Source organism: Kitasatospora sp. NPDC059327, from assembly GCF_042752535.1.
Lineage (GTDB): Bacteria > Actinomycetota > Actinomycetes > Streptomycetales > Streptomycetaceae > Kitasatospora.
This window is the reverse complement of record NZ_JBHYYB010000029.1, coordinates 56,804-106,195: the sequence shown is the minus strand read 5'-3', so window position 1 is coordinate 106,195 and position 49,392 is coordinate 56,804. Positions and strand designations below refer to the sequence as shown.

The window sequence follows — 49,392 nt, the reverse complement described above, 5'->3', positions numbered from 1 at the left end:
CGCCCCCCCCTCCCCGCCCCCCCCATGGGGTTTTTCCACTTCTCCCCCGGCCCCCGGCCCGCGGGGGGGGGGGGGGGGGCCGGGCCCGTGCATCTGGCGCCTACCGCCGCGCCGTCCGGTAGAACGTGCGTCGTGCCCACAGGTACCCGACGCCCGTCAGGGCCACGCACCAACCCAGCGCCGCCACCGCGCTCCCGCCGATCTCCGTCCCCATCAGCAGCCCCCTCAGCGTCTCGATGATCGGGGTGAACGGCTGGTACTCGGCGAACCACCGCAGTGCCGTCGGCATCGAATCCGGCGGGACGATGGCGCTGCCGATGAACGGCATGAACTGGAGCGGCATCGGGATGTTGCTCGCACTCTCCGGCGTCTTCGCCACCAGCCCGATGCCGGCCGACAGCCAGGTCAGCGCCAGCGTCACGAAGGCGAGCAGCCCCGCGGCGGCGAGCCACTCCACCGGGGTGGCGTTCGGCCGGAACCCCATCGCGAAGGCCGCCCCGACGACCAGCACCAGGCCGATCACCGTCTGGAGCACGCTGCCGACCACGTGCCCGGTCAGAAACGCCGAGCGCGATATCGCCATCGTCCGGAAGCGGTTGACGATGCCTTCGGTCATGTCGACGCAGACGCCGATCGCCGTCACCAGCGCCCCGGACGTCGCCGCCATCAGCACGATGCCGGGCGTCACGTAGTCGATGTACTCGCCGCCCCCGATTCCCACCCCGAGCGCGTCGCCGTACGCGTAGTTGAACAGCAGCAGCATCATCACGGGCATCATCACGACCGCGAAGGTCAGCGACGGGTACCGCTGCGCGTGCTTGAGATTGCGCCGCAGCATCGTCAGCGAGTCGGCGACCGCGTACGTCCCGCTCATCGGGCCCCCTCCCCGGTCAGGGTGAGGAACACGTCGTCCAGGTCGGCCGTCTCCACGACCAGCCGTTCCGCCCGCACCGAGGCGTTGTCGAGCACGTCGAGCACCGTCTTCACCGTGACCACCGAGTTGTCCCCGGGGATGTCCAGCCGCAGGGCCTCGACATCCACCGCCGCGTAGTCGAACAACGCGGCCGCCGCACCCAACTGGGCGCCGTCCGCGAAGTGCAGCCGGATCCACCCTCCGGGGACGATCCGCTTCAGCTCCTCGGCCGTACCCTCGGCGACGATCCGGCCGCCGTCCAGGACGGCTATCCGGTCCGCGAGTTGGTCGGCCTCCTCCAGGTACTGGGTGGTCAGGAAGACCGTCACCCCGTGGTCGCCGACCAGCCCCCGGATGATCTCCCACATCGTCCGCCGACTGCGCGGGTCCAGCCCGGTGGTCGGCTCGTCCAGGAAGATCACCTTCGGGTCGCCGACCAGGGTCATCGCCAGGTCGAGCTTGCGCCGCATGCCTCCGGAGAGGGTCGCGGCGGGCTTGCGCGCCACCTCGGTGAGATCGAACCGCGCCAGCAAGTCCTCCGCCCGCCTCCGCCCCTCCCGACGGCGGAGGTGGTGGAGGTCGGCCATCAGCATGATGTTCTCCTCGGCGGTGAGCAGGTTGTCCACCGCCGAGAACTGCCCGGTCACCCCGATCGCCGCCCGCACCCCGTCGGCCTCGCGCACCAGGTCGCACCCGGCCACCCGGGCCACCCCGCCGTCGGACGGGACCAGCGTGGAGAGGATCTCCACGGTGGTGGTCTTTCCGGCCCCGTTCGGCCCGAGCAGAGCGAACACCGTGCCGGCCGGGATCTCCAGATCGACGCCCTTCAGCACCTGCTTGTCCCCGTAGGACTTGGTGAGTCCGATCGCCGAGATCGCGGCCATCAGGCCCTCCGGACGATCACGTTGCCCACCTGGGTGCGGCCGAGGAGCTCGACGGTGTCCCGGGCGTCGCCCGGGCCCTGCGCCTCGCCGAGGGTGTTGCGGACACCGCCGAACTTGCTGTGCACGTCGAGCCAGGCGGCCGTGCCCTCCGCGATGCCGACCTCCACGTCCCCGACGCCGGTCTGCAGGCTGATCCTGCCGCGCACCACCCGGCCCACCCGGAGGTGGCCGTTCGCCGTCTTGGCGTCCACGCCCGCCCCGGCGCGGCCGACGTGGATCCGGCCGTTGGAGGCGTTGGCGGTCAGCTCGCCGGTCACCTCGTCGATCTCGGTGTCGCCGTTGCTGTTCTTGACCGTCAGCGCTCCGCCGACGGTACCGATCTCGATCCGGCCGGAGCCGGACACCTCGGCGTCCCCGGCGACCTGGCCCACCCGGATGTCCCCGTGGTCGGTCTTGAGCCGGACGCTCTCGGCCCGGTCCACCTGGACCCGGCCCATGGACGTCTTCAGCCGGCAGTCGCCGAGCGGGCCCTCGGCCACGAAGTCCGCCATCGGGGAGTCGGCGTGCACCTGCGAACCGGCCGGCAGCTCGACCTGGACCTCGATCGCGCCCTTCTTGTTGGTGAACACGGTGCGCTGCTTGGGGCCCTTGAGGGTGAGCCGACCGCCGGTGAAGTCGACCTGGGTCAGTTCGGCGGCCTTGACGTCCGCCTCCCTGGCCGCGTTGGCGGGCCGGACCTCGACCACGGCGTCGGTGCGCTTCCCGGCGGTGATCCACACCGCGCCGATCTCGAACTCGAAGGAGGCGGAGATCGGTCCGTCGGTCTCGAACGTAGGCATGGCTGTCCCGTCCTCTTGGCTCGTGTGGGTGTTCCCGCTGGTCGAGCGGGGGTGACGTGGAAGGTGCGAGGGGGTCTGGAAGGTGTGAACGTGCGAACGGCGCGAGAGCCGCGGAGGCGTCAGTGAACCCAGCCGGTGAAGCTCTGGCCGCCGCTGCCGCGCGGGGCGCGCGTCCCGGAGTCGACCGCCGGGCGGACGCCCGGATGACCGCCCTCCAGTGCGCCGGCGACCGCACGGGCCAGCCAGGCGTTGAGGGACAGGCCCTCCTGCCCGGCGGCCTCCTCCGCCCGGGCCTTGAGGTGCGCGGGCAGCCGGAGGTTGACCCGGGCGGTGCCCGTCTCGTCCGACTCCGACACCCCGGGTGCCGCGGTCGGCGCCAGGGGTGGCACCACCGATGACGCCATGGATGACGCCACCGACGGCGCCGCACTGTGGAAACCACCGGAACCGGGCGGCGCGGTCACCACGAACTCCGGATCGAGCCCGCGCAGCCGCACGTCCACCGAGCCCGGGGCGAGGTCGCGGGTGACCTCGCCCATGGCGGCCGAGAGCGCGTTGAGCAGGGTGAGCCGCACGGCCGAGTCCAACGGGAGCGCCAGCCGCTCGGCCAGCGCGCGGGCTTCGTCCCCGCCGGCGGCGGCCGCCACCGCGAGTTCGTTCCGGAGGTTTTCCACGTACGGCGTGAGGTCCATGGCCCCAGCATGGCACGGCGATGGCGCCACGTCGAGGCATTTATGGCACCACTTTGGCACCACTCCTGATCGCGGCCGGCGCTCCCGACGCCGGCCGTGGCACCACCCCGGGGAGGGACCCCCGCCCCGAAACGGCACCGCCCCGCCGGCCGAGGCCGACGGGGCGGTGCGATGCGGTGCGGTGCGAGGCAGCGCGGCGCGGCGCGGGGCGCTGCGGCGCGGTGCCCGCGGACGGGGCTCAGCCCTTGTCCCACCCGGCCAGGTAGGAGTCGATCTCGCCGACGATCCGGGCCTTGCCGGCCGCGTCCAGGAAGGACGCCTCCACGGCGTTGCGCGCCAGCCCGGCGACGCCCGCCTCGTCCAGGTCCAGCAGCCGGGCCGCCACCGCGTACTCGGTGTTGAGGTCGGTGCCGAACATCGGCGGGTCGTCGCTGTTGACGGTGACCAGCAGGCCCGCGTCGACCATCCGCCGGATCGGGTGCTCCTCGATCCGCTCGACCGCGCGGGTCGCGATGTTCGAGGTCGGGCAGACCTCCAGGGCGATCCGGTGCTCGCCGAGGAAGTCCAGCAGGGCCGGGTCCTTCACGGCCTGGGTGCCGTGGCCGATGCGCTCGGCGCCGAGCACCCGCAGGGCGTCCCAGACCGTCTCTGGGCCGGTGGTCTCGCCGGCGTGCGGGACGCTGCGCAGACCGGCCGCCCGGGCCCGGTCGAAGTACGGCTTGAACTGCGGGCGCGGCACGCCGATCTCCGGGCCGCCGAGGCCGAAGCTGACCAGGCCCTCGGGCGCGAGGTCGACGGCGAGCCGGGCGGTCTCCTCGGCGGCGGCCAGACCGGCCTCACCGGGGATGTCGAAGCACCAGCGGAGCACGACGCCGAGGTCCTTCTCGGCCCGCACCCGGGCGTCCTCGATGGCCTCCATGAAGGCGACGTCGGGGATGCCCCGGCTGACCGAGGAGTACGGCGTGACGGTCAGTTCCGCGTACCGGATGTTCTGCCGGGCCATGTCCTCGGCGACGCCGTAGGTCAGCGCGCGGACGTCCTCGGCGTCCCGGATCAGGTCGACGACGCTGAGGTAGACCTCGATGAAGTGGGCGAAGTCGGTGAAGGTGAAGTACTCGGCGAGGGCGGCCGGGTCGACCGGTACCTTGGACTGGCCGCGGTGGCGGGCCGCCAGCTCGGCGACCACCCGGGGCGAGGCCGAGCCGACGTGGTGGACGTGCAGCTCTGCTTTGGGCATGCCGGCGATGAACGCCTCGATGCCCCGGTTCTGAACGGGGTTTCCGATCCGACTTCCGTCCGGCTGGACCACGGTGGTGCCCTACTTCCTCTACGCGCGTATCGGTGGTGTCCGCAAGAATAGGCACACCCGGGGGCTCACCCTCCGAGGGCGACCGCCACGGTGTGGATCAGCAGCCCCGCCAGGGCGCCGACCACGGTGCCGTTGATCCGGATGAACTGCAGGTCGCGGCCGACGTTCGCCTCGATCTTGCGGGAGGCGTCGTCCGCGTCCCAGCCTGCCACGGTCTCGGAGATCAGCGAGGTGATCTCGGTCCGGTAGGTGTCGACCAGGTACTGGGCGGCGTCCTGGAGCCAGCCGTCCACCTTGGCCTGGAGCTTGGGGTCGGTCGCCAGGCGCGCACCGAAATCACGCACGCCGTCGCGGATGCGCCGGCGCAGCTCGCTGTCCTCGTCCTCGGCCGCGTTCAGCACCAGGGCGCGGACGGCGGCCCAGGTGGAGGCGATCAGGTCCTGCACCTCGGGCCGGACCAGCAGGTCGGCCTTGGCCCGCTCGACCCGGGCGATGGTCGCCGGATCGGTCTGCAACTCGGTGGCGAAGTCGGCCAGGAAGTTGTCGATGGCACCGCGCGCCGCGTGGTCCGGGTCGTCCCGTATGTCGGTGACGAACCGCATCAGCTCCTTGTAGACCCGCTCGCCGACCTGGTGGTCGAGGAACTTCGGCGTCCAGCCCGGGGTCTTCTGGGTGACCCGCTGGACGACCTCCTCGTGGTTCTCCGTCAGCCAGTCGTGCACCCGGACGGCGACCAGGTCGACCACGCCGTGGTGACCGCCGTCGGAGACCACCTTGCCGAGCATCCGGCCCATCGGCTCGGCGACCGAGGTGGCGGCGGCCCGCCTGGTCACCGCCTCGCCGACGACCGCCTGCACGTCGTCGTCGCGCAGCACCGCGAGGACGCCGCGCAGTGCCGCCGACGCCTCCTTGGTGACCCGCTCGGCGCTGCCGGGAGCGGCCAGCCACTCCCCCAGCCGCCGGGCGATGCCGAGCGCGGCGAGCCGGCCGCGCACCACCCGGCCGGAGAGGAAGTTGTCGCCGACGAAGTCGCCGAGCGACTTGCCGAAGGCGTCCTTCTTGGTCGGGATGATCGCGGTGTGCGGGATCGGCAGGCCGAACGGGCGGCGGAAGAGCGCGGTCACGGCGAACCAGTCGGCGAGCGCGCCGACCATGCCGGCCTCGGCGGCGGCGGCCAGATAGCCCGCCCAGGCGCCGGCGCCGGCCGCCTTCGCCCAGGTGGCCAGGGCGAAGACCAGGCTCGCGAAGGCCAGCAGGCCGGTCGCGATGGTCTTCATCCGGCGGACGCCGCGTCTCTTCTCCTCGTCGGCCGCGGTGAACCGGACTCCGGGCCCGGTCCCGCTGAAGGCATCGTCACTCACCCCGCCAGTCTGCCCGTTGCCCGGCGCGAGCGGAGGGCGCGGCCCATCTGTACGCGCCGGGCACGTGCGACCGCGCGCGGCGCGAAGCCCACCCGCGGCAGCACCCAGCACGCACCCCAACCCCGCACACACCCAAGCGAGCGCCCACCCACCACCGCGCCCACCTGCCGCTACGCGCCCCCCAGGACGATCCGCCGCACCCCCGCGCCCTCCCAGCGCCCCGGGTCCGTGCAGCGGCGGCCGTCCAGCAGGACCCGGACGCCCGGCAGGTCGGCCGGTGCCAGCTCGCGGTACTCGGGGTGGTCCGCCTGCAGCACCGCGGCCGCCAACGGCTCGCCCCCGTACGGCGGCAGACCGAGCGCCACCAGCTCCTCGGAGCGGTACAGCGGGTCGGCGACATAGGGGCGCGCACCGGCCGCGCGCAGCGCCTCCACCAGGGGGAAGACGCCGGAGTACGCCGTCTCCTTCACCCCGCCCCGGTAGGAGGCGCCCAGCACCAGCACGCCCTGCCCGTCGACGCCGCCCTCCAGCGCGCCGTCCAGCACCCCGACCGCGTAGCCGGGCATCGCCAGATTGGCCTCGCGGGCGGCCCGGACCACCGTGGCCGAGGGGTCGTTCCACAGGTAGAGCCGCGGATAGACCGGGATGCAGTGGCCGCCGACCGCGACGCCCGGCCGGTGCAGATGGCTGAACGGCTGGGAGTTGCAGGCGTCCGCGACGGCCGCGAAATCCACCCCGACCCGGTCGGCGTAGCGGGCGAACTGGTTGGCGAGCGCGATGTTGACGTCCCGGTAGGTGGTCTCGGCGAGCTTGGCGAACTCGGCGGCCTCCGCCGACTCCAACTCCCAGACCCCGTTGGGCCGGGGCAGGTCGGGTCGCGGGTCGAAGTCGAGCACCTCGCGGTAGAACTCGACGCCACGCCGCCCGGCCGCCCGGTCGATGCCGCCGACCAGCTTGGGGTAGCGGCGCAGGTCGGCGAAGACCCGGCCGGTCCGGACCCGCTCCGGGCTGAAGACCAGCGCGAAGTCCCGCCCGGGGGTCAGCCCCGAGCCGGCCGCCAGGCGCGGCGCCCAGCGGCCGCGGGTGACACCGACCGGCAGGGTGGTCTCGTAGCTGACCAGAGTGCCGCGGCGCAGCCCGGCGGCGACGGCGTCGGTGGCGGCGTCGAGCAGGGTGAAGTCCGGGGTGCCCTCGGCGGTCGTGACCAGCGGGACCACCAGCACGACGGCCTGCGCCCCGGCGACCGCCGCCGAGGTGTCGGTGGTGGCACGCAGCCTGCCCTCGGCCACCACCCGCTTGAGCGCCTCGTCCAGGCCGGCCTCCCGGGGGAACGGCGGCCGGCCCCGGTTCACCGAGCGGACGACCTCGGGCGAGACGTCGGCGCCGGCCACCCGGTGCCCCTTGGCGGCGAACTGCACGGCGAGCGGCAGGCCGAGCTTCCCGAGGCCGACCACGCAGATGTCGAGCCCGGTCACCGTCGGCCCCCGTTCGCGCCGCCGGCGAGGACGGCTTCGGTCAGCCGCCGCCAGGCCGGGTAACGGCGCAGTCGGCGACGCACCTGGACGGGCACGGCACCGCGCCAGACCTGCTGCACCAGCGTGATCGGCGGCGAGCCCGGCGGCGACCCTTCGCCCTCCCGCGCGAGCGCGTCACCGGCCCCCGGCGCCTCGTCCGGCGCGGGCGCCTCGGCGAGCAGGAACAGCTCGTCCGGCAGGCCGAGCCCGGCCGCCCGGAACGCCGGGTAGCCGGCGTAGTGCCGGCGCCCGTCGACGACCACCGGCGGGTCCCCGTGCGCCGCCTCGTACCGGATCAGGTCGCGCAGCGCGTCCGGCCGCCCGGCGGCGGCGAGTTCGAGCCGCACCCGGTCGGCCACCGCCAGCCGGTCGTACACCTCGCGGGCGCCGAACCGCTCCACCAGGGCCGCCACCCCGGCGCAGATCTCGTCCTGCAGCTCCTCGGGGTGAAGCAGGAAGTCGGCCTGGAGCAGTTGCGGCACCTCCCAGCCGAAGTGCCGGGCCCGGATGGCGTCCAGCTGCGCACCCTCGGCGGCCAGCTCGGCGGCGACCCACTGCACGGCGGCGACCCCGCGCAGCCGGTCCGGCGCACCGGCCCGCTGGGTGACGTTGCCCCGGTCCTCGCGCAGCACCAGGTGGTAGTAGTCGTAGTCGGCGAGCACGGAGATCCGGCGGGCCCGCAGACAGGCCGCCAGCGTGAAGGGCTGGTCCGAGTAGACCTTCAGGTCCTCGTTCCGGGACAGGTTGTGGCGTCTGATCAGCTCCAGCCGGAAGAGCTTGGTGTCGGCGAGCGCCCAGGCCAGCGCGGAGTCCTCGAAACCGACCGAAGCGGCGCTGGCACCGAAGATGCCCTGCGGCACCAGCCGCCCGTTCACCCCGATCTGCCGGGGGATCAGGACGTCGGACTCCCAGGCGTCGGCCGCCGCCACCATGCGGTCCAGGGCCTCGGTGCCGAGCCAGTCGTCGGCGCCGAGGAAGAGCACGTACCGGCCGCGGGCCAGCGCCAGCCCCCGGTTGGTCGGCGCGGCCGGGCCGCCGGAGTTGGCCTGGTGCAGCACGGTGAAGAGGCCCGGATGCCGAGCGGCGTACTCGTCCAGGAGCGCGCCGCCGCCGTCCGTCGAACCGTCGTCGACCGCGACCACCTCCATGCGCGCCGGCCCGATGGTCTGCGCGACGAGCGACTCCAGGCAGGCCGTCAGGTACGGCATGGTGTTGTAGACCGCGATCACCACGGTCACGTCGGGTACGGTCATCGGTCGCTGCCCCTCCGGTGCACAGGTCGCCAGGCGTTCGCCGGGCGGTACGAGCTCGCCGGGCGTTCGCCGGGCGCTTCGAGCTCGCCGGGCGGTTCGCGGGTCGCCGAGCGCTGCGCGGGTCGCCGAGCGATGACAAGGTCAACTCGATGACACGCCATGGAGTCACGTCCGCCACCCGCACAGGTGACGCCGGGGGAACACACGGACGACCTCCCGCCCGTACGCCGTACGCACGGACGTCGCCGCCGAGCCCCCGGGGGTGGGGAGCCGACCCGGTGCCGGGTCGGCCCCCCACCCCCGGCCGTCAGCCGATCGCGACCTCCGCGTACATCCGGGCGATCACGTCCTCGATGGCCGGCTCGCGCACCGACAGGTCGACCATCGGGTACCGGTCGGCGACGGCGGCGACGATCGGGGCGGCGCTCTGCTGGGCGGGGAAGGCCAGCCACTGGCGCGGCCCCTCGACCTTCACCACCCGGGCGCCGGGCACCTCGATCGGCGGCCGCGCCTCGGCGAGGTCGACGACCAGGGTCCGCTCGCTCTCGCCCGCCGCGTGCAGGCCCTCCAGGCCGCCGTCGTAGACGACCCGGCCGTGGTCGATCACCATGACCCGGCCGCAGAGCTGTTCGATGTCGGTGAGGTCGTGGGTGGTCAGCAGCACGGTGGTGCCCTGCTCCCGGTTGACCTCGCGCAGGAAGTCGCGCACCCGGCCCTTGCTCACCACGTCGAGCCCGATGGTGGGCTCGTCCAGGTAGAGCACCTGCGGGTCGTGCAGCAGGGCCGCCGCCAAGTCCCCGCGCATCCGCTGGCCGAGCGAGAGCTGGCGCACCGGCGTGTCCAACAGGCCTCCCAGGTCGAGCAGTTCGACACAGCGTTCGAGATTGACGCGATATCGGTGCTCGGGGATGCGGTAGATCCGGCGGGCCAGTTCGTAGGAGTCCCGGAGCGGGAGGTCCCACCAGAGCGTGGTGCGCTGCCCGAAGACGACGCCGATCCGGCGGGCCAGCGCGACGCGTTCGCGGGCCGGGTCGACACCGGCGACGCGCAGCCGGCCGCCGGAGGGCACCAGGATGCCGGTGAGCATCTTGATGGTGGTGGACTTGCCCGCGCCGTTCGGGCCGATGTAGCCGACGCATTCGCCGGCCTCCACGGTGAAGCTCAGCCCGTCCACCGCGCGGACCTCACGCTTCTCGCGCTTCAGCCGGCCGACCTTGGCGCGCACGGTGAAGGTACGGCGGACGTCGTCGAGTTCGATCAGTGCCATGGGAGTTCTGCTTTCAGGAGGGAGCGGGGGACCGGGCCGGGGCCCGGGATCAGCTGCCGGTGCCGCGGTAGGCCCGCAGCCCGGCGCGCCAGGCCAGCCCGGCGGCCACCAGCGCGAGCACGGCGGCGAGCGGCGAGGCGTACTGGAAGGCGGTGGGCAGGCCGAGCGGGTCGGGCCGGTCGAGGATGCGCAGCGCCGGCAGCCAGTTGACGAAGGCCAGCGGGATGCCGAACACGGTGCCCGCCACCAGTTCCTTGGCGAAGACGGTCGGCGGGTAGTGCAGCACGGTGGCGCCGCCGTAGGTGAAGGCGTTCTGGATCTCCTTGGCCTCGCCCCACCAGAACTGGAGGGCGGCGAAGCCCACGAAGATCGCCGCGAAGATCGCCGTGCCGCAGACCAGCAGGACCGGCACCAGCAGCACCCGGTCCCAGGTCCAGGCCACGTCCAGGGCGGGCAGCGACCAGAGGAGCACGGCGACCGCCTGCGCCGGCCGTCCGAGCCGGCGCAGCGAGAAGCGCTCCGCGCAGACCTGGGCGAGCGCCGGGGCGGGCCGGATCAGCATGGTGTCCAGCGTGCCCGCCCGGATCCGCTCGCCGAGACCGTCGACGCTGCCGACCAGGAGGTTGGCCATGCCGAGCGCGAAGCCCGAGGTGCCGTAGAGGAAGCCGAGTTCGGGCAAGGTCCAGCCGCCGAGCCGGTCGGTGTGCCGGAACATCAGGATCACCACGACGAAGTCGAGGAAGGTGACCACCAGGTTGGCGACGAGCATCAGCACGAAGGACGCCCGGTAGGACATGATCGCCCGCGTCCACATCGCGGCGGTGAGCCCCCAGGCCCGCAGGGCCCAGCGGGTCCGGGCGAGCAGGCCCCGGTCGGTCAGGAGCAGATCGGTCAGGAGCAGACCGGCCGGGTCGGTGCGCGGGTCCGCCGCACCGGCGGCGGGGGTCGGGTCAGCCACCCTGGACCACCACCTTGCGGGTCGCGAGCAGCTGGACGCCCCGGCCCGCGGCGACCAGCCCCGCGCCCCAGGCGAGTTGGAAGCCGAGCTCGCCGAGCAGCGCCGTCCCGGTCGCCCGCTCCAGGAAGACGTCGGTCGGCACCTGGACCAGCGCGGCCCAGGGCAGGACCGGCGCGATCTCGCCGAGCAGGCCGGGGAAGAGCGCCAGCGGCAGCAGCATCCCGGAGAAGAACATCGCCACCACCAGCATCACCGAGCGCACGCCCTCCGAGTCGTGCAGCCAGAAGCCGGTGAGCGAGACGAGGAAGCGCAGCCCGAAGCTGACCACCACCGCGAGCAGGACCGAGAGGAGGAAGAACAGCCAGGTGAGCGGCTGCTCGGGCACCCGGATCCGGAAGATCAGCCCGCCGACCAGCATCGGCGGGGCGCCGCGGGCGAGCAGGTGGAAGCCGGCCCGGCCGAGGTCGGTGGCCAGCCACCAGCCCTGGAAGTCCACCGGGCGGTAGAGGTCGACGGCGATGTCGCCGCTGCGGAACCGGTCCTGGACGTCGTCCTGGAAGCCGCCGCCCCAGACCGCGACGGTGACCAGCAGCGCCTGGCTGACCCAGATGTAGGTGACGGCGGCGGTCTGGTCGTAGCCGCCGAGGCCGGGCCGGGCCTGCCAGAGGGCGACGAAGGTGTAGGCGAGGATGAGGCCGAAGACGGTGTTGGTGAAGGCCCCGGCCAGCGTGGCGGCCCGGTAGGTGGCGTAGCGGCGGAAGGCTCCCCGGGCGATGGCGAGGTGGAGCGCCACCGCGCCGCGGCCGGCGGACAGGGCGCCGGCGCCCGGAACCGCGCCCGGAGCGCCGCCGGGATCGGCGCCGGGATCGGGAGGGTGCCGGAACTGCGGCTCGACGGGCAGAGCTTTCGACATATTGTCTCCTTGTCGACAAATAGGAGCGGGCGGGTGTCCCCGGGGACACCGGCGCACGCGGACCGGCTCCGGCCGGCCGCACCCGGGGGGACCGGGTCAGACGGGCGGAGCTGTCCGAACGTGGTGCGCTATGTGGTTCGCACCTTTCACCGTACCGCCGACGATCTTCTCGCGCACCCGGTTAATGCAGCGCCTGATCCGGGGTCAAATAGCACATAATCGCGGCATGACCTTGAGGGCAGACCACCGCACCCGGCGTCAGGCCAGACGGGCCGCCCGCCGCGAAGCCCGCCGCGCCAGGCCGCTGTGGCGCCGGCTCCTGCCCACCTGGCGGGTCACCCTCGGCGCGCTCACCGCCGTCCTGCTCCTCGCCGTCGGCTCCTTCGCCGTGCTCTACCTCATCGTCCCCGTCCCCGACGCCAACGCCCACGCCGTGGCGCAGAACAACATCTACCTGTACTCCGACGGCAGCACCGAGATCGCCCGCACCGGCGCCGTGAACCGCACCGACGTGACGATCGCCCAGATCCCGCTCGACACCCAGCACGCCGTCGTCTCCGCCGAGGACCGCACCTTCTACCAGAACGGCGGCATCGACCTGAAGGGCATGCTCCGGGCCGGCTGGAACACCCTCACCGGACGCGGCACGCAGGGCGGCTCCACCATCACCCAGCAGTACGTCAAGAACTACTACCTGACCCAGGACCAGACCATCGAGCGCAAGGGCCGCGAACTCTTCATCGCGCTCAAGGTCGACCAGCAGCGCAGCAAGAACCAGATCCTCGACGGCTACCTCAACAGCAGCTACTTCGGCCGCGGCGCCTACGGCATCCAGAGCGCCGCCCACGCCTACTACGGCGTCGACGTCTCCGACCTCACCCTCCCCCAGGGCGCCTACCTCGCCGCCCTGCTGCAGGCCCCCAGCGTCTACGACGTCAGGACCGCCACCCCCGCCAACCGCGACAAGGCCGTCGCCCGCTGGAACTACACCCTCGACGGCATGGTCCAGCTCGGCTTCCTCACCCCGGCCGACCGCGCCGCCGTCACCTTTCCCGAACCGATCGACCCCCAGCCCGCCACCGGCCTCAGCGGCCAGTCCGGCTACCTGGTCGGCGTCGCCGACGACTACCTCGTCTCGGCCGGCATCATCGACGCCGCCACCCTCAAGGCCGGCGGCTGGCGCATCACCACCACCTTCGACAAACCCCGCCAGGACGCCTTCGTCCGCGCCGTCCAGCAGGAACTCACCGACGAGCTCGACCCCAAGGCCCGGCCCACCACCGACACCGACGTCCGGGTCGCCGGCGCCTCCGTCGAACCCGCCACCGGCCGCGTCGTCGCCGTCTACGGCGGCCCCGACTACGCCAAACAGCCCTACAACGACGTCCTGCGCCAGGACAACCAGATCGGCTCCACCTTCAAGGCCTTCGACCTGGCCGCCGGCCTCACCTCCGGGCGCAGCAGCGGCGACGGCCGCCCGATCACCACCGAGACCCGCTACGACGGCACCAGCGAACGCCCCGTCCTCGGTGGCCCCACCCCGTACGCGCCGCCCAACGAGGACGACATCGACTACGGCACCATCACCCTGCGCTACGCCATGGTGAAGTCCGTCAACTCGGTGTACGCGCAGGAGGGCGTCGACGCCGGACTCGCCCACGTCCGGGAGACCGCCGTCCGGCTCGGCATCCCCGACAACGTCCCCGGCATGGACCCGGCCAACACCTCGATGACGCTCGGCACCGCCACCCCCAGCGCCCTCAACCTGGCCGGCGCCTACGCCGGCTTCGCCAACCACGGCCAGGCGTACACCCCCTGGTCGGTCACCAAGCTCGAACGCGTCACCACCGGCGGCTCCGTCGACGTCCCCAAGATGCCCGACCACGTCCCCACCACCGCGCTCGACCGGGGCACCGCCGACGCCGTCACCGACGTCCTGCGCGATGTCGTCAGCCCGCGCGGCACCGGCGCCGCCGCCCTCGACCTCGGACGCCCCGCCGCCGGGAAGACCGGCACCACCGACGCCAACCTCTCCGCCTGGTTCGCCGGCTTCACCCCCGAACTCGCCACCACCGTAGGCCTGTTCCGGGAGAACCCGAAGACCCACGCCAAGGAGCCGCTGTCCGGCACCGCCGGCTACGAACGGATCAACGGCGGCGCCTTCCCCACCCGGATCTGGACCGCCTACATGGCCGACGCGCTCGACGGCCGCGACATCCAGCGCTTCGACCTCCAGCCCGGCCGCGGCAGCGCCCAGTCCGGCGAGCCGAGCACCGGCCCCTCGCCCTCCCCGTCGGCGTCGCCCAGCACCACGGCGAGCGCCACCGCCTCCGCCACCGCCGCACCGCCGAGCACCCCGGCGCCCTCCGCCCCCGCACCGACCGGCCCGAGCAACCGGCCCACCGAGACGGTACCCGCCCCCACGCCCGAGGCCCCCGCCCCGACGCCCACCCCGGAACAGCCGCCCACCCCCACCAACCGCCCCACCCCGCCCCCGCGACCGACCACCACCCCGACCCCGGCCCAGCCCCCGAGCACCCCGCCCCCGGCCGCCGACGCCACCGCGCCACCGACCCGCCAGCCGACCGGAGGACCCGCCGGGCAGGCCGGACAGCGCACCGCGCAGCTGGCCGGACAACCCGCCGGACAGGCCCCCCGAGGCGGGCGCTAGGCGCCCAGCTCCCGCTCCAGCGGGGTCCGGAACCGCGGCGTCACCCGCACCTCCCCCAGCCAGCCCGACAACCGCGCCGCCTCCGCCTCGATCGCCGCCCGCGCCTCGGCCCCGACATCGGCGAACAGCCGCCACACCGGCTCGCCGTCGGGTCGCTGCGCCCAGCCACCGACCACCCGGCCGCCCCACCAGAGCGTCGGCCCGGCGTTGCCCGCCCGGTCGAACAGCGCCGGCACGTCCTCCGGCCGCAGGTACCAGTCACGGCCCCGCCAGCCCATCACCGTCGGATCGAGCGCCGGCAGCAGCGCCGCCCACGGCTCGGGCTCCTCCACCGGCCCCTCGTCCCCCGGCAGCACCAGGCCCGCCACCCCGCCGGCCAGCGCCACGCCGACCGCGCCGAGGTCCGCGAGCGCCCGGCGGGTGTCCCCCAGCGTCCAGCCCGTCCACCACTTCACGTCCTCGACGGTGGCCGGGCCGTACGCCGCCAGCCACCGCCGGACCACCTCGGCCTTCGCCTCCCGCACCGGCACGTCCGGCCACTGCGGCACCGGCGCCCACGGGTAGCTGCTGCTCAGCCAGGAGCCGCGCGGCCGGCAGCGCCGCACATGCCCGTCCGAGGCCAGCAGCCGCAACAGCCGGCTGCCCACGCTCTGCCGGGCCTCGTACGGCTTGCCCTGCGCCATCAGCATCGTCTCGCGCAACGCCGGTACGTCCGCGCCGAGTTCGGCCGTCGTGGCCTCGCCCCGCGCGGCCAGCGCCGCGAGCACCGCCCGCTCCGTCTCGGCGAGCCTCGGCTCGTCCCACCCCTCGGCGAACTCCCGCAGGTGCTTGAGCAGCGTCGCCCGCTCCTTGACGGCGATCGCCCGCGCCGCCGCGGAACTGACGTACGGGGCGAACCCCTCCGTCACCGCGAAGAGCGTGCGCCGCATCGACAGCAGCTTGACCAGCGAGACGTCCTCGTACAGCGCGCGCTCCACCTCCGCCGCCGACGGCTCGGTCAGCCGCGCGCAGGCCGAGAGGTAGACCGTCGCGGCGTCCGAGGCGTGCAGCCCGACGACCGCGTCCGCCACCTGCTCCACCCGCGCCGCCCGCCCGGCCGACGCCAGCAGGTGCCGCAGCCCGAGCCGGGCCCGACGCTGGTCGTCACCGATCGAGGGCGCTCCGCCCGAAGACCCACCAGTACTCATGGCCGGACCCTACTGCCGCCCACCGACAACGGCCCGGGGAACGCCACGGGGGCGACACCGGGGCGACACCGGGAACGGCCCGGGGAACGGCCCGGGGAACGACACGGCGGGCCGCCACGCGCACCGCGCGACGGCCCGCCCCGGGAACAGCGGGTCGGGCCCGGAGGGGGCCCGGCACGAAGAAGGGCCCCGGCGGGCCCTCAGAGGTACAGTCCGGTCGAACCCTCCGTGTCGCCGAAGCGCATCGCGGCCACCGCGTGCAGGTCCCGCTCGCGCAGCAGCACGTAGGTGGCGCCGCGGACCTCGACCTCCAGCTTGTCCTCCGGGTCGTACAGGACGCGGTCGCCGGGCTCGACCGAGCGGACGCTCTGGCCCACCGCAACGGCCTCGGCCCAGGTGCAGCGCTTGGACAGCTCCGCGGTGGCCGGGATGAGGATGCCGCCGGTCGAGCGGCGCTCGCCCTCGCTGCCCTCGGTCTTCACCAGCACGCGGTCGTGCAGCATCTTGATCGGCAGCTTCTCGCCGAGCCGGTCGTGGCGCGGCGGGTCCTGCTCGGGGGAGGTGGTGCGCAGGGTCGGTTCGTCGTTCGTACTCACGACCCCGAAGGTACCGCTCCCGGGCGCCCGGCGTGACGCCGGACCGGCATACGGAAGGCCGGGTGCGACGGCACCCGGCCCCGCGCGGTCGCGCCGCTCAGCCCTTGCGGCGCTTGCGGGCCGAAGCGACCAGCAGCACCAGACCGGCGCCGACCAGCGCGGCGGGAACGATCCGCTCCTTGCGCGGCCGGCCCTTCTCGTCCACGAACCGCGCCTTGGCCTGCTCGACCAGCCCGCTGGCGGCCACGTACGCCCGGCCGGCCTTCTCCTCCACGGTGGCCACGGCCTTCGCCTTGACCTGGGCCGTGATGGTGCTCGGGTGGACGCGCATGGCGAGCTCGTCCAGGGTCGCCGCCAGCTGGGTGCGGGTACGGGAGATGTCCGCCTCGATCTGGGCGGTCGTCCTCGCCGCGCTGTCCTTCGTGCTCGCCTCGCCCACGCGGGCCACCCCAATTCACTGATGTTGTCCTGTGCGACTGACCCAGTTTGTCAGTTGCCGCCCCGGCCCGCGCGGCCCCACCCACCATCGGAGGTAAGTTGGCCGTGGTACGACCACCCGTCCACGCACCAGGAGAGTCCCCCGTGAGTGAGCGTCTCCAGCCCGGCGACCCCGCGCCCGCCTTCAGCCTGTCCGACGCCGACGGCGGCCAGGTGTCCCTGGCCGACCACCTCGGCCGCAAGGTGATCGTGTACTTCTACCCCGCCGCGCTCACCCCCGGCTGCACCAAGCAGGCCTGCGACTTCACCGACAACCTGGAGGTCTTCGCCGGCGCCGGTTACGACGTCATCGGCATCTCGCCGGACAAGCCGGAGAAGCTCGGCAAGTTCCGCGAGGCGGAGGACCTCAAGGTCACCCTGCTCTCCGACCCGGAGAAGAAGGTGCTGGAGGCGTACGGCGCGTTCGGCGAGAAGAAGCTGTACGGCAAGACCGTCACCGGCGTGATCCGCTCCACGGTGATCGTGGACGAGCGGGGCAAGGTCGAGCACGCCCTGTACAACGTCAAGGCCACCGGCCACGTCGCCAAGCTGCTGCGCGACCTGAAGGTCGAGGCGGCCTGACCCCCCGGCGCCGGGCGGGCGGACCGCCGGGCGCCGGCAGGGCCCACGACGAAGCGGTGGCGGCGCACCCCCCGACCGGGTGCACCGCCACCGCGTCTCTCACCTCACTGAGCCGTGCTCATCGGTCGGTCCCGATCAGCAGGCCCCGAGGTCGCTCCAGACGCCCCACGAGCCACTGGCACTGGGGTCGTCGCCCTTGGTCCACCACTTGTTCTGGTAGTAGTGGCCCTTCCAGGACACCTTGGTGGTGGACGCGTAGGTGGTGCCCGCGTCCCAGCTCGGCGCGCCCGTGCAGGCACCCGAGGTCGGGGTCGCGGTCGGGGTCACCGTCGGCGTGACGGTGGGCGTCACCGTCGGCGTCACGGTCGGGGTGACCGTGGGCGTGACCGTCGGGGTCACGGTGGGCGTCACGGTCGGGGTGACGGTCGGCGTCGCGGTCGGCGTCGGGGTGCTGCCGCCGGTGCTGCCGCGGGTCAGGTCGCCCTTGAGGCCGTACAGCGTGCCGGCGACGTTGACCGTCCAGTTCGACGGCGTCGAGACCGGCAGGTAGTAGACGAAGTCCATGTCGATCGACGCACCCGGCGCCAGCGACTGCCAGCCCGGCAGCTTCACCGAGACGCGGTTGTAGGTGCCCTTGAGGCCGCCCACGTTGCCCGGACCGGGGTTGTCCTGCTTGATCACGGTCAGCCCGAAGCCGGACTGGTCCTTGGCGTTGCCCGGAGCCGAGTTGCTGTAGTCGAACTGGAACTCGGTGCCGCCCGGCAGGGTCAGCGTCGAGTTGTTGACGACGTGGATCTTCGGGTTGATCGGGTAGTTCGAGTCACCCAGCGCGAAGTTGGTGAACGACACGTCGATCGGCAGGGTCTGCTGCGGCAGCGCGATCGTCGAGCGGGTCGCGCCGTACGGCGAGGCCGCCTTGAACTTGTCGTACATCAGCGAGGTCAGCGTCGAGCCCGGCACGTACTGGCCCTTGCCGCCGTTGGCGGCCGCGTCCCACTTGTAGTCGCCCGCGAGCTCCCAGATCATCGCGCCGCCGGCGCCCTGGTTGACGATGTAGTCCGCCTTGGCGGCCACCGACTGCTCGTCCTCGGTGGAGAGGAACACCTTCTTGGTGTCGTTCCACAGCCACGGCGCCACCAGGGTGGAGCTGTAGTTGCGGGTGTAGGTGCCCTGCAGGGCGGTGTCGGTCACGCCGTACTTGGAGAGGTAGTCGGGCACGACGCCCTTCTCCAGGTTCTTCGCGTGCCACATCGGGTTCGAGCCCGCCGGGGACTCCTTGCCCGCGTCGTCCTTGTCGTTCCAGATGTTGTCGATGCCGACCGCGCCGTCACCGCACGCCGTCAGACCGGCGCCCACCGGGCAGGTGGTCGCGGACGCGGTGCCCCAGAGGCCGTTGGTGCCACCGGTGACGTTCTTGAAGCCGCGGGTGTAGTACGGCAGGCCGACGTTGATCCGGCCGCCCGGCATCGAGCCGCGGAAGTAGTGGTACGACCAGTCGGCGTTCAGGTACCCGATACCGCCGTACTGGCCGGTGCCGTACACGTTGGCCGCCGCCAGCTCGCCGTCCTTGCCGTCGTCGAACAGCGAGGCGTTCGGGCCGACGTACTTGTTCCAGGCGCCGTGCAGGTCGTACGACATGATGTTGACGTAGTCCAGGTACTGCGCGATCTGGAAGGTCTCCATGCCGCGCAGCAGGTAACCGGACGACGGGGCCGCGACCGAGAGCAGGTAGTGCTTGCCGTCGGCGGCACCGGCCCGGTCCAGCTTCTCGCGCAGCGTCTTCATCAGCGCGGCGTAGCCCTTGGCCAGCGAGGCGCGCTTGCCGTTGGCGAGCTGCCAGTCGAGCGGGTTGCCCGCGTCCTTCATCGAGGTCGGGTACTCGTAGTCGACGTCGACGCCGTTGAAGCCGTACTTCTTGATGAAGTCGACCGAGGAGTTGGCGAAGGTGTCGATGCCCGCCTGGTTGACGCTGCCGTCCGGGTTGACGGTCAACGAGTAGAAGCCGCCGGAGTTGACGCGCTTGCCGTCGTCGCCGAAGTACCCGCCGGTCTCGGTCCAACCGCCCACCGAGATCATGGTCTTGACGTTCGGGTACTGCTTCTTGAACTTCGTCAGCAGGTTGAAGTGGCCCTTGTAGGGCAGCGACGGGTCCAGCTCGGCCCCGGGGACGCCCGGGAAGGAGATCCCGGTGGCCTCGTTCTTGTCGTTGTCGGTGCCGACGGAGATCTTGTTGTCGCTGCCGACGTGCCCGAACGCGTAGTTCAGGTGGGTGACCTTGTCCCAGGGGACGTCGCTCACCAGGTAGGGCGGGGTCCCGTCCTTGCCGGTGCGCCAGCCGGTGAAGTAGCCGATGATGCGGCGCTGGTGATCGGCGCCCATCTTCTCGCGGCCCTCGGTGTCGTAGACGTTGCAGTACGGGACGTCCACCCCGGGAGTCTGGTACATGCCGTCGGGCCGACAGGCCGCGTTGTCGACGGCGGCGGACGCCTGTGAGGGCGCCGCGCCCAGCGTGGCCATCAGCAGGCCGGCCAGGCCGGCGACCGCCAGCGAGGCCGTGCCCGCCCGGGCGGCCGGGTTCTTGGAGCGGCGGGCAGCGGTGGGACGCTGCTCGGCCGTGCTTCGGATCAACACTCGGTCCTCCGGGAGAGAGTGTCGGCGCGTACCTGTGGGGGAGCACGCACGTGGGGGAATGCAGATTGGCGCTGAAGCTATGTGGTCTGAACCACATAGGTCAATAGGTCTGTACCAATTGGTAATCAAATCCCCAACAACACCGGTCGAACGGCTGATACCCGCCGGTCACCCGTCCGTATGCCGACGACTGTGCCGGGCCACCCGCACCCGCGTCCCGCAGGCGGTCGAACACCACGCCCGACGCGCGTGCTGCTGCAGGAAGAACAGGATGCAACCCGGAGCCGGACAGGCCCGCACCGACTCCCGCCGACCCCCCGTCAGCAGTTCCACCGCCCCCTGCGCCACCCGCCCCAGCAGCACCGCCCCGCGCTCCCCCGCCGCCGACCGGCGCACCCCGCACGCGGCCGCCCCCGGCCCCAGCTCCACCCACCCCGGCGCCGCCCGCACCGCCGCGTTCACCACCGCCACGTCCGCCGCCCCCGCCGGCTCGTCCGCCACCACCGCGGTCAGCACCGCCCGCAACGCCCGCCGCAGCTCCAGGAACGCGGCCAGCTCCGCCGCCCCCGGCTCCCCTGCCGGCGCGCTCGCCAGATCCAGCTCGACGGCGTGCCACTCCCACCAGACGCCCAGGTCGGACGGCTCGACCAGGACGTCCACCAGATGCCCGCGCAGACCCCCGCGGACGAAGGTGCTGTTCACCAGATCCAGCGCCGGATGCTCGCCGCCGACCGGCATCTCGTCCACCGCGCCACGCTCCACCACCATGCCCATACCTAACGGTAACGCCACTTGCCATCTGTTAGCGAAAGAGGTCAGACTAACGCCTACCAGATCTCCTTTCCGTTAGGAGTGCCGCCGCCATGCCCCTCCCCAGCCGAGCCCCCGCCCGACCGGCCCCCACCGCCGTCCTCACCTCCACCGCCACCGCCGTCACCGCCCTGCTCGCCCTCGTCGCCCTCGGCACCCTCACCGGCCAACCCCTCCTCATCCCGCCCCTCGCCGCCTCCATGGCCCTGATCGCCGGCGCCCCCGCCCTCCCCCTCGCCCAGCCCCGCAGCGTCATCGGCGGCCAACTCGTCTCCGCCCTCACCGGCTACGCCGTCCTCGCCGTCACCACCCCCGCCTACTGGTCCGCCGCCATCGCCGGCGGCCTCGCCCTCGGCGCCATGACCCTCGCCCGCACCCCCCACTCCCCCGCGGCCGCCACCGCCGTCATCGTCACCCTCACCGCCCCCGACCCCGCCCGCTTCCTCCCCCTACTGCTGCTCGCCACCCTGCTGCTCACCGCCACCGGCCTGCTCGCCGCCCGCCTGACGGGCCGGACGTACCCGACGTACTGGTGGTGAGGCCGTGACCGGTCCCCGCCCCACTCGTTCACCCGCACGGGGGACGGGCGCACACAGGCCCGAAGGGGGACGACCATGCCGGTCAAGTACACCCGTGAGCTGCTCGCGACCACCGCCGCAGCAGCTACCTCGCTCGACGAGATGCCGACCGCTCTCGGGCGGGAGCCGAACCAAGAAAGCCGAACGTACCTGCGGCGCAGGCTGACCGAGTACACAATCGACACCTCACACTTCCGCTCGGCCGGAATCGTGTACACCCACGAGCTCCTGCAAGACGCGGTTTCGGCCTCGTACAGCGTGGCCGGGGTGGTGCGCCACCTCCGCCAACGGCCGGCTGGCGGCACCCAGGCTCACATCGGCCGCCGGATCAAGGAGTTCGGCATCGACACGTCGCATTTCACCGGACAGGCCCACAATCGAGGCAAGCGATTTCCCGGCAGGATTCCGCCAGCGCAGCTCCTGGTCCAGCGCCCCTTGGGTGCCAAGCGGCTCCCCGGCTCGCGACTCCGCCGAGCCCTGTCCGAGATCGGTCGGTCGGAACTGTGCGAGCGCTGTGGCACCGGGGCCGAGTGGCAGGGCTGCCCGCTCACCCTGGAGGTCGACCACATCAACGGAGACTGGTCGGACAATCGGCCGACAACCTCCGACTGCTCTGCCCGAACTGTCATGCCGTCACCGACACCTACTGCGGGCGCAACAAGAACAAGCGCGCACGGTCCGTCCCGGACTACGGCCACGACAGGGCCACAACGCGAAATGGCAGTGTTCCAGCACCGGGCAAGCCCCTAGACTAGAGGCCATGCGGCCTTGGCGGAGCTGGCAGTCGCGCTGGACTTAGGATCCAGTGGGAGAAATCCCGTGAGGGTTCGAGTCCCTCAGGCCGCACCAGCCTTAGAAACGAAGGCCCGCCCGGAGATGATCTCCGGGCGGGCCTTTGCTGTTTCCGAGGGCTCGTCAGCCGACGAGCTCCCGCACCACCGGGGCCAGGGCGCGGAAGGCCTGGCCGCGGTGGCTGATGGCGTTCTTCTCCGCCGCCGTCAGCTCGGCGCACGTCCGGGTCTCGCCCAGCGGCTCCAGGATCGGGTCGTAGCCGAAGCCGCCCTCGCCGGCCGGGGCGGTGCGCAGGGTGCCGAGCAGGCGGCCCTCGACGACGCGCTCGGTGCCGTCGGGCAGGGCCAGTGCGGCGGCGCAGAAGAAGTGGGCGCCGCGGTGCGGGGTGTCGATGTCGCCGAGCTGGGCCAGCAGCAGCTCCAGGTTGGCGCGGTCGTCACCGTGCTTGCCGGCCCAGCGGGCGGAGAAGATGCCGGGGGCGCCGCCCAGGACGTCGACGCAGAGGCCGGAGTCGTCGGCGACCGCCGGCAGGCCGGTGGCCTGCGCGAGGGCGTGTGCCTTGAGCAGGGAGTTCTCGGCGAAGGTGACGCCGGTCTCGCGGACGTCCGGGATCTCCGGATAGGCATCGGCGCCGACCAGTTCGACGTCGAGGCCGGCCTCGCCGAGGATGGCGCGGAGCTCGGCGACCTTGTTCTGGTTACGGGTGGCGAGAATCAGACGGGTGGACATGAACCCACCCTAACCGGACGTCAGCCGGTGCAGACCTGGGTGAGGTTTCCGGCGGCGTCGCCGAGCGGCTTCAGGTCGGGCACCTGCTTGTTGTTGACGGCCTGCTGGACCTTGTCGACCTGGGTGTTGAGGTCGGTGATCGCCTTGGAGACGTCGGTGTTCTTGGAGTTCTTGCCGAGGTCGTCGAGGTCGTTCTTCAGCTTTTGCAGGGCCTGGCCGGCGGCGGCCGAGTCGTTGCTCGCGTTGTTGAACGCGGTGGTGACGTCGCTGATGTCCCCGGTGATGCGGACCGCGGTGTTGCCGCAGTCGAGTGCCTTCTGGGCGGCCGAGCAACTGACCGCGCTGAGCGGGAGGATGGCGATCAGGCCGGCCACGGCGAGGGTGGCGGGGCGGGCGATGCTCTGGGGCATCCGGTCCTCCTGGGTGCGCGGGTTCCGGAAGGGAAGGACGCGCGCCGAGGGGTGCGCGGTTCCCGCAACGGGGTGCTGCGGGAACCGTAAGGGCTCCGGGCCCGGCCTGTACAGCGGCGGCGCCGCGGTGCGGCCGGGTGCCGGAGCCCCTACCGGTGCCGGGGGCGACTCAGCCTTCCAGGACCTTGCGCTGGATCTCGTCCAACTCGGCGCAGCCGAGGGTGCCGAGGTCGAGGAGCCGGTCGAGCAGGGCGCGGTCGAAGGGGGCGCCCTCGGCGGTGCCCTGGACCTCGACGAAGCGGCCGTCGGAGGTGCAGACGATGTTCATGTCGGTCTCGGCCCGGACGTCCTCCTCGTACTGGAGGTCGAGCATCGGGACGCCGTCGATGATGCCGACGCTGACGGCGCTGACGCCGCCGGTGATGGGCTGGCCCTTGGCGCGGAGGATCTTCTTCTCGCGGGCCCAGGCGACGGCGTCGACGAGGGCGACGTAGGCGCCGGTGATGGCGGCGGTGCGGGTGCCGCCGTCGGCCTGGAGGACGTCGCAGTCGAGGACGATGGTGTTCTCGGCGAGGGCGCGGTGGTCGATGACGGCGCGCAGCGAGCGGCCGATGAGGCGGCTGATCTCGTGGGTGCGGCCGCCGATGCGGCCCTTGACGGCCTCGCGGTCGCCGCGGGTGTTGGTGGCGCGCGGGAGCATGGAGTACTCGGCGGTGACCCAGCCCTCGCCGCTGCCCTTGCGCCAGCGCGGGACGCCCTCGGTGACGCTGGCGGTGCACAGCACCTTGGTGTCGCCGTAGGAGACGAGGACGGAGCCTTCGGCGTGCTTGCTCCAGCCCCGCTCGATGGTGATGGGGCGGAGCTGGTCGGGGGTGCGGCCGTCGATGCGTGACATAGGCACCGAGCGTAGTCGCTCCGGCCGGGTGGTTCCGGTACGCCCCGGCGGGCGCGGGGGTGGGTGCGGCGGCCGGTGGCGGTGCCTGGCGGGGTGTCGGAAACGGACGGGGGCGGCGGGGTGTCCGAACGGCGTCGGCCCGCCGTCCGTGAGGGGGTCGGCGGGCCGGGCGGTGGTGAGCCTGGTGGGCTCAGCTCACATCATGTCCTCGATGTCGGCGGCGATCGGGTCGGCGTCGGTGCCGATGACGACCTGGATCGCGGTGCCCATCTTGACGACGCCGTGGGCGCCGGCGGCCTTCAGCGCGGCCTCGTCGACGAGGGAGGCGTCCTTCACCTCGGTGCGCAGCCGGGTGATGCAGCCTTCGACCTCTTCGATGTTGTCGATGCCGCCCAGACCGGCGACGATCTTCTCAGCCTTGCTGGCCATCTGATTTCTCCCTCTGTCTCGGCCCGTCGGCTGCTCTGCCGGGTGCCGTCCTGCGCTGTGCCGGGGTCCCCCGGCCGATGGCCGGGGAGGTCGCTGTCGGCGCTGACGCGGGTTCAGCTGCCGTCGCGCTGCGCCGCAGCGCGACTAGCATCACCCGATCAGGACCGATCTGCCACGTTAGTCCACTTTTGGCCCATTTCGGCGCGCATGCTCTGGATCTTCACCCGAGGATGACGATCAGCGGGGCTTCCGCCCCGGTGCGCACGACCTGCCTTCCAAAGTGGTCTACACCAATATATGTGTACTCCGATGAACGCAGGAAGCGCCCCGGGTGTTCCTGAGCCCCGTCCGAGGGTCCCCCGGGGGACCAGCGGCCGGCAACTGCTCTCGGAGGGCGAAGGATGAGTTCGGCAGGCGCCACAGCCCCGCAGACCACGTGGTGGCACACCTTCTACGGCGGACTCCAGAAGATGGGCCGCTCGCTCCAGCTGCCGGTCGCCGTGCTCCCGGCGGCGGGCATCCTCAACCGGCTGGGGCAGCCCGACGTGTTCGGCAAGGACGGCCTCGGCTGGGACGACGTCGCCAAGGTGTTCGCGGCGGCGGGTGGTGCGCTGCTGGACTCCTCGCTGGGCCTGCCGATGCTGTTCTGCATCGGGGTCGCGATCGGCATGGCCAAGAAGGCGGACGGCTCCACCGCCCTGGCCGCCGTGGTGGGCTTCCTGGTCTTCTACGCCGTCCTGCACGCCTTCCCGGAGGACTGCAAGCTGCCGACCGTCCTGGTCGGCTCCCAGTGCGTGGACTTCACCTCGGCCAAGTCGGCCGCCGCGACCTACCAGAACCCCGGCGTCCTGGGGGGCATCCTGATGGGCCTGCTGTCGGCCTGGCTCTGGGTGCGCTTCCACCGCACCCGGCTGGTCGACTGGCTGGGCTTCTTCAACGGCCGCCGCCTCGTCCCGATGATCACCGCCGTGGTGGGCATGCTGCTGGCGGTGCTGGCGATCTGGGCCTGGCCGCCGATCGGCCGGGCCTTCAACGACGTGAGCCAGCAACTGGCCGACCTGGGCGCGGGCGGCGCGGGCATCTTCGGCGTGGCCAACCGCCTCCTGCTGCTGATCGGCATGCACCAGTTGCTGAACACCTTCGTCTGGTTCCAGTTCGGCGACTACACCAAGGCGGACGGCGTCGTCGTCCACGGTGACATCCCGCGCTTCCTGGCCGGCGACCCGACGGCGGGCCAGTTCACCTCCGGCTTCTTCCCGATCATGATGTTCGCGCTGCCGGCCGCCGCCCTGGCGATGGCGCACGCGGCCAAGCCGCACCGCCGCAAGGAGATCTACGGCCTGATGCTCTCGGTCGGCCTGACCTCCTTCGTGACCGGCGTCACCGAACCGATCGAGTACTCCTTCGCCTACGTGGCGCCCGCGCTCTACGCGGTCCACGCCCTGCTGACCGGCGCGTCGATGGCGATCACCTGGGCGCTCGGGGTGCACGACGGGTTCAGCTTCTCGGCCGGCCTGATCGACTACGCGCTCAACTGGAGCCTGGCCACCAAGCCCTGGATGATCATCCCGATCGGGCTCTGCTTCGCCGCCGTGTACTACGCGCTCTTCCGGTTCATCATCGTGAAATTCGACATGAAAACACCCGGACGTGAGGACGACGACGAGGTCGAGGACGTGACCAAGGCATAAACCGAGCGTCACCGGACGCTCCCTGAAATAGGCCCTCGGACCATTGGCCCGAGGGCCTTCGTCATATCCGCGACAGGGCAATGGTCCCGGCCGCAATGAATTCCCCGCCGCCGGTCCGGGGAATTCGACGGCGGGCCCGGCGGCCGGCCGGACGCCGGGCCACGACCGGCCGCCGGCCGCCCCCGGTCCGGCCAGGACGGGGCCGCGGCGCTCCGGGACCGTCCGGCCGGAGGGGCGGACCCGAAGGCCTCACTCGGGGTGGGGGAAGATCGCCACCGCCGCGCGGCGCACCGCCCGGCAATGCACCGGCGCGCTTGTGGACCGGCGCCGCCATCGGATTCTTCGAGCTGGCGACAGTACCGGTCGAGTCCGGTCGCAATGCGCCGACGAATACCCGGCACCCGATCAGGGGGGTCCGGACCGTCGCGCGATCGCCACCGTGATCTCCGCGACGTCCGGGTACCGCCCGGCCGGGGTGCCGCGGCGGCCGGCGGCGCGACCGCGGCCGGCCACCCGCCCGACCGCGTCCACCGCCCCGCCGGGCGGCCCCTCGCCGTGCCGCCGGGGCGCCCGCCCGGGGGCGACGGCCCCGGCGTCGCGGGCTCCGGCCTTTTTGTTGCGCAAATAGCCAAAATCCCAATCACGGCGGGTAATCATGATCGTCGATCCGCAAGTAGGTTTCGATTTCATAGCGCTTCTCACCAGCACCGCTTTCAGGGCTTCCCCCCCTTCTCCGCCCGTGCTACAAAACTGGTCTACACCACGTGTGGTGTAGACCAGTTCGCGGTTCGGCCCTCTGTGCACCTACCCCCCGACCGACCCGCCCTGCCGTTAGGAACCCACCCCCATGAGTCAGTCTGCGCAGGCACCGGCGCCCGCCGCGGCTCCGGCCACGCCAAGCCCCACCAAGAAGTTCGGCCAGAACCTGCTGCAGGGCCTGCAGAAGATCGGCCGCAGCCTCCAGCTGCCCATCGCCGTTCTCCCCGCCGCCGGTCTGCTGCTGCGTCTCGGCCAGGACGATGTGTTCGGCAAGGACGGCCTCGGCTGGGACAAGGTCGCCGCGGTGTTCAACACCGCCGGCGGCGCCGTCTTCGACAACCTGCCGCTGCTGTTCGCGGTGGGTATCGCGATCGGCTTCGCCAAGAAGGCCGACGGCTCCACCGCGCTCGCCGCGCTCGTCGGCTTCCTGGTGTACAAGAACGTGCTCACCGCGTTCCCGGTCACCGAGGCCGCGGTCGTGGACGGCAAGTACACCGCCGCCACCTACCAGAACCCGGGCGTGCTCGGCGGTATCGTGATCGGTCTGCTCTCCGCCGTGCTGTGGCAGAAGTACCACCGCACCCGGCTGGTCGACTGGCTCGGCTTCTTCAACGGCCGCCGCCTCGTCCCGATCATCATGGCCTTCGTCGGCACCGCCGTCGGTGTCGTGTTCGCCCTGACCTGGGGCCCGATCGGCGACGCGATCAAGAGCCTGAACGACACCCTGATCGGTGCCGGCGCCTTCGGCGCGGGCGCGTTCGGCCTGGTCAACCGTGGTCTGCTGCCGGTCGGCATGCACCAGTTCGTGAACTCCTACGCCTGGTTCCAGACCGGTGACTTCACCAAGCCCGACGGCACCGTCGTGCACGGCGACCTGACCCGCTTCTTCGCCGGCGACCCGAGCGCCGGACAGTTCATGTCGGGCTTCTTCCCGATCATGATGTTCGCCCTGCCGGCCGCCGCGTTCGCCATCGCCCACACCGCCAAGCCGCACCGCCGCAAGGCCGTCACCGGCATGATGCTCTCGCTGGCGCTGACCTCCTTCGTCACCGGTGTGACCGAGCCGATCGAGTTCTCCTTCGTCTTCATCGCCCCGGTGCTGTACGTCATCCACGCGCTGCTCACCGCCGTCTCGATGGCCCTCACCTGGGCCCTGGGCGTGCACGACGGCTTCACGTTCTCCGGTGGTCTGATCGACTACCTGCTGGCGTGGAACAAGGCCACCGACCCGTGGATGATCATCCCGCTGGGTCTCGCCTTCGCCGCGCTCTACTACTTCCTCTTCCGCTTCGCGATCGTGAAGTTCGACCTCAAGACCCCCGGTCGCGAGGACGACGAGGAGATCGAGGACGTCACCAAGGCCTGACGCCGAGGAACGACCCGAAGCACCCCCGGCCCCGCCCCGCCGCTCGCTCCCCCGAGCGGCGGGGCGGGGCCGTCGCGCGTCCCGGCGCGGCTCCGCGATCACGGACCACCCGCTGGGACGGCGGTTGACGAATCGACGACATCGCTGGTCAACTGAAGCGGTGAACGCGCCGCGCATCCTGGTCAGCCGCTGCCACATCGACTTCGGTCGTGTGTGGTCGGCCGCGTGTTGCGCCTGAACCGTCCGTTCCCCCCGCCGCCGCCCGGCTGACCTCCCGCCGCGCCCCGGCCCCCGCTTCCCCTCTCGTGTCAGCCCGTACCCGGGCCACCGCCACGTATCCAGCTGCGTTCCGCGCGACCCCAAGCAGAAGCGCGCACGCACGAGGAAAGTCAAGGCCACGCCATGCCGCGCCAGTTGCACCTGTCCGCCGCCCTCGACAGCCCCGACCGCTTCGACGCCGGGCACTTCACCGCCCTCGCCCGCCTCGCCGAGCGGGCCACGCTCGACTTCGCCACCCTCGACGACTCCTACGCGCCCGAGCCGCGCCGGCTCGACGCCCTCGCCACCTTCGCCCGACTCGCGCCGCAGACCCGGGGACTCGGCCTGGTCCCGACCGTCACCACCACGCACACCGAGCCGTTCCACACCTCGATATCGGTCAACACCCTGGACTGGGTGAGCGAGGGCCGGGCCGGCTGGCTGGTCGGGGTCTCCGACACCGAGGCGCAGGCCCGCGCCTTCGGCCGCAAGGGCGTCGCCCCGGCGGACGAGCTCTGGGCCGAGGCCGCCGACGCCGCCGAGGTCGCCGCCCGGCTCTGGGACAGCTGGGAGGACGACGCGGAGATCCGCGACGTGGCCACCGGGCGGTTCATCGACCGGGACAAGCTCCACTACATCGACTTCGAGGGCCCGCACTTCTCGGTGCGCGGCCCCTCCATCACCCCGCGTCCGCCGCAGGGACGGCCGGTGATCGCCGTCCCGGTCGCCGCCGCGGACCTCGCCTCGGACGCCCCGGCCGGCAGCCGGGCCCGGGTGGAGACGGCCGCCCGGTACGCGGACGTCGTCCTGCTCGACGCCCCCGGCCCGGCCGCCCGGCTGACCGCGGCCACCGAACTGCGGCTGCGCGCGGGCGAAGGCCTGCGCATCCTCGCCCGGCTCACCGCCGACCTCCCCGACAGCGCCGCGACCGAGGCACTGACCCGGGAGCTCACCGAGGGCGGGGGCGGCGTCGACGGCTTCCACCTGGTGCCCACCGACCCGGCCCGGGACCTCGCCGCGATCGCCGACCACGTCGTCCCGGCCCTGCGCGAGCGCGGCCTGTTCCGCACCGGCTACACCGGCGCCACCCTGCGCGACCGCCTCGGTCTGGCCCGCCCGGCCAACCGCTACGCCCCCGCCGGCCCGGCCCCGACGGCCGCCCTTCCCGCTCCCACCACGCCCGCCGCCGCCCACGCCGAGGTGACCCGATGACGGACCGACCGCTGAAGCAGATCCACCTCGCCGCGCACTTCCCCGGCGTCAACAACACCACGGTCTGGACCGACCCGGCGTCCCGCAGCCAGACCGAGTTCGCCTCCTTCCGCCACCTCGCGGAGACCGCCGAACGCGGCCGGTTCGACTTCTTCTTCCTCGCCGAGGGCCTGCGGCTGCGCGAGGTCAACGGCCTGATCCACGACCTCGACGTGGTCGGCCGGCCCGAGTCGATCACCGTGCTCAACGCGCTGGCCGCCGTCACCACCCACCTCGGGCTGGCCGCCACCGTCAACGCCACCTTCAACGAGCCCTACGAACTGGCCCGGCGGTTGGCCTCGCTCGACCACCTCTCCGGCGGCCGGGCCGCCTGGAACGTGGTCACCTCCTCCGACGCCTTCACCGGTGAGAACTTCCGCCGCGGCGGCTACCTCGACCGCGCCGACCGCTACACCCGGGCCGCCGAATTCGTCCAACTGGCGCGGGAGTTCTGGGACGGCGAGAGCGTGCGGCACAGCGGCCCGCAGTTCGACGTCGAGGGCCGGCTCTCGCTGCCGCGCCCGCCGCAGGGCCACCCGGTGGTCATCCAGGCCGGGGACTCCGACGAGGGCCGGGAGTTCGCCGCCGCCGCGGCCGACATCATCTTCAGCCGGCACTCGACCCTCGCCGAGGGCCAGGCCTTCCACGCCGACGTCAAGCGCCGCCTGGCCGCGTACGGGCGCAAGCCGGACGAGCTGAAGATCATGCCCGGCGTCACCTACGTGCTGGGCGACACCGAGGAGGAGGCGGTCGAGCGCGCCGCCGAGATCCGCCGCGCCCAGGTCGGACCGCAGACCACCATCAACTTCCTGGAACAGATCTGGGGCGTCGACCTGTCCGACCACGACCCGGACGGACCGCTGCCCGCCGCCGACCCGGTGGTCGACAGCACCCTCGTCCAGGGCCGGACCAGGCTCGGGGATCCGCTGGAGATCGCCGCCCGGTGGCGCGCGGTGGCCGCGGCGAAGAACCTCAGCAGCCGCGAGCTGGTGATCGAGGTGACCGGTCGGCAGTCCTTCATCGGCACCCCGACGACCGTCGCCGCGCAACTCGACAGCCACGTCCAGAACGACGCGGCGGACGGCTTCATCCTCGTCCCGCACCTCACCCCGGGCGGCCTGGACGACTTCGTCGACCAGGTGGTGCCGCTGCTCCAGGAGCGCGGGGTGTTCCGCACCGAGTACACCGGGACGACGCTGCGCGAGCACCTCGGCCTGCCGGTGCCCGGCCGGCGCTGAACCCCGCCGGCCCGCGGCCCGCCACGGACCGGACTCAGATCCGGCCGAGGCGGGCCGCGTGCACACCGGCCTGGAAGCGGCTCTCCGCCCCCAGGTCGGCGGTCAGCTCGGCGACCAGCCGGCGCACCGTCCGCTCGGAGACCTCCAGCTTCCGGGCGATCGCCGCGTCGGTCAGCCCGGCCGCGAGCAGGCGCAGCACCGTGTCCTGGCGGTCCGTCGTCTCCGCCGCCCCGGTGAGCAGTTCCGGCGGTGTCCAGGCCGCCGACCAGAAGTACTCGAACAGCTCCGCCACCAAGGCGACCAGGGCCGGCTCGCGGAGAACCACGGCCGCCGCCTCGGCGTCGGTGGGCTCCGCCCCCGGAGCCCGGGGCGCGCCGCCGTCCGCTCCGGCTCCCGGCGCGGGCAGGATCGCGAGCCGGGCGTCGACCACGATCAGCCACCGTGGCAGCGAGTGCGCGACCCTGATCCGCGCCCCGGCCCCGGTCAGCTCCCGGACGTGCGCGAGCACGGCGGGCCGGCGCAGCGCGGCGGCGGGGTAGATGGAGCGCAGGGCGGCGCCGTGGGCGAGGGCGAGCCGTTCGCGGGCGAGCTTGCCCGCGAGCGCCGGGCCGGAGAAGTCCTGGCCGGGCCGCAGGGAGAGCGCCTGGGCGCGGGCGCCGCGGGCGGCGTCCTCCAGCAGGGCGGCGATCCGGTCGGCGCCGCGGACGAGTTCGAGGGCGGCGCCGCCGTGGTGGCGGTGCTGGACCGGCAGGTAGCCGGTGTGGAGGCGCTCGACGGTGTCGCGGGCGTGGCGCAGCGCCTCGACGAGGGCGGTGACCCGGGTGTCGGTGTCGAGCAGGAGTTGCCGCAGGGCGGTGTCGACGGAGACGGCGGCGTGGCCGGGGGCGCCGTCGGCGGTGGGCTGGAGCAGGCCGAGGGCGCGGAGTTCGGCGGTGGCGGCGGCGGTGCGGGCGCCCTCCCAGCCGGGGGTGGGGGGCGGTGCGCCGGGGTCGGCGAGCAGCCGGGCGTAGAGCTGGGTGGCGTCGTCGCCGGTGGGGCTCTCCATCGGCGCAGCGTAGTGAGGCCGGGGGCGGGCGGTCGGCGGATTCCGAGGGGCGAGACGGCGTCGGTTCCGCTCCCGGTCATGGCCGGTTCCGGCAGTGCCGGGGTGGCTGACCTGCGGCGCAGCGGTGGCCAGGATGGGGCGCATGGCTCTCACCGAAGCTTCGACGATCTGGTTGGACGGCGCGCTGGTGCCCTGGCACGAGGCGCGGACGCATGTGCTGACGCACGGTCTGCACTACGGCACGGGGGTCCTGGAGGGCACCCGGGTGTTCGCGACGGCGGACGGTCCGGCGGTGTTCCGGCTGCCGGAGCACCTGCGCCGGCTGGACCGCAGCGCCCGCATGCTGCGCATGGAACTTCCCTACAGTGTCGACGAGTTGACCAAGGCGACGGTGGATCTGGTGCGCGCGAACGGCCACCGGTCGTGCTATCTGCGGCACTTCGCGTTCCTCGGGTACGGCTCGATGGGTCTGGACATGCGGTTCTCGCCGACCGTGACGTCCATCGCGAGCTGGGAGTGGCACTCCCAACTCCCGGGCGGGGAAGGTGGGATCAGGCTCAAGACGAGCAGTTGGCGGCGGAACGACCCGAACGCGGTGCCGCCCGCCGCGAAGGCCACCGGTCCGTATCTGAACTCGGTGCTGGCCCGCCGGGAGGCGACGGACGCGGGGTACGACGAGGCGCTGTTGCTGGGCCCGGACGGTTCGGTGAGCGAGTGCACCGGCGAGAACGTGTTCGCCGTGCGCGACGGGGTGCTGCGTACGCCGCCGGCCAGCGCGGGCGCCCTGGAGGGGATCACCCAGGACACCGTGCTGACGCTGGCCCGGGATCTCGACCTGCCGACCCGGGTGGAGGCCCTGCTGCGCTCGGACCTCTACGGGGCGGACGAGGTGTTCGTCTGCGGGACGGCGGCCGGGGTCGTCCCGGTGCGCTCCCTCGACGACCGCGAGCTGCCGGCCGCGCCCGGTCCGGTCACCGGCCGGCTGCGCGCGGCGTACGAGGCCGCGGTCTCGGGCGCCGACCCGCGCTACCGGCACTGGCTGACACCGGTGGGGTGAGCCGGTGGCCGCCGGGGTGTCCGGCGGAGGGCCCGCGCGCCCGCTCAGATCTCGTAGACCGCGCCGGCCCGGGCGATGTCGACCGGGCCGGCGAAGGCGGCGGCGGCGTCCCGGCGGTTGTGCTCGGCGTCGGTCCACGGCGGGATGTGGGTGAGGACGAGGTGGCGGGCGCGGGCGGCGGTGGCGTGTTCGCCGGCCTCGCGGCCGTTGAGGTGGACGGCCCGGTAGGTGTCACGGCCGTCGATGTAGGCGGCTTCGCAGAGGAAGAGGTCGCTGTCGCGCGCGAGTTCGACGAGTGCGGCGCTCTCGCCGGTGTCACCGGAGTAGACGAGGGCACGGCCGGCGTGTTCGAGCCGGAAGGCGAAGGCGTCGACGGGGTGGTTGACCTGGGCCACCTCGATCCGGAACGGGCCCAGGTCGAAGGCTCCGGGGGTGAGGGTGCGGAAGTCGAAGACCTCCTTCATGCCCGGGTTCTCGGGCATGTCGTAGGCGCGGGCCATCCGCTCGGCGGTACCGGCCGGGCCGTAGACGGGCATCGGGTCGGGGCAGCCCTCGGCCCGGTAGTTGCGGGCGACCCAGTAGGCGCAGAGGTCGACGCAGTGGTCGGCGTGCAGGTGGCTGAGCAGGACGGCGTCGACCTCGTAGAGACTGACGTACTTCTGCAGGGCACCGAGGGCACCGTTGCCGAGGTCGAGCACGACGCGGTAGCCGTCGGCCTCCACGAGGTAGCTGGAGCACGGCGAGTCGGCGGACGGGAAGCTCCCCGAGCACCCCACCACGGTCAGTTTCATCCGAGCCCCTCCGCCCCGACACGTCCTGGCTGCTGCTGGTCAACGGCAGTACCGGCCGGTGAACCGGCGAGTAGCACTGCGTTCGCGTGTCGAGAGTAAGGGCGGAGGGGCACTTTGCCCCCGTCTCCGTGCCGCGCTGTGGCTGGAATCACCAGAACGCCGGGGCCGGGGGCGACGCGGTCGGTTCAGCGGTGGCCGGGGCGCCGGCGGGCCCAGGCCTTGATCGTGTCGGGGTGCCAGCGGGGGTGTCCGCCGTCGTCGATGACGTCGGGGTCGGGGAGCAGGCCGTGGCGGCGGTAGCTGCGGACGGTCTCCGGCTGGACGTTGATGTGGCGGGCGATCTCGGCGTACGACCACAGGTCGGTGCTGCGGCTCACGGGTCACCTCCGGATGCAGGGGGGACGTGCGCGATCAGCCTTTCCACCTCCGGGGGCGGCACGGCCACCGAACGGACGCTGTGGTCATACCGTGACGAACCGGGTGCAGGACACGGACAAACCATCGGCTGTCACGCCCGCGACGGTGGTGGTGCCGGGCGCCGCCCCGGTACGGTTCGCGGCATGACCAACTACTGGTGGCTCGCGCTCTCGACGGTCGCCACGACGGTGGGCGCCGTGGTGGGGGGCCGGATCCGGGCACGGCGACTGGCCCGCCGGGGCCCGGCGCCGACGGCTCCGCCGCGGTCGCGGTCGCGGGCGCGCGGCCGGGCGGGCGCTCCGGCGCCGCAGGAGATCTGGTGGGCCGAGGTGCCGTTCGAGGACGGCCCCGGGGCGAAGGACCGCCCGTGCCTCGTGCTGCGGGTGAACCGCCGCACCGCCACCGTCGCCAAGATCACCAGCAAGCACCACGCCGACCGCCCCGGCGTGCTGCCGCTGCCGCCGGGCTCGGTGGGCGACCGCGCCGGCCGCACCAGCTGGCTGGAGACCGACGAGCTGCGCGAGGTGCCGCTGACGGCCTTCCGCCGCCGGGCCGGCGTGGTGGACCGCCAGGTCTGGGACCGCGCGCGGAACGCCCTCTCGTCCTGAGCGGCCGGGGCCGTCAGGCCCAGAGCTGGCCCTGGAGCGCCTCGACGGCGGCCTCGGTCGACTCGGCCGTGTAGATACCGGTCGAGAGGTACTTCCAGCCACCGTCCGCGACCACGAAGACGATGTCGGCCCGCTCGGCGGCCAGGGCGGCCTTGCGCCCGACGCCGATGGCCGCGTGCAGGATGGCGCCGGTGGAGACGCCGGCGAAGATGCCCTCCTGCTGGAGGAGTTCGCGGGTGCGGCGGACGGCGTCGGCGGAGCCGACCGAGAAACGGGTGGTGAGCACCTCGGCGTCGTACAGCTCGGGGACGAAGCCCTCGTCGAGGTTGCGCAGGCCGTAGACCAGGTCGTCGTAGCGGGGCTCGGCGGCGACGATCCGCACGCCGGGGACCTTCTCGCGCAGGAACCGGCCGACGCCCATCAGGGTGCCGGTGGTGCCGAGGCCGGCCACGAAGTGGGTGACGGCGGGCAGGTCGGCGAGGATCTCGGGGCCGGTGGTGGCGTAGTGGGCGCCGGCGTTGTCGGGGTTGCCGTACTGGTAGAGCATCACCCAGTCGGGGTGCTCGGCGGCGATCTCCTTGGCGATCCGCACGGCGGTGTTGGAGCCGCCCGCGGCCGGTGAGGGGATGATCTCCGCGCCCCACATGCGCAGCAGTTCGCGGCGCTCCTCGCTGGTGTTCTCGGGCATCACGCAGACCATCCGGTAGCCCTTGAGCTTGGCGGCCATGGCGAGCGAGATCCCGGTGTTGCCGCTGGTGGGCTCCAGGATGGTGCACCCGGGGGTGAGCAGTCCGGCGGCCTCGGCGCGCTCGATCATGTGCAGCGCGGGGCGGTCCTTGATGGAGCCGGTGGGGTTGCGGTCCTCCAGCTTGGCCCAGAGGGTGACCAGGCCGTCGGCGTTGCCGGGGACGGCGGCGGAGAGTCGGGGCAGGCGGACCAGCGGGGTGTTGCCGACGGCTTCGAGCGGACTGTCGTAACGCAAGGGGTGCCTCCGGCAACGGCGGTGAGGGTGGGGTGCGACGGCTCCCCCGCCCGCGCGGCCGGCGGGCGGGGGAGCCGGGGATCAGCGTGCGCCGCCGGCCACGGCGGGCAGGATGGTGACGCTGTCGCCGTCGGCGAGGGCGGTGGAGATGCCCTCCAGGAAGCGGACGTCCTCGTCGTTCAGGTAGACGTTGACGAAGCGGCGCAGCTCGCCGCCGTCCAGCAGTCGGGCGGCGATGCCCGGGTGGCGGGCGTCGAGGTCCTGGAAGAGTTCCCCGAGGTTGCTGCCGGTGCCCTCGACGGCCTTGGCGCCGTCGGTGTAGGTGCGGAGGATGGTCGGGATGCGGACCTCGATGGCCATGGGTGCGCTCCTGTGCGAGTCGTGAGGTGGGTGGGCCGCAGCGGGCGCGGCAGGGCGGGTCGGGCCCGGTGCGCAGGGCGTGCGGCGGGCTCGGGCGGGCGGCTCAGCGCGAGCGCGCCGGCGTGCCGGGACAGATCGCACTGGCGAGCCGGCACAGGTCGACGTGCAGGCGCGCCACGAGGCGGGTGCCCGGGGCCTGGGTGCTCACATCGACGGAACGCATGGGCTCATCGTATAGATTCCCGGGCTCGCTCCGACATGCCTGTCTCGGAATTCGGATGTTTCCGTTTCTGCCACTGAGACGACACGGGCCCGCCGCCGTCGTTCGGACGGTCGGCGGGCCGCGCCCAGGGGGGTGCCGGTCAGGGCTGGTAGGCCTCGACGACCTGGACGTCTTCCTCTGTGATCGCGCCGTCCACGATGCGGAACGAGCGGAACTGGTACGGGTCGTCCGGGCCGTCGCCGTCGGCGGTGGAGACCAGGACGTAGTGGGCGAACGGCTCGGAGGCGTAGCTCACGTCGGTGCGCGACGGGTAGGCCTCGGTGGCGGTGTGCGAGTGGTAGACGATCACGGGCTCCTCGTCCCGGTCGTCCATCTCGCGGTAGAGCTTCAGCAGGTCGCCCGAGTCGAACTCGTAGAAGGTGGGCGAGCGGGCGGCGTTGAGCATCGGGACGAACCGCTCGGGCCGTCCGCTGCCCGCCGGTCCGGCGACCACGCCACAGGCCTCGTCCGGGTGGTCGGCACGGGCGTGGGCGACGATCGCGTCGCGCAGTTCTCGGGTGATGGTCAGCATGCGGTCAGGATAGCCACGCCCCGGCGGGTGTCCGCCGGGGCGTCCACGGGGCGGTCCGGGCCGTCTCGCACCGTGTCGGGCGCGCCGCTCAGTGGGCGTCGCCGTCACCGTCGCGGGCGTGCAGGTGGTCGTGGGCGACGGCGTGAACGGCCTGCGGGCTGCGGCGCTTGAGCGCCTGGTAGCCGACGACGAGCAGGGCGGCCCAGACCGGGAAGACGTACAGCGAGATCCGGTTGTCCTTGTCGAGCGCGATCAGCACGACCACCAGGGCGAGGAAGCCGAGCGCGGCCCAGCTGCTCCACAGGCCGCCGGGGGCCTTGAAGCTCGGCGGCGGCAGGTGCCCGCCCTGCCAGGCCTTCCGGTAGCGGATCTGGCAGATCAGGATGATCGCCCAGGTCCAGAGGCCGCAGACGGTGGCGACCGAGGTGATGTACTCGAACGCCTTCGCCGGGACGCGGTAGTTGAGCACCACGCCGGCGCCCATCATCAGCGCGGAGACGGTGATCGCGACGGCCGGGCTGCGATGGCCGTTGAGCCGGGTGAGCCGCCCGGGGGCCTGGCCGCGCAGCGCGAGGTCGCGCAGCATCCGGCCGGTGGAGTACATGCCGGAGTTGCAGGAGGAGAGCGCGGCGGTGAGCACCACGAAGTTGATGATGCCGGCCGCGGCGGGGATGCCGATCTTGCCGAAGGCGGCGACGAACGGGCTGACGCCGGGCTGGAATTCGGTCCACGGCACGAGCGAGAGGATGATCACCAGAGCGCCGATGTAGAACAGCGCGATCCGCCAGGGCAGCGTGTTGATGGCGCGCGGCAGGGTCTTCTGGGGGTTCTCGCTCTCACCGGCGGTGACGCCGACGAGTTCGACGCCGAGGTAGGCGAACATGACGATCTGCAGGGTCATCACGGTGGCGCCGATCCCCTTGGGGAAGAAGCCGCCGTCGTCCCAGAGGTTGGTGATCGACGCGGTGTCACCGGCGGCGCTGAACCCGAGGGTCAGCACCCCGATGCCGATCAGGATCATGCCGATGATGGCGGTGACCTTGACCATCGAGAACCAGAACTCGATCTCGCCGAACAGCTTCACCGAGATCAGGTTGGCCCCGTAGAGGATGACCAGGAAGGTGAGCGCGCTGAGCCACTGCGGGATGTCGGGCGCCCAGAACTTCACGTAGACGGCGGCGGCGGTGGTCTCCGCCATGCCGGTGACCACCCAGAACAACCAGTACGTCCAGCCGGTCACGAAGCCGGCGAAGGGGCCCAGGAACTCCCGGGCGTACTCGGCGAAGCTGCCGGAGACCGGGCGGTAGGTGAGCAGTTCGCCGAGCGCCCGCATGATCACGAAGATGGCCACGCCGGCCACCGCGTAGGACAGGATCAGGCTCGGTCCGGACTTGGAGATCGCGGTGCCGGCGCCGAGGAAGAGCCCGGTGCCGATGGCGCCGCCGATGGCGATCATCTGGATCTGGCGGCTGCCCAGACCCCGCTCGTAGCCCTCCTCGTCCGGTTTGGTGTCGACCACTTCGTCATAGATCTGCTCGGCCATGGTGCACCGTCCTGGGTGGGTCTCGTGGGGTGGAGAAGTCGTACCACGCAGGTTCCGGATACCGGTGTTCATCTGAGCGATATTTGAGCATGTCCTCATATAATTTCGCCCGTTTTGAAAGGAAAAGCCGCGACCCACCGTCCAGCATGCGGACGGGGGTCGCGGCGGCCCGGGAGCGGGGCGGGATCAGTCCGCGATCGCCTCCAGCAGCGACTCCTGGAGGGCGCCCAGCCACAGGTAGGCCATCACCAGCGGCTTGCGCTCGTCGGTGTCCGGCAGGTCGTACAGACCCTGCTCGTCCTCCTCGGCGACCTCCAGCCGCACCCCCAGGGTCAGCCGCAGGTCGTTGAGCGCGCCCAGCCAGCGCAGGCAGTCGGCGGCGGCCAGCTTGAGCACACCGCCCTCGCCGCCGAGCCCGTCCAGCGCGCGGACCACCTGCAACGCGTCCTCGCGCTTGCGGGCGCGCAGATCCAGCTCGGTGTAGCGGCGGAACTCCCGGGCCGCCTCCCTGGTCTCGGCGTCGTCCGGCTTCTCCGGATCGCCGTACGCGTCCGGGAAGAGCCTGGCCAGCGCCGGGTCGGCGGGAGCCTCGCTCGGCCCCTCCGCGAACAGCGCGGCGAGCGGGTCGCCCCCCGCGTCACCACCCGGGCCCGGTCCGATCAGCTCCAGCATCTGCACCTCCAGGGAGCGCAGGATGGAGGCCTCCAGCTCGTCCAGCGCGATCGCCGCGCTCCCGCCGCCGGCACTCTCGAACAACCCAGCCATCTGTATCGGTCAGCCCGTCTTCGTCGTCTTCGGTGGGGTGCGGGGCGCGGTTCGCGGGTCAGTCGTGCTGCAGCGTGGCCCAGAGGCCGTAGCCGTGCATCGCCTGCACATCGCGCTCCATCTCCTCGCGGGATCCGCTGGAGACCACCGCCCGGCCCTTGCTGTGCACCTCCATCATCAGCTTCCGGGCCTTGTCCTTCGGGTACCCGAAGTAGGCCTGGAACACGTACTGGACGTAGCTCATCAGGTTGACCGGGTCGTTGTGCACGATGGTCACCCACGGCGTGTCCGGCTCCACCACCGGTAGGCCTTCGACCTCCGGGCGCTCGATCTCCACGGGCGCGACACTCACCGCCGGGTCCTCCTCGCCGTTCTCTCCGCACATACCCCTTCAGCCCCCATGCTGCCATCCGGGGGACCTCCGGGCGATTCCGACCCGGGGGGAACGAACGCCCCCGACGAGAAATCGTCAATCTGACGCTAAGTGGTAGTAGCATCATCCCCATGGACGCCACTTCCGTGCGCGCGGCCGGTTCGACCGCGCTCCTCACCGACCGCTACGAGCTCACCATGCTGCAGGCCGCCCTGCGCAGCGGAGCCGCGCACCGCCGCTCCGTCTTCGAGGTGTTCACCCGGCGCCTCCCGAGCGGCCGCCGCTACGGCGTGACGGCCGGCACCGGGCGGGTCCTCGACGCCGTCGAGAACTTCCGCTTCACCAGCGCCCAGCTCGACTGGCTGGCCGGCCAGGGCGTGGTCGAGGAGGACACCCTGCGCTTCCTGGCCGACTACCGCTTCACCGGCGACATCCACGGCTACCCGGAGGGCGAGGCCTACTTCCCCGGTTCGCCGCTGCTGACCGTGGAGGGCAGCTTCGCCGAGGCGGTGATCCTGGAGACGGTGATCCTCTCGATCCTCAACCACGACTCGGCGATCGCCGCCGCCGCCTCCCGGATGACCGCCGCCGCCGGCGGACGCCCGTGCATCGAGATGGGCGCCCGGCGGGCCCACGAGCAGGCCGCCGTGGCCGCCGCCCGCGCCGCGTACGTGGCGGGCTTCGCGGCCACCTCCGACCTGGAGGCCGGCTTCACCTACGACATCCCGACCACCGGCACCGCCGCGCACGCCTTCACCCTGGTGCACGACAGCGAGCGGGACGCCTTCCAGGCGCAGATCGCCTCGATGGGCCGGGGCACCACCCTGCTGGTCGACACCTTCGACCTGCGCGAGGCCGTCCGCACCGCCGTCGAGGTGGCCGGACCCGAACTCGGCGCGGTGCGCATCGACTCCGGCGACCTCACCCTGTTGGCCCACCGGGTCCGCCGCCAGTTGGACGAGCTCGGCGCCCACAAGACGAGGATCATCGTCACCTCGGACCTCGACGAGTACGCGATCGCCGCGCTGGCCGCCGCCCCGGTGGACGGCTACGGGGTCGGCACCAGTCTGGTCACCGGTAGCGGCCACCCCACCTGCGCGATGGTCTACAAGCTGGTCGCCCGCGCCGAGGCGCCGCAGGGTCCGCTGGTGCCGGTCGCCAAGCGCTCGGCGGGCGGCAAGTCCAGTGTGGGCGGCCGCAAGTGGGCGGCCCGCCGGCCCGACCAGGACGGCGTCGCCGAGGCCGAGGTGGTCGGCACCGGGCCGATCCCGGCCGAACTGGAGCCGTACCTCCTGCAGGTGCCGTTGATGCGGGCCGGCGAAGTGGTCGGCCGGGAGCCGCTGAGCGCGGCGCGCGAGCGGCACGTCCGGGCCCTCGCCGGGCTGCCGCTGTCGGCGACCCAACTGTCCAAGGGCGACCCGGTCCTGCCGACCGAACTGATCGTCTGACCGGCGGGCGGCACCGGCCGTACGGGGCCCGGGTCCTCCCCGGGCCTTCCGCCCCCGGGTGCCACTGCCTACAGTCGACCGTAGAGTTCCCCCAGGCGCGCGCGGAGAACCGGCGCACCGCCCCACCAGACAACCGAGGATGCGAGCCATGCACCGGGCACTGATCGTCGTCGACGTGCAGAACGACTTCTGCGAGGGCGGCAGCCTGGCCGTCGCCGGCGGGGCCGAGGTGGCCGCCGCGATCACCGACCTGATCGCCGAGTCCCGCGCCGGCTACCAGCATGTCCTCGCCACCCGGGACAACCACATCGACCCGGGCGACCACTTCTCCGACGACCCGGACTACGTCACCAGCTGGCCGGTGCACTGCGTGGCGGGCACCGAGGGCGTCGGCTTCCACCCCAACTTCGCGCCCTCCGTCACCTCCGGCGCGATCGAGGCGGTCTTCGACAAGGGCGCCTACGCGGCGGCGTACAGCGGCTTCGAGGGATTCGACGAGAACGACCGGGGTCCGATCGAGTGGCTGCGCGAGCGCCAGGTCACCGAGGTCGACGTGGTCGGGCTCGCCACCGACCACTGCGTCAAGGCCACCGCGCTGGACGCCGTCCGGGCCGGCTTCACCACCCGCGTCCTGCTGGACCTGACGGCCGGCGTCTCGCCGCACACCGTCGCCGCCGCGCTGGAGGAACTGCGGGCGGCCGGCGTCGAACTGGTCGGGGCCCCGGCGGCGCGGGGCTGAGCCCCGGGAGGACGGGGCCGAGCCCCGGGAGGGCGCCGGCTCACCGCTCGGTGACCAGCAGCTCCACCACGTCGGTGCCGCCCTGCCGGAAGGCCTCGCGCAGCTCGGCGCCGACCGCCTCCGGCTCGGCGGCCAGTCGCGCCCCGGAGAGGTACACCACCCGGATCCCGAGGTACTCCATCCGGTGCTGGCCGCCGCGCACCCAGGCGGCCTCCCCCTCGCTGACGCAGCGCAGTTCGGAGTCGACCTCGACCGCCACCCCGGCCCGCGGCCAGTAGAGGTCCGGGACGGCGACGTAGGTGCCGCCGCGCATCCGCAGCTCGGGTCCGGCCAGCGGGGCGGGCAGCAGCCACTCGTCCACCAGGACGCCGAGCCGCTCCAGCACCGCGTCCCGCTCGGTGGCCAGCAGCTCGTCCAGAGCGGCCCGCACCCGCAGGTCGGCGGCCAGTCCGGACTCGGTCAGCTCGGCGACCAACTCCCTTACCGTGCAGCGGATGTCCGGGCGCTCCACGGCCTCCCGCAGTACCGCGCGAACCACCGGCGCGGCGCCCTCGCCGAACTCCGGCGCGACCCCCTCGGCCGTCCACTCGCCCAGCGCGTCGGCGACCGCCCGGGCGACCGGCGCACAGGCCAGACCGTGCACCGAGCTGGCCACCAACTCCCTTTCGGTGCGCCGGATCCGGACCTCGCCGGCATCCTTCAGACGGCGCTGACGGGGCACCAGGACGTCCACCCCGGTGACGGCGGGCAACCGCGGCACCGCGGCGAAGCCGTAGAGCGCGAGCGCGGCCGTGCCGGTGATCACGGCGCCCTCCCGGCGACCCTCCTCGCGCCCGTTCTGAGCGGCGTAGAGCAGGGCCGCCCACATCCGCTGCTCCGGAGTCGGCTCGCCGGACTGCAGGAGGTAGACCCTGGGCAACAGCCGCTGCCAGGGGCCGCCGCGGCGACAGTGGCCGGTGACCACCCGGGCCGGCACGCCCCGGGCGCGCAGCTGGCTGGCGGTGATGACGTTCTGCTGACGCTTCGCCAGTTCCTCCAGGGAGGGCGGCGGCGAGGGGATCCGGTAGCTCATGCCGACACCATCCCCAACCACCCGGACCGACCATCGGTCACCTGACGCACTGTTACCCAACCGTCGCGAAACCGGGACCAGTCCGCACTAAAGTCCTCATACCCTCACTCATTCGGCGGAACGGGTGATCATATGCTTGTCTTCATTGATCAAAGACGATCGACGACCAGCGCGTCTGACCGTGAGTGACCAAGGGCATACGCCGAAGCGCCTCCGGAAGTCACTCCCACGCGCCGGATTGCCTACCCTTGGTGCATGTCACGTGACGAGACCGCCGGCCTCCGCGCGGCCCAGCTCCGCCTTGGCCGCCTGCCCGGATACGTCCGCCGGCCGGACCCGGCCCGCCGCAGCGGCGAACAGGGCCATACGTACAAAAAAGGCTGGGAGGTTCGCTTCACCGCCCGCAGCGAGGCGGAGATAGCCGAGATCCGCGACCTGGTGGTCGCGGCCGGGTTCGCCCCGGCCAGGCCCTTCTTCAAGGGCCACCAGCTGATCCAGCCCGTCTACGGGATGGCCGCCGTCCAGGCCTACCTGGCCGCGAGACAGGCGGCCGAGGACCAGGCCGCCCGCACCGCCGTCGGCCGCGAGCGAAGGATCGGCGACACCGGACCGGACAGTGCGGGAGCCGCCGGAGCCGCGGGAGCCGCCGGAGCCGCTGCCGCCGCCGCGGCGGCGGCCGAGCTGGCCCGGCGACGGGCCGTCGAGGCGTTCCCCGCCCAGCTGGAACGGACCACGGCGGCTGACCACCGGATCATCACCGCCGAAGCCGGGCAACCCGGCTGACGACCGACGCACGACCTACCGCGCACCGCGGTCGCCCACCACCGGGCGGCGGGGGCGCGACCGACACGGACAGGGGCGGCCGGAGGGGGCCGGACCGCCCGCCCTGCCGTCTCGCACCGCGCCGTCCCGCCTGTCGTCTCGCACCGCGGCGTCTCGAACGGCCCGTCCCGGACCGCGTCGCACCGTCCCGACCGCACCTGTCAGAACGCCGCACCCACCACTACCGCACCCGTTTCGACCACACCACCTCGACCGCCCCCGTCGCGGGCCCGACCCCGGGCCCGACCGGCCTCGTACGGCACCGCCCGGCCCACCGGCCACCGCCCGGCGCCGCCCCCGGTGGGCGCGAGCGCGGCACCCCCGCGCGAAGCCGCCCCCGGGACCATCCGAACACCTGCTCCGACCCTCCGCGCGCGCGACCGGTAGCGCGGACGCGGCTTCACGCCGAGGGCGTGGACGTGAGCCGCCGAACCGCCTACGGTGGCTCATCAACCGCCCCGCGACCCCGTCATCCCACTCCGCTGACCGGCCACGACGCTCCCACATCCGCGCCTGCGGCACCACGGTGCCCCACTCCACCACCGGCCTCGCGCCACCCCGCCGCCCGCCCGCCCGCATCCGGTCACCGCCGGAACCGGCCGAGCGGCGGTGCGTTCCGGGCATTCAATCCGATTGGTAACCCAGCGCACCGAGCGCCTACCGTAGAGTGAGCACAGATGATCGACCGTCAGAAGCCCATCTCACTTGCCGAGAAGCCGAGATGACCAACCGTCATGACAGCACCGCCGAGCCTCCCCCGGGGCCCGACGAACCGCTCGCCGTACCGCTGGAGTTCGCGGCCTTCTGCGAACTCCACCGACCCCGGTACCTCAGCTACGCCCGGGTATGGCTGCCGGACCACACCGAGGCGGCCGGCGCGGTCCAACAGGCCTTCGCCGAAATCGCCGTCCACTGGCGCGAGTTGCTGGGCAGCTCAAATCCCACCGCGCACGCCTGGCAGATCCTCCGCGGCACCGTCAGTGAACACACCCGCCAGGCCGGCCCACCGGCCGACCCCCAGCCCCCCGCCGACGACGACCTGGCGATCCTGCACTACGTCGTCGGCCTCGCCGCGCCCGAGATCGCCGACGTCATCGGCACCGACACCGCCAGCGTGGCCGGCCGACTCCGCCGCACCATGCTCCGCGAGGCCTCCGGCTGGTGAACCCGGCGAAGCCCCCGCTCCCCTCCCGAACCTCCGGGCCCCGGCAGCGCGCCCGGCCACCCGGCCGTCCACCCGGCCGCCTCCACCACCGCCTCCACCGCCGCCTCCACGGCCGGTGGATCAGACCCGCTCGCCCGTCACGTCGTACAGGTGGTGGACCGGGTCGTGGATCAGGTAGCGGGAGAACGACTCGACCGTGAAGCGCGCGCCGTCACCGCGGTGGCCGGTGCGCTGCCACTGCCCGCCCGTCACCCGCTCGAAGGCGTCCGCCAGGACCCGCCCGGCCTCGGCCAGATCCGCCGCCACGGCCCGGGGCCGCTGCTCCCGGTAGCGGTCCGCGACCGCCGTCTCGTCCTGGTCCCAGTTCGGGAAGGCCGGCCCCTCCTGGTCGAGCATCAGGTTCAGCCGGACGTGGAACAGCCGGAAGACGTCCCGCACATGGCAGGCGTACTCCAGGCCGGACCAGACGTCCGGGCGGGGACGGCGGCGCAAGGCGTCCTCGTCACCGGCCAGCACCGCCACCCAGGCCTCCGCGTTGGCCCGGATCAGCCCGGGGACGGCCTCGGGGGCCACGGCCGCGGAGTCCAGGCCGCAGTCCGGGCAGGTCCGCTCCAGCACCCAGGTCCAGTCCTTGGTGTCCGGGACGACCGTGTCGGGAACGACCGTGTCCGGGTCGACGGCATCGGCCGGCCCGGTGGTGGCGGTCTGCGGGGCGGCGGTCTGCGGGGCGGCGGCGTTCTCAGGGCTGGTCATGCGTCCAGGATGGCGGCGGCCGGACCGCGCCCACCAGCGGTCCGACCGCCATCGGCCGCCGAGATACGGCCAGGCCCCGGGCGCGGGGCATCCGGGCCGAAGCGGGCGCGGCGCGTACGGGCTCAGCGCGCGCCGGCCGAGTACGCGCCGGCTGAGTACGCGCGGGCACGGCGCGCGCCGGCTCAGCGCGCGCCGACCGCGCGTCCGGCCTCGTCGCGCTCGTAGGCCTCCCGCGCCTCCAACAGGCCCGCCAGGTTCTGGCGGCTCCACGCGCAGACCGCGTCCATCGGCCCCAGCAGCGTGCGGCCGAGCGGCGTCAGGGCGTACTCCACCCGCGGCGGGTGCTCGTCGTACTCGGTGCGGACCACCGCGCCCTCGGACTCCATCGCGCGCAGCGACTCGGCCAGCACCTTCGCGGTGATGCCGACCAGCGGCACCCGCAACTCGGAGAAGCGGCGCGGCCCGCCCTCCAGACAGCGCATGATCTTCCAGGCCCACTTCCTGCCGCCCAGGACCGGGATCGTCCGCACCGGGCAGTCCGGGTCGAAGAAGTCCGTTGTCAGCGGTGCGGACTCGGTGGGCGTCATGGCCCGACGGTAGCCGACGCGGCGTCCGACCGGGCCACCGCCGGTACCGTTGAAGTAACCGGCACCCCCCGGTCTACCGTCACGGCGACGGCGGGCGACAGCGCCCCCGACGAGCGGACGGAGACCGCGATGAACAGCACCGGCACCCAGACCGGCACGGACCTGATCGTGTTCGGCGCGGGCGGACAGGTCGGACGGGCCGTGGTCGCCGAGGCCCGCCGGCGCGGGCTGACCGTCACCGCCGCCGTCCGCGACCCCGAGCGCCACCGCGACCTCGCGGACACCGGCGCCGCCGTGGTCCGCTGCGACATCACCGACGAGGCCGGCGTCGCCGCCGCGGCCCTCGGACACACCGCCGCCGTCAGCGCCGTCCACACCCCCGACGTGCCGTCCGCCCGGTTCTACCGGGCCGCCACCGACGCCCTGGTGGCCGGCCTCGCCGCGGCCGAGGTCCACCGGCTGGTCCACGTCGGCGTCGCGACCACCCTGGAGACCGCGCCCGGTACCGCCGTCCACGACGACCCCGCCTTCCCCGAGGCCCACCGCGCCTTCTCGCTCGGCCACTCCGGCGCGCTGGCCCGGCTGCGGGAGTCGGCCACCACGCTGGACTGGGTCGTCGTCACCCCGCCCCTCGACCTCGACCGCGGCGCGCCCGGCACCGGCCGCTACCGGGTCGGCGGCCCGCAGGTCCTCGGCGAGCGGATCGCCCAGGCCGACCTCGCGGTCGCCGTGGTCGACGAGGCCGCCGCCCCGGCGCACCACCGCGAGCAGATCGCCGTCGCCGCGTAGCCGGGCCGTCGCCCGCGCCCCGGCTGTCCGAAAGTCCCTGGCCGGACCGGAGCCCTCCGGTCCATGCTGGGCACCATGCTGATCCGCGAAGCCACCCCCGCCGACTGGCCGGCCATCTGGCCCTTCCTCCGGGAGATCGTCGCCGCCGGCGAGACCTACAGCTGGGACCGCGACACCGACGAGGACCGGGCCCGCGCGCTCTGGTTCAAACCCGCCCCCGGCCGCACCTTCGTCGCCGTCGACGAGGACGGCACCGTCCTGGGCACCGCCGAGAGCCACCCCAACCAGGCCGGCGGCGGCGCGCACGTCGCCAACGCGGGCTTCATGGTCGACCCCCGCCACTCCGGCCGGGGCGTCGCCCGCGCCCTCTGCGCCCACGTCCTGGACCGGGCCCGCGCCGACGGCTACCGCGCGATGCAGTTCAACGCCGTCGTGGAGACCAACGACCGCGCGGTGGCCCTCTGGGAATCCCTCGGCTTCGAGATCCTCGCCACCGTCCCCGAGGCCTTCCACCACCCGCACAAGGGCTACGTCGGCCTGCACATCATGCACCGCGGGCTCTGAGGACGCCCCGCACCCGCCCGGGTCACCAGCGGGGCGGCTGCTGGGGCTGCTGCGGCTGCTGCGGCTGCTGCGGCGCGGGGCCGTACCCCGGCGGGTACGGGTACGGCCCCGCCGCGGCGGCCCGGCGCCGCTTGCGCGACCGCGCGGCCAGCCCCGCCCCCACCCCCGCGACCACCAGGACCAGAAGGCCGCCCGCCCCGATCAGCGTGTACGTGATCCCCGCGTTCCCGCCGGCCCCGGGCACCGGCGCCGCCATCGGCGGCGCCGAGCCGTCGTCCCCGGCCGCCGCGGAGTCCGACGGAGCCCCCTGCGACTCCGCCCGCCCGAGCAACGGGTTCGCCCTCGACCCGCCGTCCACCGCGGGATTCGCCTCCAACGCCTTGGCCGGATCGACGACCCCGTACCCGTAGTGGGCGTCGGGCACCGCCGAACCGTCCACCGGCGGCGTCGCACTCTTGATCATCCGATTGATGACCTGCCCGGCGGAGAGCGCCGGGTACTTCGACCGGATCAGCGCGGCAGTGGCGGAGACGTAGGCGGTGGCGTCGGAGGTGCCGTTGCCGACGCTGTAGCTCGACGTAGAGGTGGCTGATGCGTGGTAGATCCCGACACCCGGCGCGGCGATCGTGGTCTCCGGTCCGAAGGTGGACTTCTCCCAGACACGGCTCTGCTCGTCGACAGCCGCGACGGCCACGACGCCGGGGAAGGCTGCGGGGTACTCCACCGGCGATGACTTGTTACCGCTGTTCCCGGCGGACGCGACGACGACGATGTCCTTGGAGACCGCGTACTCGATCGCCTCGCGCGTCTGCGTGTCAGTCCCCGCATACCCCCCGAGGGAGATGTTGATGACCCGCACCCCGTGATCGGCAGCGAATCGGACGGCCAGCGCAAGGTCGGACTGCTGGACCTCCGGAAGACCGTCGGTGCTCCTGATCTTGACCGGAAGAATCTTCGCCTTCGGTGCGAGGCCGATGACTCCCGCCGACGCTCCGTGTCCGGTGCCGGCGATCAGACTCGCCATGGCCGTTCCGTGGCCGTCATTGTCCAGTCGCCCGTCCGACTTCGCTCCGGAGAAATCGGCGCCGGGCAGTACCTGTCCGATGAGGTCCTGGTGGTCCTGGCTTACACCACCGTCCACCACGGCAACAACGACACCATCGCCCTGACTGACCGGCCAGATTCTGGTGTCGGCGGCGAAGGCCTTCAAGGGCCATTGCGCATTTCGGATCTGATCCGCCATCGCTGGTGGGTGAGCTGCCCCCCACACCAGGGCTCCGGCAGCGAGCACGGTCGCCGCACGCCCTACCCGACTGCTCGTCACGCCTGGTCACCTCACTCAACGAGTCGTCCCCTGGGCGGGCGGCCCAGGAGACGACCGATCATCGGCCTGTCCACCTGCGAACAGGGGTCATTCCACCACGTTCGGGTTGGCCGGCTTGTCCGACGCCCAGGTCTCCTCGTC

The 49,392-nt window shown here is 72.8% G+C and carries 51 protein-coding genes and 1 tRNA gene (1 of these 52 running past the window's edge); 17 read left to right on the top strand and 35 right to left on the bottom strand.

The features are described from left to right. Positions 1-100: 100 nt before the first annotated feature. From ACFXHB_RS19725 to ACFXHB_RS19675, 11 genes are all read right to left on the bottom strand, one after another. Positions 101-874 (bottom strand): ABC transporter permease, encoded by a 774-nt coding sequence (locus ACFXHB_RS19725; protein ID WP_380575763.1) that lies wholly within the window; start codon positions 872-874, stop codon positions 101-103. Further along, entirely contained in the window at positions 871-1,797 is a 927-nt protein-coding gene (locus ACFXHB_RS19720) for an ABC transporter ATP-binding protein (protein WP_380575762.1), read from the bottom strand. Before ACFXHB_RS19720 ends, ACFXHB_RS19725 begins: the two co-directional genes overlap by 4 nt. Further along, positions 1,797-2,636, bottom strand: coding sequence for a DUF4097 domain-containing protein (locus ACFXHB_RS19715; RefSeq protein ID WP_380575760.1), 840 nt, complete (start codon positions 2,634-2,636; stop codon positions 1,797-1,799). The genes ACFXHB_RS19720 and ACFXHB_RS19715 overlap by 1 nt, the downstream gene beginning before the upstream one ends. A 119-nt stretch (positions 2,637-2,755) precedes the next feature. Continuing rightward, positions 2,756-3,328, bottom strand: a complete 573-nt coding sequence (locus ACFXHB_RS19710; protein WP_380575758.1) for a toxin-antitoxin system HicB family antitoxin — start codon at positions 3,326-3,328, stop codon at positions 2,756-2,758. 238 nt (positions 3,329-3,566) lie between these two features. Continuing rightward, positions 3,567-4,586 (bottom strand): adenosine deaminase, encoded by a 1,020-nt coding sequence (locus ACFXHB_RS19705; RefSeq protein WP_380575775.1) that lies wholly within the window; start codon positions 4,584-4,586, stop codon positions 3,567-3,569. A gap of 116 nt (positions 4,587-4,702) precedes the next feature. Beyond that, positions 4,703-6,109 (bottom strand): DUF445 domain-containing protein, encoded by a 1,407-nt coding sequence (locus ACFXHB_RS19700; protein WP_380575756.1) that lies wholly within the window; start codon positions 6,107-6,109, stop codon positions 4,703-4,705. A 59-nt stretch (positions 6,110-6,168) separates the two neighbouring features. Beyond that, positions 6,169-7,473: a nucleotide sugar dehydrogenase gene (locus ACFXHB_RS19695; protein ID WP_380575755.1), complete on the bottom strand. Its 1,305-nt coding sequence runs from the start codon at positions 7,471-7,473 to the stop codon at positions 6,169-6,171. Continuing rightward, on the bottom strand, positions 7,470-8,765 hold the full coding sequence (locus ACFXHB_RS19690) for a glycosyltransferase family 2 protein (protein WP_380575753.1): 1,296 nt from the start codon (positions 8,763-8,765) through the stop codon (positions 7,470-7,472). The genes ACFXHB_RS19695 and ACFXHB_RS19690 overlap by 4 nt, the downstream gene beginning before the upstream one ends. Before the next feature lie 307 nt (positions 8,766-9,072). Then, a complete protein-coding gene (locus ACFXHB_RS19685; protein ID WP_380575751.1) occupies positions 9,073-10,032 on the bottom strand; it encodes an ATP-binding cassette domain-containing protein in 960 nt (319 codons plus the stop codon). A gap of 49 nt (positions 10,033-10,081) precedes the next feature. Further along, positions 10,082-10,990: an ABC transporter permease gene (locus tag ACFXHB_RS19680; protein ID WP_380575749.1), complete on the bottom strand. Its 909-nt coding sequence runs from the start codon at positions 10,988-10,990 to the stop codon at positions 10,082-10,084. Continuing rightward, complete coding sequence (locus tag ACFXHB_RS19675; protein WP_380575773.1) at positions 10,983-11,783, bottom strand: ABC transporter permease; 801 nt, start codon at positions 11,781-11,783, stop codon at positions 10,983-10,985. The genes ACFXHB_RS19680 and ACFXHB_RS19675 overlap by 8 nt, the downstream gene beginning before the upstream one ends. Before the next feature lie 346 nt (positions 11,784-12,129). Here ACFXHB_RS19675 and ACFXHB_RS19670 point away from each other — a divergent pair, with 346 nt between their 5' ends. Further along, positions 12,130-14,574 carry a transglycosylase domain-containing protein gene (locus ACFXHB_RS19670; RefSeq protein WP_380575747.1) on the top strand — a complete coding sequence of 815 codons (2,445 nt, stop codon included), beginning with the start codon at positions 12,130-12,132 and terminating at the stop codon, positions 14,572-14,574. Here ACFXHB_RS19670 and ACFXHB_RS19665 read toward each other — a convergent pair. From ACFXHB_RS19665 to ACFXHB_RS19655, 3 genes are all read right to left on the bottom strand, one after another. Then, positions 14,571-15,761 carry a winged helix DNA-binding domain-containing protein gene (locus ACFXHB_RS19665; protein ID WP_380575745.1) on the bottom strand — a complete coding sequence of 397 codons (1,191 nt, stop codon included), beginning with the start codon at positions 15,759-15,761 and terminating at the stop codon, positions 14,571-14,573. The genes ACFXHB_RS19670 and ACFXHB_RS19665 overlap by 4 nt on opposite strands. A 200-nt stretch (positions 15,762-15,961) precedes the next feature. After that, positions 15,962-16,264 carry a co-chaperone GroES gene (locus tag ACFXHB_RS19660; RefSeq protein ID WP_148645002.1) on the bottom strand — a complete coding sequence of 101 codons (303 nt, stop codon included), beginning with the start codon at positions 16,262-16,264 and terminating at the stop codon, positions 15,962-15,964. A 190-nt stretch (positions 16,265-16,454) separates the two neighbouring features. After that, positions 16,455-16,796: a DUF3618 domain-containing protein gene (locus ACFXHB_RS19655; RefSeq protein WP_380575743.1), complete on the bottom strand. Its 342-nt coding sequence runs from the start codon at positions 16,794-16,796 to the stop codon at positions 16,455-16,457. A 143-nt stretch (positions 16,797-16,939) separates the two neighbouring features. Here ACFXHB_RS19655 and bcp point away from each other — a divergent pair, with 143 nt between their 5' ends. Then, a complete protein-coding gene (gene bcp / locus ACFXHB_RS19650; protein ID WP_380575742.1) occupies positions 16,940-17,416 on the top strand; it encodes a thioredoxin-dependent thiol peroxidase in 477 nt (158 codons plus the stop codon). Positions 17,417-17,551: 135 nt separating this feature from the next. On the opposite strand, the gene ACFXHB_RS19645 is transcribed toward bcp, so the two are convergent. Beyond that, entirely contained in the window at positions 17,552-19,933 is a 2,382-nt protein-coding gene (locus ACFXHB_RS19645) for a chitinase C-terminal domain-containing protein (RefSeq protein WP_380575770.1), read from the bottom strand. Between the two features lie 282 nt (positions 19,934-20,215). Continuing rightward, on the bottom strand, positions 20,216-20,815 hold the full coding sequence (locus ACFXHB_RS19640; protein WP_380575740.1) for a CGNR zinc finger domain-containing protein: 600 nt from the start codon (positions 20,813-20,815) through the stop codon (positions 20,216-20,218). A 95-nt stretch (positions 20,816-20,910) separates the two neighbouring features. Here ACFXHB_RS19640 and ACFXHB_RS19635 point away from each other — a divergent pair, with 95 nt between their 5' ends. From ACFXHB_RS19635 to ACFXHB_RS19625, 3 genes are all read left to right on the top strand, one after another. Beyond that, positions 20,911-21,396: an HPP family protein gene (locus tag ACFXHB_RS19635; protein ID WP_380575738.1), complete on the top strand. Its 486-nt coding sequence runs from the start codon at positions 20,911-20,913 to the stop codon at positions 21,394-21,396. A gap of 75 nt (positions 21,397-21,471) precedes the next feature. Further along, positions 21,472-22,185 carry an HNH endonuclease gene (locus ACFXHB_RS19630; RefSeq protein ID WP_380575736.1) on the top strand — a complete coding sequence of 238 codons (714 nt, stop codon included), beginning with the start codon at positions 21,472-21,474 and terminating at the stop codon, positions 22,183-22,185. A gap of 12 nt (positions 22,186-22,197) precedes the next feature. Further along, positions 22,198-22,284: transfer RNA gene (locus ACFXHB_RS19625), tRNA-Leu, on the top strand. 66 nt (positions 22,285-22,350) lie between these two features. Here ACFXHB_RS19625 and rdgB read toward each other — a convergent pair. The 4 genes from rdgB to ACFXHB_RS19605 all read right to left on the bottom strand — a co-directional run bounded on the left by rdgB (position 22,351) and on the right by ACFXHB_RS19605 (position 24,690). Continuing rightward, complete coding sequence (gene rdgB / locus ACFXHB_RS19620; protein WP_380575734.1) at positions 22,351-22,956, bottom strand: RdgB/HAM1 family non-canonical purine NTP pyrophosphatase; 606 nt, start codon at positions 22,954-22,956, stop codon at positions 22,351-22,353. Positions 22,957-22,976: 20 nt separating this feature from the next. Continuing rightward, complete coding sequence (locus tag ACFXHB_RS19615) at positions 22,977-23,366, bottom strand: hypothetical protein (RefSeq protein WP_380575732.1); 390 nt, start codon at positions 23,364-23,366, stop codon at positions 22,977-22,979. 169 nt (positions 23,367-23,535) lie between these two features. Further along, on the bottom strand, positions 23,536-24,261 hold the full coding sequence (gene rph / locus ACFXHB_RS19610; RefSeq protein WP_380575730.1) for a ribonuclease PH: 726 nt from the start codon (positions 24,259-24,261) through the stop codon (positions 23,536-23,538). Positions 24,262-24,456: 195 nt separating this feature from the next. Then, on the bottom strand, positions 24,457-24,690 hold the full coding sequence (locus tag ACFXHB_RS19605; protein WP_030060521.1) for a glucose PTS transporter subunit EIIB: 234 nt from the start codon (positions 24,688-24,690) through the stop codon (positions 24,457-24,459). Between the two features lie 401 nt (positions 24,691-25,091). On the opposite strand from ACFXHB_RS19605, the gene ACFXHB_RS19600 reads away from it, so the two are divergent. The 4 genes from ACFXHB_RS19600 to ACFXHB_RS19585 all read left to right on the top strand — a co-directional run bounded on the left by ACFXHB_RS19600 (position 25,092) and on the right by ACFXHB_RS19585 (position 31,253). Next, positions 25,092-26,381 (top strand): PTS transporter subunit EIIC, encoded by a 1,290-nt coding sequence (locus ACFXHB_RS19600; RefSeq protein ID WP_380575728.1) that lies wholly within the window; start codon positions 25,092-25,094, stop codon positions 26,379-26,381. An 847-nt stretch (positions 26,382-27,228) separates the two neighbouring features. Beyond that, positions 27,229-28,506: a PTS transporter subunit EIIC gene (locus tag ACFXHB_RS19595; RefSeq protein WP_380575726.1), complete on the top strand. Its 1,278-nt coding sequence runs from the start codon at positions 27,229-27,231 to the stop codon at positions 28,504-28,506. 402 nt (positions 28,507-28,908) lie between these two features. Continuing rightward, positions 28,909-29,976 carry an LLM class flavin-dependent oxidoreductase gene (locus ACFXHB_RS19590; protein WP_380575724.1) on the top strand — a complete coding sequence of 356 codons (1,068 nt, stop codon included), beginning with the start codon at positions 28,909-28,911 and terminating at the stop codon, positions 29,974-29,976. Next, positions 29,973-31,253, top strand: a complete 1,281-nt coding sequence (locus ACFXHB_RS19585; protein WP_380575723.1) for an LLM class flavin-dependent oxidoreductase — start codon at positions 29,973-29,975, stop codon at positions 31,251-31,253. The genes ACFXHB_RS19590 and ACFXHB_RS19585 overlap by 4 nt, the downstream gene beginning before the upstream one ends. 34 nt (positions 31,254-31,287) lie before the next feature. Here the strand turns inward: ACFXHB_RS19585 and ACFXHB_RS19580 are convergent, their stop codons facing one another. Beyond that, positions 31,288-32,298: a LuxR C-terminal-related transcriptional regulator gene (locus ACFXHB_RS19580; RefSeq protein ID WP_380575722.1), complete on the bottom strand. Its 1,011-nt coding sequence runs from the start codon at positions 32,296-32,298 to the stop codon at positions 31,288-31,290. A gap of 142 nt (positions 32,299-32,440) precedes the next feature. On the opposite strand from ACFXHB_RS19580, the gene ACFXHB_RS19575 reads away from it, so the two are divergent. After that, positions 32,441-33,355 (top strand): branched-chain amino acid transaminase, encoded by a 915-nt coding sequence (locus ACFXHB_RS19575; RefSeq protein ID WP_380575720.1) that lies wholly within the window; start codon positions 32,441-32,443, stop codon positions 33,353-33,355. Positions 33,356-33,399: 44 nt separating this feature from the next. On the opposite strand, the gene ACFXHB_RS19570 is transcribed toward ACFXHB_RS19575, so the two are convergent. Further along, entirely contained in the window at positions 33,400-34,146 is a 747-nt protein-coding gene (locus ACFXHB_RS19570) for an MBL fold metallo-hydrolase (RefSeq protein WP_380575719.1), read from the bottom strand. A 185-nt stretch (positions 34,147-34,331) separates the two neighbouring features. Further along, positions 34,332-34,523 (bottom strand): MerR family transcriptional regulator, encoded by a 192-nt coding sequence (locus ACFXHB_RS19565; RefSeq protein WP_380575717.1) that lies wholly within the window; start codon positions 34,521-34,523, stop codon positions 34,332-34,334. Positions 34,524-34,706: 183 nt separating this feature from the next. On the opposite strand from ACFXHB_RS19565, the gene ACFXHB_RS19560 reads away from it, so the two are divergent. Beyond that, positions 34,707-35,171 (top strand): type II toxin-antitoxin system PemK/MazF family toxin, encoded by a 465-nt coding sequence (locus tag ACFXHB_RS19560; protein WP_380575715.1) that lies wholly within the window; start codon positions 34,707-34,709, stop codon positions 35,169-35,171. A gap of 13 nt (positions 35,172-35,184) precedes the next feature. Here the strand turns inward: ACFXHB_RS19560 and ACFXHB_RS19555 are convergent, their stop codons facing one another. The 7 genes from ACFXHB_RS19555 to clpS form a co-directional block, all read right to left on the bottom strand. After that, a complete protein-coding gene (locus ACFXHB_RS19555; protein WP_380575714.1) occupies positions 35,185-36,153 on the bottom strand; it encodes a PLP-dependent cysteine synthase family protein in 969 nt (322 codons plus the stop codon). 81 nt (positions 36,154-36,234) lie between these two features. After that, positions 36,235-36,513: a MoaD/ThiS family protein gene (locus ACFXHB_RS19550; RefSeq protein WP_030394231.1), complete on the bottom strand. Its 279-nt coding sequence runs from the start codon at positions 36,511-36,513 to the stop codon at positions 36,235-36,237. A gap of 103 nt (positions 36,514-36,616) precedes the next feature. After that, a complete protein-coding gene (locus ACFXHB_RS19545; RefSeq protein WP_327677307.1) occupies positions 36,617-36,736 on the bottom strand; it encodes a putative leader peptide in 120 nt (39 codons plus the stop codon). A gap of 139 nt (positions 36,737-36,875) precedes the next feature. Further along, the gene (locus ACFXHB_RS19540) at positions 36,876-37,307 is read right to left on the bottom strand and encodes a Mov34/MPN/PAD-1 family protein (RefSeq protein ID WP_380575712.1); all 432 of its coding nucleotides are present in this window, start codon (positions 37,305-37,307) and stop codon (positions 36,876-36,878) included. A gap of 88 nt (positions 37,308-37,395) precedes the next feature. Continuing rightward, complete coding sequence (locus tag ACFXHB_RS19535; protein ID WP_380575710.1) at positions 37,396-38,850, bottom strand: amino acid permease; 1,455 nt, start codon at positions 38,848-38,850, stop codon at positions 37,396-37,398. 186 nt (positions 38,851-39,036) lie between these two features. Beyond that, positions 39,037-39,615, bottom strand: a complete 579-nt coding sequence (locus ACFXHB_RS19530) for a DUF2017 domain-containing protein (RefSeq protein ID WP_380575709.1) — start codon at positions 39,613-39,615, stop codon at positions 39,037-39,039. 58 nt (positions 39,616-39,673) lie between these two features. After that, on the bottom strand, positions 39,674-39,967 hold the full coding sequence (gene clpS / locus ACFXHB_RS19525) for an ATP-dependent Clp protease adapter ClpS (RefSeq protein WP_380575707.1): 294 nt from the start codon (positions 39,965-39,967) through the stop codon (positions 39,674-39,676). A gap of 152 nt (positions 39,968-40,119) precedes the next feature. Here clpS and ACFXHB_RS19520 point away from each other — a divergent pair, with 152 nt between their 5' ends. Together ACFXHB_RS19520 and ACFXHB_RS19515 are read left to right on the top strand one after the other, a co-directional pair. Further along, on the top strand, positions 40,120-41,436 hold the full coding sequence (locus ACFXHB_RS19520; RefSeq protein ID WP_380575705.1) for a nicotinate phosphoribosyltransferase: 1,317 nt from the start codon (positions 40,120-40,122) through the stop codon (positions 41,434-41,436). 148 nt (positions 41,437-41,584) lie between these two features. Beyond that, positions 41,585-42,175 (top strand): isochorismatase family protein, encoded by a 591-nt coding sequence (locus ACFXHB_RS19515; protein WP_380575703.1) that lies wholly within the window; start codon positions 41,585-41,587, stop codon positions 42,173-42,175. 40 nt (positions 42,176-42,215) lie between these two features. Here the strand turns inward: ACFXHB_RS19515 and ACFXHB_RS19510 are convergent, their stop codons facing one another. Then, positions 42,216-43,247 carry a hypothetical protein gene (locus tag ACFXHB_RS19510; RefSeq protein ID WP_380575701.1) on the bottom strand — a complete coding sequence of 344 codons (1,032 nt, stop codon included), beginning with the start codon at positions 43,245-43,247 and terminating at the stop codon, positions 42,216-42,218. A gap of 255 nt (positions 43,248-43,502) precedes the next feature. On the opposite strand from ACFXHB_RS19510, the gene ACFXHB_RS19505 reads away from it, so the two are divergent. Together ACFXHB_RS19505 and ACFXHB_RS19500 are read left to right on the top strand one after the other, a co-directional pair. Further along, a complete protein-coding gene (locus ACFXHB_RS19505) occupies positions 43,503-44,030 on the top strand; it encodes a hypothetical protein (RefSeq protein WP_380575699.1) in 528 nt (175 codons plus the stop codon). Between the two features lie 760 nt (positions 44,031-44,790). After that, entirely contained in the window at positions 44,791-45,234 is a 444-nt protein-coding gene (locus ACFXHB_RS19500; RefSeq protein WP_380575698.1) for an RNA polymerase sigma factor, read from the top strand. Between the two features lie 120 nt (positions 45,235-45,354). Here the strand turns inward: ACFXHB_RS19500 and ACFXHB_RS19495 are convergent, their stop codons facing one another. After that, a complete protein-coding gene (locus tag ACFXHB_RS19495; protein WP_380575696.1) occupies positions 45,355-45,987 on the bottom strand; it encodes a DinB family protein in 633 nt (210 codons plus the stop codon). Positions 45,988-46,169: 182 nt separating this feature from the next. Next, positions 46,170-46,574: a winged helix-turn-helix transcriptional regulator gene (locus ACFXHB_RS19490; RefSeq protein WP_380575694.1), complete on the bottom strand. Its 405-nt coding sequence runs from the start codon at positions 46,572-46,574 to the stop codon at positions 46,170-46,172. 129 nt (positions 46,575-46,703) lie between these two features. On the opposite strand from ACFXHB_RS19490, the gene ACFXHB_RS19485 reads away from it, so the two are divergent. Both ACFXHB_RS19485 and ACFXHB_RS19480 read left to right on the top strand, forming a co-directional pair. Then, positions 46,704-47,363, top strand: a complete 660-nt coding sequence (locus ACFXHB_RS19485; protein WP_380575693.1) for an NAD(P)-dependent oxidoreductase — start codon at positions 46,704-46,706, stop codon at positions 47,361-47,363. A 75-nt stretch (positions 47,364-47,438) separates the two neighbouring features. Continuing rightward, positions 47,439-47,927: a GNAT family N-acetyltransferase gene (locus tag ACFXHB_RS19480; protein WP_380575691.1), complete on the top strand. Its 489-nt coding sequence runs from the start codon at positions 47,439-47,441 to the stop codon at positions 47,925-47,927. A gap of 22 nt (positions 47,928-47,949) precedes the next feature. Here the strand turns inward: ACFXHB_RS19480 and mycP are convergent, their stop codons facing one another. Together mycP and ACFXHB_RS19470 are read right to left on the bottom strand one after the other, a co-directional pair. Then, complete coding sequence (gene mycP / locus ACFXHB_RS19475; RefSeq protein ID WP_380575689.1) at positions 47,950-49,170, bottom strand: type VII secretion-associated serine protease mycosin; 1,221 nt, start codon at positions 49,168-49,170, stop codon at positions 47,950-47,952. 168 nt (positions 49,171-49,338) lie between these two features. Further along, positions 49,339-49,392, bottom strand: the end of a protein-coding gene (locus tag ACFXHB_RS19470; RefSeq protein WP_380575688.1) for a WXG100 family type VII secretion target. The gene runs 1,410 nt beyond the window's last position; only the last 54 of its 1,464 coding nucleotides appear in the window; its start codon lies beyond the right edge, outside the window; its stop codon occupies positions 49,339-49,341.

What these genes read in the sequence shown, in the direction of transcription:
- ACFXHB_RS19725 (WP_380575763.1), bottom strand. Translation starts at nt 874, where the DNA reads ATGAGCGGGACGTACGCGGTCGCCGACTCGCTGACGATGCTGCGGCGC.
- ACFXHB_RS19720 (WP_380575762.1), bottom strand. Translation starts at nt 1,797, where the DNA reads ATGGCCGCGATCTCGGCGATCGGACTCACCAAGTCCTACGGGGACAAG.
- ACFXHB_RS19715 (WP_380575760.1), bottom strand. Translation starts at nt 2,636, where the DNA reads ATGCCTACGTTCGAGACCGACGGACCGATCTCCGCCTCCTTCGAGTTC.
- ACFXHB_RS19710 (WP_380575758.1), bottom strand. Translation starts at nt 3,328, where the DNA reads ATGGACCTCACGCCGTACGTGGAAAACCTCCGGAACGAACTCGCGGTG.
- ACFXHB_RS19690 (WP_380575753.1), bottom strand. Translation starts at nt 8,765, where the DNA reads ATGACCGTACCCGACGTGACCGTGGTGATCGCGGTCTACAACACCATG.
- ACFXHB_RS19685 (WP_380575751.1), bottom strand. Translation starts at nt 10,032, where the DNA reads ATGGCACTGATCGAACTCGACGACGTCCGCCGTACCTTCACCGTGCGC.
- ACFXHB_RS19670 (WP_380575747.1), top strand. Translation starts at nt 12,130, where the DNA reads ATGACCTTGAGGGCAGACCACCGCACCCGGCGTCAGGCCAGACGGGCC.
- ACFXHB_RS19665 (WP_380575745.1), bottom strand. Translation starts at nt 15,761, where the DNA reads ATGAGTACTGGTGGGTCTTCGGGCGGAGCGCCCTCGATCGGTGACGAC.
- ACFXHB_RS19660 (WP_148645002.1), bottom strand. Translation starts at nt 16,264, where the DNA reads ATGCTGCACGACCGCGTGCTGGTGAAGACCGAGGGCAGCGAGGGCGAG.
- ACFXHB_RS19645 (WP_380575770.1), bottom strand. Translation starts at nt 19,933, where the DNA reads ATGGCCACGCTGGGCGCGGCGCCCTCACAGGCGTCCGCCGCCGTCGAC.
- ACFXHB_RS19640 (WP_380575740.1), bottom strand. Translation starts at nt 20,815, where the DNA reads ATGGTGGTGGAGCGTGGCGCGGTGGACGAGATGCCGGTCGGCGGCGAG.
- ACFXHB_RS19635 (WP_380575738.1), top strand. Translation starts at nt 20,911, where the DNA reads ATGCCCCTCCCCAGCCGAGCCCCCGCCCGACCGGCCCCCACCGCCGTC.
- ACFXHB_RS19630 (WP_380575736.1), top strand. Translation starts at nt 21,472, where the DNA reads ATGCCGGTCAAGTACACCCGTGAGCTGCTCGCGACCACCGCCGCAGCA.
- rdgB (WP_380575734.1), bottom strand. Translation starts at nt 22,956, where the DNA reads ATGTCCACCCGTCTGATTCTCGCCACCCGTAACCAGAACAAGGTCGCC.
- ACFXHB_RS19615 (WP_380575732.1), bottom strand. Translation starts at nt 23,366, where the DNA reads ATGCCCCAGAGCATCGCCCGCCCCGCCACCCTCGCCGTGGCCGGCCTG.
- rph (WP_380575730.1), bottom strand. Translation starts at nt 24,261, where the DNA reads ATGTCACGCATCGACGGCCGCACCCCCGACCAGCTCCGCCCCATCACC.
- ACFXHB_RS19605 (WP_030060521.1), bottom strand. Translation starts at nt 24,690, where the DNA reads ATGGCCAGCAAGGCTGAGAAGATCGTCGCCGGTCTGGGCGGCATCGAC.
- ACFXHB_RS19600 (WP_380575728.1), top strand. Translation starts at nt 25,092, where the DNA reads ATGAGTTCGGCAGGCGCCACAGCCCCGCAGACCACGTGGTGGCACACC.
- ACFXHB_RS19595 (WP_380575726.1), top strand. Translation starts at nt 27,229, where the DNA reads ATGAGTCAGTCTGCGCAGGCACCGGCGCCCGCCGCGGCTCCGGCCACG.
- ACFXHB_RS19590 (WP_380575724.1), top strand. Translation starts at nt 28,909, where the DNA reads ATGCCGCGCCAGTTGCACCTGTCCGCCGCCCTCGACAGCCCCGACCGC.
- ACFXHB_RS19585 (WP_380575723.1), top strand. Translation starts at nt 29,973, where the DNA reads ATGACGGACCGACCGCTGAAGCAGATCCACCTCGCCGCGCACTTCCCC.
- ACFXHB_RS19580 (WP_380575722.1), bottom strand. Translation starts at nt 32,298, where the DNA reads ATGGAGAGCCCCACCGGCGACGACGCCACCCAGCTCTACGCCCGGCTG.
- ACFXHB_RS19575 (WP_380575720.1), top strand. Translation starts at nt 32,441, where the DNA reads ATGGCTCTCACCGAAGCTTCGACGATCTGGTTGGACGGCGCGCTGGTG.
- ACFXHB_RS19570 (WP_380575719.1), bottom strand. Translation starts at nt 34,146, where the DNA reads ATGAAACTGACCGTGGTGGGGTGCTCGGGGAGCTTCCCGTCCGCCGAC.
- ACFXHB_RS19560 (WP_380575715.1), top strand. Translation starts at nt 34,707, where the DNA reads ATGACCAACTACTGGTGGCTCGCGCTCTCGACGGTCGCCACGACGGTG.
- ACFXHB_RS19550 (WP_030394231.1), bottom strand. Translation starts at nt 36,513, where the DNA reads ATGGCCATCGAGGTCCGCATCCCGACCATCCTCCGCACCTACACCGAC.
- ACFXHB_RS19545 (WP_327677307.1), bottom strand. Translation starts at nt 36,736, where the DNA reads ATGCGTTCCGTCGATGTGAGCACCCAGGCCCCGGGCACCCGCCTCGTG.
- ACFXHB_RS19540 (WP_380575712.1), bottom strand. Translation starts at nt 37,307, where the DNA reads ATGCTGACCATCACCCGAGAACTGCGCGACGCGATCGTCGCCCACGCC.
- ACFXHB_RS19535 (WP_380575710.1), bottom strand. Translation starts at nt 38,850, where the DNA reads ATGGCCGAGCAGATCTATGACGAAGTGGTCGACACCAAACCGGACGAG.
- ACFXHB_RS19530 (WP_380575709.1), bottom strand. Translation starts at nt 39,615, where the DNA reads ATGGCTGGGTTGTTCGAGAGTGCCGGCGGCGGGAGCGCGGCGATCGCG.
- ACFXHB_RS19520 (WP_380575705.1), top strand. Translation starts at nt 40,120, where the DNA reads ATGGACGCCACTTCCGTGCGCGCGGCCGGTTCGACCGCGCTCCTCACC.
- ACFXHB_RS19515 (WP_380575703.1), top strand. Translation starts at nt 41,585, where the DNA reads ATGCACCGGGCACTGATCGTCGTCGACGTGCAGAACGACTTCTGCGAG.
- ACFXHB_RS19510 (WP_380575701.1), bottom strand. Translation starts at nt 43,247, where the DNA reads ATGAGCTACCGGATCCCCTCGCCGCCGCCCTCCCTGGAGGAACTGGCG.
- ACFXHB_RS19505 (WP_380575699.1), top strand. Translation starts at nt 43,503, where the DNA reads ATGTCACGTGACGAGACCGCCGGCCTCCGCGCGGCCCAGCTCCGCCTT.
- ACFXHB_RS19500 (WP_380575698.1), top strand. Translation starts at nt 44,791, where the DNA reads ATGACCAACCGTCATGACAGCACCGCCGAGCCTCCCCCGGGGCCCGAC.
- ACFXHB_RS19495 (WP_380575696.1), bottom strand. Translation starts at nt 45,987, where the DNA reads ATGACCAGCCCTGAGAACGCCGCCGCCCCGCAGACCGCCGCCCCGCAG.
- ACFXHB_RS19490 (WP_380575694.1), bottom strand. Translation starts at nt 46,574, where the DNA reads ATGACGCCCACCGAGTCCGCACCGCTGACAACGGACTTCTTCGACCCG.
- ACFXHB_RS19485 (WP_380575693.1), top strand. Translation starts at nt 46,704, where the DNA reads ATGAACAGCACCGGCACCCAGACCGGCACGGACCTGATCGTGTTCGGC.
- ACFXHB_RS19480 (WP_380575691.1), top strand. Translation starts at nt 47,439, where the DNA reads ATGCTGATCCGCGAAGCCACCCCCGCCGACTGGCCGGCCATCTGGCCC.
- mycP (WP_380575689.1), bottom strand. Translation starts at nt 49,170, where the DNA reads ATGGCGGATCAGATCCGAAATGCGCAATGGCCCTTGAAGGCCTTCGCC.